48 protein-coding genes and 1 pseudogene (1 of these 49 running past the window's edge) are annotated in these 57,671 nt (G+C 69.6%); 15 read left to right on the top strand and 34 right to left on the bottom strand.

The features are described from left to right. Window positions 1-996, bottom strand: partial view of a hypothetical protein gene (locus QHF85_RS15185; protein ID WP_281327889.1) — the 5' portion only. The gene continues 48 nt to the left of window position 1, outside the view; 996 of the gene's 1,044 nt are visible here — the first part of the coding sequence; it begins with the start codon at window positions 994-996; its stop codon lies beyond the left edge, outside the window. A 72-nt stretch (window positions 997-1,068) separates the two neighbouring features. Between QHF85_RS15185 and QHF85_RS15180 the strand changes: the two genes are divergently transcribed. Continuing rightward, window positions 1,069-1,977 (top strand): hypothetical protein, encoded by a 909-nt coding sequence (locus QHF85_RS15180; RefSeq protein WP_281327888.1) that lies wholly within the window; start codon window positions 1,069-1,071, stop codon window positions 1,975-1,977. On the opposite strand, the gene QHF85_RS15175 is transcribed toward QHF85_RS15180, so the two are convergent. After that, window positions 1,974-2,897, bottom strand: coding sequence for an ROK family protein (locus tag QHF85_RS15175; RefSeq protein ID WP_281327887.1), 924 nt, complete (start codon window positions 2,895-2,897; stop codon window positions 1,974-1,976). The genes QHF85_RS15180 and QHF85_RS15175 overlap by 4 nt on opposite strands. Before the next feature lie 80 nt (window positions 2,898-2,977). On the opposite strand from QHF85_RS15175, the gene QHF85_RS15170 reads away from it, so the two are divergent. Next, window positions 2,978-4,222, top strand: a complete 1,245-nt coding sequence (locus QHF85_RS15170; RefSeq protein WP_281327886.1) for an MFS transporter — start codon at window positions 2,978-2,980, stop codon at window positions 4,220-4,222. A 157-nt stretch (window positions 4,223-4,379) separates the two neighbouring features. On the opposite strand, the gene QHF85_RS15165 is transcribed toward QHF85_RS15170, so the two are convergent. Then, entirely contained in the window at window positions 4,380-5,351 is a 972-nt protein-coding gene (locus tag QHF85_RS15165) for a phosphoribosylaminoimidazolesuccinocarboxamide synthase (RefSeq protein WP_281327885.1), read from the bottom strand. An 81-nt stretch (window positions 5,352-5,432) separates the two neighbouring features. Between QHF85_RS15165 and mdh the strand changes: the two genes are divergently transcribed. The 3 genes from mdh to QHF85_RS15150 are packed head-to-tail and all read left to right on the top strand — an operon-like array spanning window position 5,433 to window position 9,207. Then, window positions 5,433-6,380 (top strand): malate dehydrogenase, encoded by a 948-nt coding sequence (mdh, locus tag QHF85_RS15160; RefSeq protein ID WP_281327884.1) that lies wholly within the window; start codon window positions 5,433-5,435, stop codon window positions 6,378-6,380. Continuing rightward, a complete protein-coding gene (locus QHF85_RS15155; protein WP_281327883.1) occupies window positions 6,377-7,561 on the top strand; it encodes a DegT/DnrJ/EryC1/StrS family aminotransferase in 1,185 nt (394 codons plus the stop codon). The genes mdh and QHF85_RS15155 overlap by 4 nt, the downstream gene beginning before the upstream one ends. A gap of 41 nt (window positions 7,562-7,602) precedes the next feature. Next, window positions 7,603-9,207, top strand: a complete 1,605-nt coding sequence (locus QHF85_RS15150; RefSeq protein WP_281327882.1) for a bifunctional 3-(3-hydroxy-phenyl)propionate/3-hydroxycinnamic acid hydroxylase — start codon at window positions 7,603-7,605, stop codon at window positions 9,205-9,207. Between the two features lie 120 nt (window positions 9,208-9,327). Here the strand turns inward: QHF85_RS15150 and QHF85_RS15145 are convergent, their stop codons facing one another. Together QHF85_RS15145 and icd are read right to left on the bottom strand one after the other, a co-directional pair. Then, entirely contained in the window at window positions 9,328-9,522 is a 195-nt protein-coding gene (locus tag QHF85_RS15145; protein WP_281327881.1) for a hypothetical protein, read from the bottom strand. A gap of 90 nt (window positions 9,523-9,612) precedes the next feature. Further along, window positions 9,613-11,007 carry an NADP-dependent isocitrate dehydrogenase gene (gene icd, locus QHF85_RS15140; RefSeq protein WP_281327880.1) on the bottom strand — a complete coding sequence of 465 codons (1,395 nt, stop codon included), beginning with the start codon at window positions 11,005-11,007 and terminating at the stop codon, window positions 9,613-9,615. Window positions 11,008-11,111: 104 nt separating this feature from the next. On the opposite strand from icd, the gene QHF85_RS15135 reads away from it, so the two are divergent. Beyond that, window positions 11,112-12,128, top strand: coding sequence for a peptidylprolyl isomerase (locus tag QHF85_RS15135; protein WP_281327879.1), 1,017 nt, complete (start codon window positions 11,112-11,114; stop codon window positions 12,126-12,128). A 94-nt stretch (window positions 12,129-12,222) separates the two neighbouring features. Here QHF85_RS15135 and QHF85_RS15130 read toward each other — a convergent pair whose 3' ends face one another. The 3 genes from QHF85_RS15130 to QHF85_RS15120 form a co-directional block, all read right to left on the bottom strand. Further along, window positions 12,223-13,350, bottom strand: a complete 1,128-nt coding sequence (locus tag QHF85_RS15130; RefSeq protein WP_281327878.1) for a prohibitin family protein — start codon at window positions 13,348-13,350, stop codon at window positions 12,223-12,225. 37 nt (window positions 13,351-13,387) lie between these two features. Further along, window positions 13,388-14,887 (bottom strand): DUF2330 domain-containing protein, encoded by a 1,500-nt coding sequence (locus QHF85_RS15125; protein WP_281327877.1) that lies wholly within the window; start codon window positions 14,885-14,887, stop codon window positions 13,388-13,390. Between the two features lie 154 nt (window positions 14,888-15,041). Continuing rightward, the gene (locus QHF85_RS15120; protein ID WP_281327876.1) at window positions 15,042-15,839 is read right to left on the bottom strand and encodes a hypothetical protein; all 798 of its coding nucleotides are present in this window, start codon (window positions 15,837-15,839) and stop codon (window positions 15,042-15,044) included. An 86-nt stretch (window positions 15,840-15,925) separates the two neighbouring features. Here QHF85_RS15120 and dusB point away from each other — a divergent pair, with 86 nt between their 5' ends. The 3 genes from dusB (at window position 15,926) to QHF85_RS15105 (ending at window position 20,085) form a co-directional block, all read left to right on the top strand. Then, on the top strand, window positions 15,926-16,912 hold the full coding sequence (dusB, locus tag QHF85_RS15115) for a tRNA dihydrouridine synthase DusB (RefSeq protein ID WP_281327875.1): 987 nt from the start codon (window positions 15,926-15,928) through the stop codon (window positions 16,910-16,912). 527 nt (window positions 16,913-17,439) lie between these two features. Beyond that, window positions 17,440-17,931 (top strand): response regulator, encoded by a 492-nt coding sequence (locus tag QHF85_RS15110; RefSeq protein ID WP_281327874.1) that lies wholly within the window; start codon window positions 17,440-17,442, stop codon window positions 17,929-17,931. 39 nt (window positions 17,932-17,970) lie between these two features. After that, window positions 17,971-20,085 carry a S16 family serine protease gene (locus tag QHF85_RS15105; protein WP_281327873.1) on the top strand — a complete coding sequence of 705 codons (2,115 nt, stop codon included), beginning with the start codon at window positions 17,971-17,973 and terminating at the stop codon, window positions 20,083-20,085. Window positions 20,086-20,267: 182 nt separating this feature from the next. On the opposite strand, the gene QHF85_RS15100 is transcribed toward QHF85_RS15105, so the two are convergent. From QHF85_RS15100 to QHF85_RS15000, 21 genes are all read right to left on the bottom strand, one after another. Then, the gene (locus tag QHF85_RS15100) at window positions 20,268-20,744 is read right to left on the bottom strand and encodes a hypothetical protein (protein ID WP_281327872.1); all 477 of its coding nucleotides are present in this window, start codon (window positions 20,742-20,744) and stop codon (window positions 20,268-20,270) included. A gap of 141 nt (window positions 20,745-20,885) precedes the next feature. Continuing rightward, entirely contained in the window at window positions 20,886-21,419 is a 534-nt protein-coding gene (locus QHF85_RS15095; protein WP_281327871.1) for an Hsp20/alpha crystallin family protein, read from the bottom strand. 419 nt (window positions 21,420-21,838) lie between these two features. Beyond that, on the bottom strand, window positions 21,839-23,227 hold the full coding sequence (gene trmFO, locus QHF85_RS15090) for a methylenetetrahydrofolate--tRNA-(uracil(54)-C(5))-methyltransferase (FADH(2)-oxidizing) TrmFO (protein WP_281327870.1): 1,389 nt from the start codon (window positions 23,225-23,227) through the stop codon (window positions 21,839-21,841). A gap of 63 nt (window positions 23,228-23,290) precedes the next feature. Next, window positions 23,291-25,870: a type I DNA topoisomerase gene (topA, locus tag QHF85_RS15085; RefSeq protein ID WP_281327869.1), complete on the bottom strand. Its 2,580-nt coding sequence runs from the start codon at window positions 25,868-25,870 to the stop codon at window positions 23,291-23,293. 88 nt (window positions 25,871-25,958) lie between these two features. Beyond that, on the bottom strand, window positions 25,959-26,882 hold the full coding sequence (locus QHF85_RS15080) for a DNA-processing protein DprA (protein ID WP_281327868.1): 924 nt from the start codon (window positions 26,880-26,882) through the stop codon (window positions 25,959-25,961). 48 nt (window positions 26,883-26,930) lie between these two features. Then, window positions 26,931-27,584: a hypothetical protein gene (locus tag QHF85_RS15075; protein ID WP_281327867.1), complete on the bottom strand. Its 654-nt coding sequence runs from the start codon at window positions 27,582-27,584 to the stop codon at window positions 26,931-26,933. 10 nt (window positions 27,585-27,594) lie between these two features. Next, complete coding sequence (locus QHF85_RS15070; protein WP_281327866.1) at window positions 27,595-28,167, bottom strand: HMA2 domain-containing protein; 573 nt, start codon at window positions 28,165-28,167, stop codon at window positions 27,595-27,597. A gap of 34 nt (window positions 28,168-28,201) precedes the next feature. Further along, window positions 28,202-28,504, bottom strand: coding sequence for a hypothetical protein (locus QHF85_RS15065; RefSeq protein WP_281327865.1), 303 nt, complete (start codon window positions 28,502-28,504; stop codon window positions 28,202-28,204). Further along, window positions 28,501-31,497 carry a cation-transporting P-type ATPase gene (locus QHF85_RS15060; protein ID WP_281327864.1) on the bottom strand — a complete coding sequence of 999 codons (2,997 nt, stop codon included), beginning with the start codon at window positions 31,495-31,497 and terminating at the stop codon, window positions 28,501-28,503. Before QHF85_RS15060 ends, QHF85_RS15065 begins: the two co-directional genes overlap by 4 nt. 225 nt (window positions 31,498-31,722) lie before the next feature. Beyond that, window positions 31,723-33,033 carry a hypothetical protein gene (locus QHF85_RS15055; protein WP_281327863.1) on the bottom strand — a complete coding sequence of 437 codons (1,311 nt, stop codon included), beginning with the start codon at window positions 33,031-33,033 and terminating at the stop codon, window positions 31,723-31,725. An 84-nt stretch (window positions 33,034-33,117) separates the two neighbouring features. Next, the gene (locus QHF85_RS15050; protein ID WP_281327862.1) at window positions 33,118-36,006 is read right to left on the bottom strand and encodes a TonB-dependent receptor; all 2,889 of its coding nucleotides are present in this window, start codon (window positions 36,004-36,006) and stop codon (window positions 33,118-33,120) included. A 7-nt stretch (window positions 36,007-36,013) separates the two neighbouring features. Continuing rightward, window positions 36,014-36,448 (bottom strand): biopolymer transporter ExbD, encoded by a 435-nt coding sequence (locus QHF85_RS15045; protein WP_281327861.1) that lies wholly within the window; start codon window positions 36,446-36,448, stop codon window positions 36,014-36,016. A 2-nt stretch (window positions 36,449-36,450) separates the two neighbouring features. Then, window positions 36,451-36,894, bottom strand: coding sequence for a biopolymer transporter ExbD (locus QHF85_RS15040; protein ID WP_281327860.1), 444 nt, complete (start codon window positions 36,892-36,894; stop codon window positions 36,451-36,453). After that, window positions 36,851-37,552, bottom strand: a complete 702-nt coding sequence (locus tag QHF85_RS15035; protein ID WP_281327859.1) for a MotA/TolQ/ExbB proton channel family protein — start codon at window positions 37,550-37,552, stop codon at window positions 36,851-36,853. The genes QHF85_RS15040 and QHF85_RS15035 overlap by 44 nt, the downstream gene beginning before the upstream one ends. 36 nt (window positions 37,553-37,588) lie before the next feature. Then, complete coding sequence (locus QHF85_RS15030; protein ID WP_281327858.1) at window positions 37,589-38,353, bottom strand: energy transducer TonB; 765 nt, start codon at window positions 38,351-38,353, stop codon at window positions 37,589-37,591. 93 nt (window positions 38,354-38,446) lie between these two features. Continuing rightward, entirely contained in the window at window positions 38,447-39,154 is a 708-nt protein-coding gene (locus QHF85_RS15025) for a response regulator (protein WP_281327857.1), read from the bottom strand. A 162-nt stretch (window positions 39,155-39,316) separates the two neighbouring features. Further along, a complete protein-coding gene (locus tag QHF85_RS15020; protein WP_281327856.1) occupies window positions 39,317-40,570 on the bottom strand; it encodes a PrsW family glutamic-type intramembrane protease in 1,254 nt (417 codons plus the stop codon). Window positions 40,571-40,640: 70 nt separating this feature from the next. After that, window positions 40,641-41,042 (bottom strand): hypothetical protein, encoded by a 402-nt coding sequence (locus QHF85_RS15015; RefSeq protein WP_281327855.1) that lies wholly within the window; start codon window positions 41,040-41,042, stop codon window positions 40,641-40,643. A 96-nt stretch (window positions 41,043-41,138) separates the two neighbouring features. Further along, entirely contained in the window at window positions 41,139-41,864 is a 726-nt protein-coding gene (locus QHF85_RS15010; protein ID WP_281327854.1) for an outer membrane lipoprotein carrier protein LolA, read from the bottom strand. Between the two features lie 78 nt (window positions 41,865-41,942). Then, window positions 41,943-42,473: a crossover junction endodeoxyribonuclease RuvC gene (ruvC, locus tag QHF85_RS15005; protein WP_281327853.1), complete on the bottom strand. Its 531-nt coding sequence runs from the start codon at window positions 42,471-42,473 to the stop codon at window positions 41,943-41,945. Window positions 42,474-42,483: 10 nt separating this feature from the next. Further along, window positions 42,484-43,911 (bottom strand): FAD-linked oxidase C-terminal domain-containing protein, encoded by a 1,428-nt coding sequence (locus QHF85_RS15000; RefSeq protein WP_281327852.1) that lies wholly within the window; start codon window positions 43,909-43,911, stop codon window positions 42,484-42,486. Between the two features lie 78 nt (window positions 43,912-43,989). Between QHF85_RS15000 and QHF85_RS14995 the strand changes: the two genes are divergently transcribed. The 3 genes from QHF85_RS14995 to QHF85_RS14985 all read left to right on the top strand — a co-directional run bounded on the left by QHF85_RS14995 (window position 43,990) and on the right by QHF85_RS14985 (window position 48,790). After that, window positions 43,990-44,676, top strand: coding sequence for a hypothetical protein (locus QHF85_RS14995; protein ID WP_281327851.1), 687 nt, complete (start codon window positions 43,990-43,992; stop codon window positions 44,674-44,676). A gap of 184 nt (window positions 44,677-44,860) precedes the next feature. Then, window positions 44,861-47,206 carry a GAF domain-containing protein gene (locus QHF85_RS14990; RefSeq protein WP_281327850.1) on the top strand — a complete coding sequence of 782 codons (2,346 nt, stop codon included), beginning with the start codon at window positions 44,861-44,863 and terminating at the stop codon, window positions 47,204-47,206. A gap of 9 nt (window positions 47,207-47,215) precedes the next feature. Next, window positions 47,216-48,790 (top strand): serine/threonine-protein kinase, encoded by a 1,575-nt coding sequence (locus tag QHF85_RS14985; RefSeq protein ID WP_281327849.1) that lies wholly within the window; start codon window positions 47,216-47,218, stop codon window positions 48,788-48,790. 25 nt (window positions 48,791-48,815) lie between these two features. Here QHF85_RS14985 and QHF85_RS14980 read toward each other — a convergent pair whose 3' ends face one another. From QHF85_RS14980 to QHF85_RS14965, 4 genes are all read right to left on the bottom strand, one after another. Continuing rightward, on the bottom strand, window positions 48,816-50,918 hold the full coding sequence (locus QHF85_RS14980; protein WP_281327848.1) for a hypothetical protein: 2,103 nt from the start codon (window positions 50,916-50,918) through the stop codon (window positions 48,816-48,818). A gap of 16 nt (window positions 50,919-50,934) precedes the next feature. Continuing rightward, on the bottom strand, window positions 50,935-51,111 hold the full coding sequence (locus tag QHF85_RS14975; RefSeq protein ID WP_281327847.1) for a hypothetical protein: 177 nt from the start codon (window positions 51,109-51,111) through the stop codon (window positions 50,935-50,937). A gap of 240 nt (window positions 51,112-51,351) precedes the next feature. After that, window positions 51,352-52,314, bottom strand: coding sequence for a hypothetical protein (locus QHF85_RS14970; protein WP_281327846.1), 963 nt, complete (start codon window positions 52,312-52,314; stop codon window positions 51,352-51,354). Window positions 52,315-52,695: 381 nt separating this feature from the next. Further along, on the bottom strand, window positions 52,696-53,388 hold the full coding sequence (locus tag QHF85_RS14965; RefSeq protein WP_281327845.1) for a phosphoribosyltransferase family protein: 693 nt from the start codon (window positions 53,386-53,388) through the stop codon (window positions 52,696-52,698). Between the two features lie 109 nt (window positions 53,389-53,497). Between QHF85_RS14965 and pdxH the strand changes: the two genes are divergently transcribed. Further along, entirely contained in the window at window positions 53,498-54,085 is a 588-nt protein-coding gene (gene pdxH / locus QHF85_RS14960) for a pyridoxamine 5'-phosphate oxidase (RefSeq protein WP_281327844.1), read from the top strand. A 4-nt stretch (window positions 54,086-54,089) separates the two neighbouring features. Here the strand turns inward: pdxH and QHF85_RS14955 are convergent, their stop codons facing one another. Continuing rightward, window positions 54,090-55,922, bottom strand: a complete 1,833-nt coding sequence (locus QHF85_RS14955) for a S41 family peptidase (RefSeq protein ID WP_281327843.1) — start codon at window positions 55,920-55,922, stop codon at window positions 54,090-54,092. A gap of 147 nt (window positions 55,923-56,069) precedes the next feature. On the opposite strand from QHF85_RS14955, the gene QHF85_RS14950 reads away from it, so the two are divergent. After that, entirely contained in the window at window positions 56,070-57,425 is a 1,356-nt protein-coding gene (locus QHF85_RS14950; RefSeq protein ID WP_281327842.1) for an enolase C-terminal domain-like protein, read from the top strand. Window positions 57,426-57,451: 26 nt separating this feature from the next. Next, window positions 57,452-57,671 (top strand): annotated as a pseudogene (locus QHF85_RS14945) (hypothetical protein); the annotation flags it as partial.

Genomic DNA, 57,671 nt, shown 5'->3' with positions numbered 1-57,671 from the left:
CGGGACGATCCCGAGGTGCTTCGGCAGGACGTTCGTCCAGCCCGCGACGGTCTCGAGCACGTAGACCTCGGTGTCCGCCTCGATCACGCCGATCGGCTTTGCCTTGTCGTCGCGCTTCGCCCGGATCGGGATCTCCTTCGTGACGCGCGCGAGGGGCGGGGGCTTGTCGAACGTGAGCTGCGCGCCAGCGATCTGCGTGGTGGGCGGGACGTACTGATCCATCATTTCGCCCTTCTTCAGCGCGTCGAGGTCACGCAGGCGCGCCCACGCGTCGATCGTGAGATCGCTGCGCGACATCACGTGCACGAAGCCGAGCTTCATCTCCGTGCTCCAGAAGAGCTGCCCCGCGCCCTCCATCATGTCGAGCGCGAGGACCACGTCGCCGTTTGGCTTGTCGAAGAGCTCGATCTTCTGCTTTTTCGTCATGTACCCGCGGCCATTGCCGGGGATCTCGAACGGCTGCACGGTGCCCTTCGCGAGCGCGAACGCGTCGCAAGGCGCCGTCGCCCGCACGGTCTGGTTCAGCGTGCCGCCGACCGGAATCTCCACGGTGAGCGAGCTCTGGCTGGCCTTGACGAGCTTCACCTTCTGCGCGCTCGCGATCCAGACGTGCCCGCCGTAGACCGAGATGTCGCGCGTCGTGAAGAGCGAGATGTCCGCGGGCGCGACGTACCCTTCGAGCCGCATCGCGCCGCTGCCGGCCGAGGTCGCGAGCCGCGCTCGACCGACCGTGGGGTCGAACGGGATCTCGGTGAGCGTCATCGGGATGTACGCGCCGTTCAGGGTGGCGACGTGGTTGCCGCCGCTCGGCGCGTCGAAGAGCTTGGTGTTCTTGGACGGAGGATAGGTGCCTTTGATCGAGCAGGTGGGCGCTGTGACCGTGGGCTCCGCCGCGGCCGTCGCCTCTTCCGCGTGGGCCGCGGGCGCGCCGCTGGGCCCGGCGAGGAGCCAGAGACCGACGAGAGCCCCACCACATGCTAAGAATCCACGCTTCATGTCCGTCTCCCCAGAGCGAGTTTATCCAGGTCGGATGCAGGGAATGACACGAAGGACGCAACCGAGCGAAGGATGATGCAATCCGTCGAGCTTTCGTTCGCTTCCCCACGGAAGCTGCCCAAACCCAAGGATCTCCGCGGAAATGTGGTGGTCCTGGACATCGCCTTCGCCTCGGAGGCAGGCGGCAAGAGCTTCGAGACGGTGACGTTGCCCTTCATCGAGGCGCTCGGATCGCGGCTCCGCGCCTGGGTCGATCACCACGACAGCCTGCATCACGCGCGGTACGCCGAGGACGCGCGTTTCGTGCTCTCCACGAAGGCCGAGCACGGCGCCTGCCCGGAGATGATCACGCCCGAGATCGTGGCGCGCGCCGGCCGCATCGACACGCTCGTCTGCCACGTGGACTTCGACGGCCTCGCGAGCGGAGCGAAGTGGCTGCGCGGCGGTGAGGAGCCGTATCCGGGTTGCGACGCGGACGCGCGGGCGATCGACACACGGATCGGCACGCCGGGCCCGATCGCGCAGCGCATCGATCGCGCGCTCCGCGCGCGGCCGCGGGATCACGCGCTGTTCGGGCTCATCGTGCGGCACCTCTCGACGGGCCTGACGGACGCGTCGCTCTGGCAGCCGATCGACGCGGCCGGCGCGGAGCTCGCGCCGCTCGAAGCCGAGTCGCGCAGGCTCGCGAAGTCGTTCGAGCGGATCGAGCCGGGGATCGTGATCGTCGACGCGACGACGCGGAGAGGCCCCTACGACAAGACGTTGCTCCTGCTCGTCGGTCAGGAGCGGGCGACCGTGTCGGCCGTCATCGACGGGGACAACGTGACGTTCGCGGCCGCGTTCGACAGCGGGATCAATTTCCTGGAGAAGTTCGGGATCTCCGGCGGCATGCCGACGGTCGTGTCGATCCACCGATCGAAGCTCGCCGCGGCGCTCGAAGCGCTCGGCGTCAAGCCCACAGAAGCGTCGCGCTTCGCCTAGCGCGCCGCCATCGCCATCAGCGCCGCGCCGAACACGCCCGCGCTGTCGCCGAGCGCGTTCTTCAGGATCGGCGTGCGCAGCTCGTCGTTGAAGACGAGCGCGGCCACGCGATCGCGGCCCTCGTCGTAGAGAACGTTCAAATTCGAAAGACCACCGCCGAGCACGATCGCGGTCGGATCCACGATGTCGATCACGTTGGCGAGGCCGCGGGCGAACGCGTCGAGGAACGCATCAATCGCGGCGGCCGCGTGAGGATCCTCGGCGCGACGCGCGGCGATCTCGGAGGCCGAGAGCGAGCGGCCCGCGCGGCGCGCGTAGTCCGCCTCGACGGCGGGGCCGCTCGCGAAGAGCTCGAGGCAGCCGCGATGCCCGCAGTAACAGACAGGCCCTCGGTCGGGGAACACCGCGTGGTGCCCCCACTCGCCCGCGATGCCGTGTTCGCCCGGCCAAACCTGCCCGCGAACGACGAGCGCGCCGCCGACGCCGGTCCCCAGGATCACGCCGAAGACGACGCCGTCGACGTGCGCGGCGGCCCCGCCGAGGTGCGCCTCGGCGAGCGCGAAGCAGTTGGCGTCGTTGTCGAAGACGATGGATCGTCCGAGCAGGCGCTCGAGATCCGCGCGGAAAGGGCGGCCGTTGAGGCAGGTCGTGTTCGAGTTCTTCACGAGGCCCGCGCGTGTCACGCCGCCCGGCATGCCCACGCCGAGCGGGGCCGTCCTCGGGTCGAGCCCCGCCTCCGCCGCGACCTCGCGCACGAGACCGGCCACCGCTTCGAGGATGCCGTCATGACCACGATCGCGCGGCGTCGAGATGCGCCGACGAAGGACGACGACGGGCCCCTCGGCCGTGACGCCCGCGAGCACGACGGCCTCGATCTTCGTGCCCCCGAGATCCACCCCGATCGCGATCGGCTGACCCATACCGGGGGTCTACCCGCCCCTCCGCGCCGCGTCCATGAAGCGCCCGAGAAGACCGAATCCGTGCGAGGATCCCGCCGCCCGTGACGAACGCGCCCCCTGCCCTCTCGCGACCCCACGCCTGGGCCCTCGCCTTGACCGCGACCTTGACGATGGCCGTCAGCTACGTCGATCGCCAGGCCCTCGCCGCGCTCGCGCCGACCGTGTCGAAGGTCTTCGAGCTCTCGGACACGCAGTACGGCTTGCTCGTCTCGGCCTTCTCGGTCGCGTATCTCGCGGGCGCTCCGTTCGCGGGCTGGCTCATCGATCACCTCGGCGCGCGCCGAGGCCTGCTCGGCGCGGTGGTCGCGTGGTCGCTCGTCGCTGCCGCGCACGCGCTCGCGCCGAGCTTCACGGGCCTGCTCGTCCTGCGTGTCGCGCTCGGCCTCGCCGAATCCCCTTCGTTTCCCGGCGCGGCGCAGACCATCCAGCGCGTGCTCCCGCCGGCCGCTCGTGCGCGCGGCTTCGGGTTCCTGTTCACGGGCAGCTCCCTCGGCGCCATCATCGCGCCGCAGCTCGCGCCGTTCCTGGAGAGAAACTGGGGCCTTCGGATCGCGTTCCTCGGCACGGCGATCGTGGGGCTCGCGTGGGTGCCGCTCTGGCTCGTGCTCGCGTGGCGGAGCCCGGCCCGCGAGGTGCTCGACGTGGCGCCCGCGGCCACCACGACGCGCCCGAGCGCGCTCTCGGTCCTGACGCACCGGGCAGTGCTGCGCGCGACGCTCGCGATCCTGGCGTCGGCGCCGGCGATCGGGTTCCTGCTCAATTGGGGATCCAAGTATCTCGTGGCATCCCACCACGTCGCGCAGGCGAACGTGGGACCTTACCTCGTGATCCCGCTCGTCCTCTTCGACGCCGGCTCGATCCTCTTCGGCCACTTCGCCAGCGTGCGGGCCCGATCCCGCATGGGCGGTGCGCCCGATCGTGTCCTCTTCGCCGTCGCGACGCTCTTCGCCCTCGTGACCGCGGCGACGCCGTTCGGGCGCACGCCGGTGGAGTCGATGGTGCTCGGCGGGATCGGCCTGGCCGGCGGCGGCGGGATCTTCGCGCTGCTCACCGCGGACATGCTCTCGCGCGTCTCGCCTTCGGTCTCTTCGGCGGCGAGCGGCGTCGCCGCGGCCGCGCAGTCGATCGCGTACATCGTCGCGGCCCCGATCGTGGGCAAGATGATCGACAGCTCGGGCAGCTACACGCCCCCGTTCCTCGCGGTCAGCGCGTGGATCCTCCCGGGTTGCGTGGCGTGGTTGCTCTGGTCCCCGCCGCCGCCCCACGACGAACGCGCGAGCGCCTAGAACATTGAGCGGTTTGACAACCGCTCGATGTTCTAGGCTCTTTCGTCCCGAGGGGGACGCCTCGCGTCCCCCCTCTCGGCCAGGCGAAGCCCGGCCGATTCACCCCCCGAGGGAAGATCGCTTCGCGATCTTCCAGAGCATCGAACAGTTCGATGCTCTAGCCCGCCGCGATCTTGAGGTTCCGCCGGATCCGCGTGTGCGGATCTTCGAGGTTCGGCACGAACGCGTGCCCCGTGATCGCCTCGAATGCCTCGATGTAGCGCCGCGCGGCCTCGACGCGCACATCGTCCGGAATCGTAGGAATCGGCCCGTCGCCGGTGAACCCCGTCCCCGCGAGCCAGCGGCGCACGTACTCCTTGTCGAACGACTCGGGCTCTTCCCCTCGCGCGCGGCGCTCGTCGTACGTCCGAGAGAACCAGAACCGGGACGAGTCCGGCGTGTGGATCTCGTCGATCACCACGATCCGCCCGTCCTTCGTCTTGCCGAGCTCGTACTTCGTGTCGACCAGGATGAGCCCGCGCTCCTCGCAGCGCTTCTGCCCGAACGCGAAGAGCGCCATCACCATCTCGGCCGCTTCGTCGAAGTCACGCGCGCTGATCACGCCCTCGGCGAGGATCTCCTCGCGCGACGCCGAGACGTCGTGCCCGCCCTTCGGCGCCTTCGTGCTCGGCGTCAGGATCGGCGCGGGCAGCCGGTCGTTCTTGCGCAGGCCGTCCGGCAGGCGATGGCCGCAAAAGACACGCTCGCCGCGAGCGTAATGGGTCCAGATGCTCGTGGAGGTCACGCCCGTGACGTACGCGCGCACGACCATCTCCACCGGCAGCGGCGCGCACTCGACGGCCTCGACGACGTTCGGATCCGGCACCGAGATCACGTGGTTCGGCGCGATGTGCTTCGTCGCCTCGAACCAGTGCGCCGCGAGCAGGTTGAGGACCTGTCCCTTCAGCGGAAGCGTGCCGAGGACGCGATCGAACGCGCTGATCCGGTCCGTGGCCACGAGGAACCGACGTCCATCGCCCGTGGTGTAATTGTCGCGGACCTTCCCCTCGTATTTCGCGCCGAGCGCCCCGAAATCCGTATGGTCGAGGGTCGTCCGGAGCGCTCGTTCGAGGGTGTCTTTGTCCACCATGGCGCCCGGACCTTAGCGCAAGATTTGCGCGACGCAGCAAGCGGGTTCTTTTCAGCTCGGCGGGATGCTAAAGCGCCGCGCATGAGCACTCGGAAGAAGATCGCACTCATCGGGGCCGGCAACATCGGCGGCGAGCTCGCGGCGCTCTGCGCCCGCAAGGAGCTCGGCGACATCGTCCTCTTCGACATCCCGGCGAAGACCGACTTCGCCAAGGGCAAGGCCCTCGATCTCGAGCAGAACTCGAGCGTCATCGGCTACGACGCGAAGATCACGGGCACGAGCGACTGGAAAGACTGCGCCGGCGCCGACGTCGTGATCGTCACCGCGGGCATCCCGCGCAAGCCCGGCCAGAGCCGCGACGACCTCGTCGCGACGAACCTGCCGATCATCCGCAGCGTCGCCGCGGGCGTGAAGGAGCACTGTCCGGATGCGTTCGTGATCGTCATCTCGAACCCGCTCGACGCGATGGTCTACGAGCTCAAGCGCGCCACGGGCCTGCCCCGCGAGCGCGTCGTCGGCATGGCCGGCGTGCTCGACAGCGCGCGCTTCCAGCTCTTCCTCGCCCGCGAGGCCAACGTCAGCATCAAGGACGTGCGCGCCATGGTGCTCGGCGGCCACGGCGACGACATGGTCCCCGTGCTCAGCGCGACCACGATCAACGGCGTCGCCGTGACCGAGCTCGTCGCGCGCGAGAAGCTCGACGCGATCATCGCCCGCACCCGCACGGGCGGCGGCGAGATCGTCAAGCTCATGGGCACGAGCGCCTACTACGCGCCGGCTTCGGCCGCGGTCGCGATGGCCGAGGCGTTCCTCCTCGACCAGAAGCGCCTCCTGCCGAGCGCCGTCTACCTCGACGGCGAGTACGGCTACAAGGACCTCTTCATGGGCGTGCCCGTCATCATCGGCGGCCGCGGCGTCGAGAAGATCCTCGAGATCAAGCTGACGGACGACGAGAAGGCGATGCTCGCGAAGAGCGCGAAGAGCGTGCAGGGCATCACCGACGTCGTGAAGGCCACGCCGGCCGCGTGAATTCGTCGGACGCTTGGGGGCGACGCTCGGACGAGTCGAGCTACGCCCCCAAACCCCCCAAGCGGGACGTCACGGTCCCGCTCCTCGATCTGCGCGCGCTCCATCGCGCGATCCGCGAAGAGATCGATCAGGCCATCGCCCGCGTCGTCGAGGCGCAGGCATTCGTCCTCGGCGAAGAGGTCCGCCTCTTCGAGGAGGCGATCGCCGCGCGCCTCGGCGCCGTGCACGCGATCGGCGTGGCCTCGGGCAGCGACGCGCTCCTGCTCTCGCTCGTCGCCTCGGGCGTGGGCCCGGGCGACGAGGTCGTGACGAGCCCCTTCACGTTCTTCGCGACCGCGGGCGCCATCGCGCGGCTCGGCGCGCGCCCCGTGTTCGTGGACATCGAGCCCGACGGGTGGAACCTCGATCCCGCGCGCGTGCTCGCGGCGCTCGGCCCGCATACGCGCGCGATCGTGCCCGTGCACCTCTTCGGCCGCGTCGCGCGGATGGATCCTTGGCTCGACGAGGCGCGATCGCGCGGCGTCGCCGTCGTCGAGGACGCCGCGCAGGCGATCGACGCGCGGCGGGGCGGGCGCGCGGCCGGCACGTTCGGCACGTTCGGCTGCCTCTCGTTTTTCCCGAGCAAGAACCTCGGCGCGTTCGGCGACGGCGGGCTCGTCCTGACAAACGATCCCGAAAAAGCCGCGCGGGTGCGCAGGCTCCGCACGCACGGCGGCGAAAAGATGTACCGGCACGAAGAGGTCGGCATGAACAGCCGCCTCGACGCGATCCAGGCCGCGGTTTTACGCGCCAAGCTCCCCCACCTCGAAGGCTGGACCGAGGCGCGGCGGGCCATCGCCGATCGCTATCGCGCCCTCTTCGCGGAGGCGGGCCTCTCCGATTTCGTTCGCCCCGCCGACGACGACCCCGAGGGCCTACACGTCTATCACCAATTCACGATCCGCGCCGTCCGCCGCGACGAGCTCCGCGCATGTCTCGAATCCGCGGGCATTGGCACGGCCGTCTACTACCCGGTCCCGCTGCACCTCCAGCCTTGCTTCGCGCCCCTCGGCCACCACGCTGGCGATTTTCCGGAGGCCGAGCGCGCCTGCCGCGAGGTGCTCTCGCTCCCCATCTCGCCGACGCTCACGCCGGAACAGCAGCATTTCGTGGTCGATCGCATTCGCACGTTTTACGCCTGATTCTTCGGTTGCGCTCCTTCCCGGCGCCGGGATACTCGGGCATGCTCGAAGACGTCGACGTCGCGATCGTGGGGGCGGGCCCCGTGGGCACGCTGATGGCCAACCTGCTCGGCGGGCGCGGGCTCCGCGTGGTCGTGCTCGAACGCGAGACCACGCCCCACGGCACCCCGCGCGCATTCTCCTGCGACGACGAGGCCCTGCGCGTCTATCAGCAGGCCGGGCTCGACCGTGAGCTCACGGCGACCATGTATGCCTGCCCCGAGGCCGAGTTCACCGACGCGAAAGGGCGCGCCTTCGCGAAGCTCGTCTTCCGCGGGCTCGATTTCGGCAATGGTTTTCCGGCGCTGAACTTCTTTGACCAGCCCACGCTGGAGGCCATTTTACGGCGCGGGCTCGCGCGATTCGAAAGCGTGTCGCTGAGGCTCGGGCACGAGGTCCTCGCGATCCACGAGGATGCGGAGCGGGCGCGGCTCGAAGTGCGGGGCCCGAGCGGAGAGACCCACGCATTGCGAGCGCGTTACGTGCTCGGCTGCGACGGGCGCAAGAGCACGATTCGCAAGCTCTCGGGCATCGCCTATGAAGGCCGCCGGTACGAGGAGCCCTGGATTGCCATCTCCGGCGTGATGGACGAGATCCCCGATACGATGCCGCTCGCACGTTTCGTCTGCGATCCCGCCCGTCCCGGCTTCGTGGCGCGCGGGACGGAGAACCAATGCCGCCTGGAATTCATGCTCCGGGAGGGCGAGACGCGAGAGACGATTGAAACGCCGGCGTCGATCGCGCGGCTGATCGCGCCGTACGTGGATCCCGCGAAGATCCGTATTCAGCGGGCGAGCGTGTACACGTTCGAGGCGAAGACGGCGGCGCAATGGCGCAAGGGCCGCGTCTTTCTCCTGGGCGACGCGGCGCACACGATGCCGCCGTTCATGGGGCAAGGCCTCGTGTCGGGGCTGAGGGACGCGGCGAACCTCGCGTGGAAGCTCGCGCTTTGCGTCTCGGGTCGCGCGAGCGAACGGCTGCTCGATACGTACGAAGAGGAGCGGCGGCCGCACCTCGTCGCGATGACGGAGATCAGCATCCGGCTCGGGTATGTCTTTCTGGTGCGCGACGCGCGCGCTGCGACAGCGCGTGACGTCGTGTTCCGTGGGCTCGACCGGGTGGGCCGCGTCCGCAAATTCATTCGAGACATGGAGTTCAAGCCGAAGCCGACGTGCGACGCGGGAATGATGCGAGGCGGGCGGCGCCGCCGCGGGCGCTTCGACGGGGCACCGGGCGTCTCCCCGCGTTACCCGGAAGGAACGTATTTCCCGCAGCCGTTCGTGTGTGACGCCTCGGGCGCGCGCGTGCGGCTCGACGACGCGCTCGGGGCGGGATTCGCGGTGCTCGGCTTCGGGCTCGATCCACGCGAGGTGGTCCGGGACGAACCCTTCTGGACGGAGCTCGGCGCGCGGTGTTTCCAGGTCCTTCCCGCGGGGAGCGAAGCGCGGGAGGGAGCGCTCGTCGACGAGGACGGCGCGCTCGAACGATGGTTTGTCCGGTATGGCGCGGCGCTCGTGATCGTGCGGCCGGATCGTTATGTGTTCGGCGGATATTCCCGCGCAAAAACGACGCTGGCGGAAGGCGAGTTACGCCGAGCGCTCGGCTGACGCGCTCGATGATCCCCAGCGGCGCGTGGTCATGGGCATCGGCTGCCCGGTCTCGACTTGCGGCTGTCCTCGGAACCCCACGCTCAGGCCGAGCTCATGGCGTCTTGGCGTTCGATGTACTCAACACCGCTCGAGTTCAACAACGCGACAAACTCTCTCAAATCTTGATGCAGCTTCACCCATGGACTCCCGGTAGCTGGCCACGAGATCCAGCAAGAGGTCGACGCGCTCCTGCGGCGTGAGGCTCGCGTAATAGGCTTCGTCGGCCCGCTCGGCTTCCTCGAAGCTGTGGAATACCTGAACGCTCTTGTCCATGGGCGGCACCGGTCGAGGACCCTCGACAGTATGAAGCCCCCTCCTCCGCTCCGGAAGAGGGGGCTTCCCTACGTCACGTAAAGCAGCGCTTCAGCCCATGTTCGCGATGATCGCGTCACCGAACTCGGAGCACTTCACTTCCTTCGCGCCTTCCATGAGGCGCGCGAAGTCGTACGTCACGGTCTTCGCGCCGATCGCGCCGTCCATGCCCTTGTTGATGAGGTCCGCGGCCTCGACCCAGCCCATGTGCCGCAGCATCATCTCGCCCGACAGGATGACCGAGCCCGGGTTCACCTTGTCGAGGTTCGCGTACTTCGGCGCCGTGCCGTGCGTGGCCTCGAAGACCGCGTGGCCCGTCACGTAGTTGATGTTGCCGCCCGGCGCGATGCCGATGCCGCCGATCTGCGCCGCGAGCGCGTCCGAGAGGTAATCGCCGTTGAGGTTCAACGTCGCGATCACATCGAAATCACGCGGCCGCGTCAGCACCTGCTGGAGCGTGATGTCCGCAATGGAGTCCTTCACGCGAAGCATCTTCTTCCACTTGCCATTGCCGTGCGTGTCCCAGAGCTTGAGCGCCTCCTCGACCTCGGCACGGAACTCCGCCTGCATGTCCGCGGGCGCCATGTCGTAGCCGGGCTCGAGCTCCTTCGCGTTCTGCTCGACCGTGATCTCCGGGTTCTTCTCCTTGTTCCCGAGGATCCACGTCTCGCGCTCGGTCACCACCTTGTCCCGGAAATCGTGCTGCGCGAGGGCATACCCCCACGCCTTGAACGCGCCTTCCGTGAACTTCATGATGTTGCCCTTGTGCACGAACGTGACGCTCTTCCGGTTGAACCGGAGCGCGTACTCGATCGCCGCCTTCACGAGGCGCTCGGTGCCCTCGCGGCTCACGGGCTTGATGCCGATGCCGCTCGTCCCCGGGAAGCGGATCTTCTTCACCCCCATCTCTTTCTGGAGGAACTCGATGACCTTCTTCGCGTCCGCGCTCTCGGCCTCCCACTCGATGCCGGCGTAGATGTCCTCCGTGTTCTCACGGAAGATCACCATGTCGACCGCGCCGGGATCCTTCACCGGCGAAGGAACGCCCTTGTACCAGCGCACCGGGCGCAGGCAGACGTAGAGGTCGAGCATCTGCCGCAGGGCCACGTTCAAGGAACGGATGCCCTTGCCGATCGGGGTCGTCAGCGGGCCCTTGATGCCCACGAGGAACTGGCGATACGCCTCCACCGTGCCCTGGGGGAGCCACTCGCCGAACGTGTTGAACGCCTTCTCGCCCGCGTACACCTCGTACCAGGCAATCTTCTTCTTGCCGCCGTACGCCTTCTCCACGGCCGCATCGAGCACGCGCTGGCTCGCCCGCCAGATGTCGGGCCCGGTGCCGTCGCCTTCGATGAACGGGATGATGGGTTGGTCCGGCACCTGGAGCTGGCCGGACGCGGACATCGTGATCGCTTCGCCCGCAGTGGGCTTCGGGAACTCGCGCATGGCGGCGCAATAAACCAGGGCGAGGGCTGCCGCAACGGGGACGGACGCTCTCGGGTGATTCGTCCGCGGACCCACGGTCGTAATTGTGCTACGTCGTGCCCGGCATGCGCTCTCGTCAAAGGCTCGTCGCTCTTGGTCTCGTCCTCGCCGCCGCCCTTGCCCAGCAGCCGGCCGAAGCCATCGTGGTCGAGCGAATCGTCGCGGTCGTGGGCGACGACCCCATCCTGCTGTCCGAGCTCCGCGCCCGCGCCAAGCCCTTCCTCCTGCAGGTCCAGCAGCGCGTGCGCCCCGGCGCTGAGCAGGCCGCCGCGGAGTCGCAGGTCTTCAAGGACATGCTCGAGACGATGATCGATCAGAAGCTCGAATCGCAGGCCGCCGAGCGCGCGGGCATCACGGTGACGCCCGACGAGGTCGAGAACGCGTTCCGCAACATCGCGACCGCGCAGGGCATCTCGGCGGCCGACCTCTTCCGGGAGGCGAAGGCGCGCTCGGGCCTGACGGAGCAGGAGTACCGCGACGAGATCCGGCGGCAGATCCTGGAAGGCAAGATGCTGCAGCTCCGCGTGAAGGGGCGCGTGCGCATCACCGAGGACGACGTGAAGGCGATCTACGAGCGCACGCTGCGCGACGAGAAGAAGCGCCGGGACTACCGCGCCTCGTGGATCGTGCTGCAGATCATGCCGGGATCGAGCCCCGAGGCGATCGCCGAGCGGAAGAAGCTCGCGGCCGAGCTCGTGACGCGCGCCCGCGCCGGCGAGGACTTCGCGGCGCTCGCGCGCGCCTACTCGGACGAGTCGAGCACGCGCGACACGGGCGGCGACCTCGGGATCCGCGCCCCGATCGGATCGCCCCAGATGCAGCAGGGCCAGCGCCAGGCGCTCTCGCCCGAGTTCGAGAACGCGCTGATGCCGCTCGAGCCGGGGCAGGTGACCGACGTGGTCGAGATGGAGAAGGGGCTCGTGATCATGAAGCTCGTCTCGCGGCAGCCGTCCCGGTACACGACGTACGAGGCGGCGAAGGGCGAGATGGTGCAGCGCCTTCAGACGGAGATCCTCGAGAAGGCGAAGCGCAAGTGGCTCGACGAGCTGAAGAAGCGCACGCACCTCGACGTACGGCTTTGAGCGACTCCCTCACCCCCAACCCCCTCTCCCTTTCGGGAGAGGGGGCGAAGAGGGGAGAGGGGGCGAAGACGCGGGAGCGGGGGCGAAGAGCCGATTACGGCTTCGGTTGTTCGGCCGGCGGCGCTGATGCCGGGGGCGCCTTCGCGGCGTCGGCCTTCTCGGCCTTCTCGGCTTTCTCGGCCTTCTCGCGCTCGGCGTCCTTGCGCTCCATTTCCTCTTCCTGACCGAGCAGCTCGAGCAGCTTCTTCTCGTCGTCGTCGCCGCCCTTGCCGAGCTTCGAGGCGTCGAACGTGAGCATCGGCATCGCGCCGCCGCCGTTCATCACGGGCAGCCGGCCGTTCCAGCGCTCGAGCGCGCGGTACTGAAGCACCGAAGGCGTCACCGAGTACTTGAGGATCAGGTTCGACCGCGCCTCGGCCTTCGCCGTGATGAGCTTCGCGTCCGCCTCGCCCTGCGCACGCGCACGCGCCGCCTTCGCTTGCCCCTCGGCCTGCGTGACCGCCTGCTCCGCCTCCGCGCGCACCTGACGCACACGGTTCTCCGCCTGGATCGCCTGCTGCGTCGCCTCCATCGCCCGGTTGATCGCGTTCGCCACGTTCTCGGGCAACCGCAGCGCGCCGTTGATCGTGAGCTGATCGATCACGAACCCGTCCGGACCGAGCTGCTCCTGCATGCGCTTGGCGACGTTCTCCACGAGCTTGCCCTTGCCCGCGCCGTAGATCTCCTGCACCGGCATCTGCGAGGCCTGCATGTTGAAGCTCTCGCGCATCGCGTTGCGCACGTAGCCGTTCGCGAGATCCATCAGGTCCGACTTGCGGAACCGGCCGTAGAGCTTGGGCGCGAGCGAGGACTCGATGTGGAACGAGAGGCCCACGTCCGCGTTGATGTTCACGCCCTCCTGCGAGGAGAACGTGATCGAGCTGTCGCGCGCGTTGCCCTCGTGCGGATCCTTCGTCCAGACGATGTTCTGCACGCTGGTCGGGAACAGGATGATCTGCTCGGTCAGCGGGTTGAAGAACACCCAGCCCTGCACCGTGGGGCTCTTGTCGACACCACGCTCGTCACCCGCGAGCTTGACCTTGATGCCGACGTGACCCGCGTCGACGCGCGTGACGCACGACGAGAGGGCGATCGCCAGGATCGCGAGCCCGATGGCCGCGACGGCGATGCGCTTGACGAGTTGTGTGGGTGGTGGGGACGAGAAGGGGCGGACGTTTGCCATGGCGCTCTCGCGCCTAGCATATCGAAACGGGGGAAGCTCAGGCCCTCGTGACGCTGATCCGCCGGCGCGCAGCCGCGGCGAGCGCGGCGAGCGCCATGCCGAAGGCAACGACGAGCGGGCCACGTCCGTCGCCGCCCCTCTTCTTGCCGCCACCCGGGATCGGAGCGGCCGAGCCATCGCAGAACACCTCGACGTTCGTGCCGATGCGCGCCTGATGCATGTTGTCGACGGACTCCTGCGCGTCCGCGGGCTCGACGACGAGATCACTGCCGAGCGCCGCGCGCGGCAGGTTCGCTTCGAGCCGCGTGAGCCAAACGTCCTTCGGATGCAGGCCGTTCAGCGCGATCGCGAGGTCGTCGAGCTTGCCGCACGCGAGCGTGCGGGCGTCGATCTCGTTCGTGCCGACCTCGCCGCAGGACGGATCGTCGAGCGGCACGCCCGCGGGGCACGGGTTCGAGACCATGGCGCTGCTCTGGCCGATGTTCACGAAGGACGCCGAGCACGCGCCGTCCATCGTCTCGGCGTTCGCGATGCCCTGCTGCACGTACGCCCCCGCGATCGTGTCGGCGAAGGATCCGTTGCCGGCGGTCGTGTACGTGCGGAAGCCCTGGAAGCTGAAGAGGCCGGGGAGCTGCGAGAGCAGGCCGCCCTGGAACGCGAACGACGTCAGCCACGACGCGCCGCCCTTCTGCTCGAGCACCTTCGTGCGGAGCTCGCCGTAGTTCGACCCCTGCGTCTTGAAGTCCCACGAGAGCAGGTCGACAGGGGCGACGACGTTGTTGAAGTTCTTCGCCGCCGAGCGGGACTCGGTGATCGTGAAGAGCGTGATCGCGACGTTCGCGCCGCTGCCGATCGCCACCATGCGCAGCGGGAGAACGGGGCTCGCGCCCGGCTGCACGACGCGCACGGGCTTCATCGCCTTCACGTCCTTGCCCGGCTGGAGCTTGATCGCGATGAAGTCGAACTTCTCCGCGATGTAGGCGTCGATCACCGGCTGCGTCGAGGGATCGATCGCGTACCCCGCGCTGTCGAGCCAGCCATTCAGCGCGCCGGGCGTGTCCGTGCTGAGCGTGACGGTCTGATAAGGGCCGACGGTGCCGCGGTGGACGACCGTGACGCTCGGGCCGCCGCCGCCGTTGCTGCCATCCTCCGAGGCCGAGAACGAGCGGCCCGCGAGCGCGTCGCCGCAGCCGAAGCCGCTGCTGTTCCCGTCGCCGCAATCGACGCTCGCCTGGAAGATCTGCGTGGTCGTCGCGGCGTCGAGCGTGTCGAACCAGGCGTCGGTGGAGACCTCGATCACCGCGCCCGGCTTGACCGGCAAGACCCACGCGAAGCTCTCGGGGTCGCCGTCGTACTGGATCTGATCCCAGAGCACCGTCTGCTTCGGCGAGATCGAAAGCGCCATGCGATGCGCCGAGACGACGGTGCTCTGGCTCGGCGGCGCGAAACATCCCCCACACGCGGCGGCCTCGTCGGTGGTGGTGAGCGCGGCGAGGAGCGTGGCGGCGAGGACGGGGACGACGAAGCCGGTTCGCATGGGGAAGATCTCCTCTCGGTCGGAGCTTTCAAGCAAAGCAAGCCAAGGTGCGGGCGGTGTCAGCAAAAGCGATGCCGACCCGAATGCAGGCGTTTGCAGGCAAAACGCTGCGCCAGAGTGCGCCACACAGGGCGAGAGCGCCGCGGGGTCCGTTTCAGCGGGGATGCGGGGCCACGTCGATGCGGCAGGAGACGGGGAGCGCGAGGCCGACCTGTTCGAGCGAGATCGGCGTCTGCGTGATGGCGCTCGGCGGCTCGCACGAGACGAGCTGGAGCGGCGCGGCCTGGGACTCGGCGACGCGGGCGAAGGCGCGCGCGCGCTCGACCCAATCTTTGACGAGCTCGGGCCGATACGCCTCGGGGTCGCGGACCTTGATCTCGGGCGAGCCGAACGCGGTCTCGATCTTCGGGGCGCCTTCGCCCGCTGAAGGCACGAGCGCCTCGTGCTTGCGCGAGGCCTCGACGAGCCCCGCGACGAGCTTCGCGCGCGCCCAGTAGCCCGCCTGCGCGGCGAGCGGGACCTCGACCGCGCCGTCCACGGTCACGACGAAGCGCGCGGGCGGCGGCTCGTCCTCCTTCGCCTTCGCGTACCCAGGCGCCGCCGTCGTGTTCGCGCCGAGCATGGCGATCGTGGCCGCGCCGCCCGTGGCCGCGCCGAAGCGCTCCTTCACGGCGAGCGTGGCCTTCTCCAGGAGGTCGAGCCCGGCCTTTGGATCGGCGAGCTCGACGCGCAAAACGAACGGAACACACGCGAGATCCGGGCGCACGACGAGCCCGCCGCGCGCGTCGCCGCGACTCGGAATCGAGGGCCCGCTCGGCGCCGAGAACGCGGAAGGCGCGCTGCCGTAGGACGCGCTCGAGAGGAGCGAAGGCGTACTCGGCTCGGAAACGGAGGAGCTACACGCGGTGGCGAGGAGACCGAGCAGAAGCGGGACGAGCGGGAGTTTCTCCATGGGGCGGCGAGTCTACCCGCAATCACGCCCGGATCGCTGGCGCGTCCGTCTGCCGCATGCTCTAACCTCCCCCTTCGAGAACCCCTGTGCCCTCCGACCGAACGCTTTTCCAAAAGCTCTTCTCCTCGCGGCCCGTCATCCTCGCGCCGATGGAGGACGTCTCCGACGCCGTCTTCCGCAAGCTCTGCCGCGAGCTCGGCGCCGAGCTCTGCGTGACGGAGTTCGTGAACGTCGAGGGCCTCTTGCGCGGCTGCCGCAACGCGCGCCGGAAGATCACGCTCGGCCCGGACGATCAGCCGACCGCCATCCAGATCTACGGCTCCGATCCCGACCGGCTCGCCGAGGCCGCCGAGATCGCCGCGGCGGCGGGGCCCTCGTTCCTCGACATCAACTGCGGCTGCTGGGTGCCGAAGATCGCGGGCCGCGGCGCGGGCGCCGGCTGGCTCCGGAACCCGACGGCGATGGTCGAGATGGCCGCGATGGTCGTGCGCCGCGTGTCCATGCCGGTGACGGTGAAGACGCGGATCGGCTGGGGCCCCGAGTCGGAGATGCCGATCGTGGAGCTCGCGAAGCGGCTGGAAGGCGCGGGCGTCTCCGCATTGACGATCCATTGCCGTACGGCGCAGATGGGCCACTCGGGGGCGGCGGACTGGTCCTGGGCGGCGCGCGCGAAGAGCGTGGTCGGCATTCCGGTGATCGTGAACGGCGACATCAAGAGCGCGGACGACGCGAAGCGCGCGCTCGCGGAGACGGGATGCGAGGGCGTGATGGTGGGGCGCCGGGCGATCGAGCACCCGTGGATCTTCCGCGAGGCGAAGGCGCTGCTCGAAGAGGGCCGGTCGATCGATCCGCCGACGCCGGAGGAGCGAATCGAGCTCTGCAAGAAGCACCTCGTGATGAACACGGAGGAGCGCGGCGAGCCCCACGGGGTGCACGTGACCCGAAGGCACCTCGCGGGCTACCTGCACGGGCTCCCGGGCGCGGCCGCGCTGCGGCGCGCGCTGAACGCGTGTGACTCGCAGGAAGGGTGCCTCGCGATCCTGGACGAGGCGCTCTCGCGGCGGGCCGCCTGACCGACCCGACGGGGTGGTGACGGCGCGCGTTCGAGTGGGCTAAGTTACGAATAGGCGCGCCTCCAGGTCGCCTGTACGCGTCTCCAAGTCGCCTGCGCGCGTCTCCAAGTCGCCTGCGCGCGTCTCCAAGTCGCCTGCGCACGTCTCCAAGTCGCCTGCGCACGTCTCCGAGACGCGTGCGCACGTCTCCCAAGATGCCTGCGCGCGTCTCCAAGACGCGTGCGCGCGTCCCCGGGGTCGGTTGAGGGCGTATCGAAGTCGCGTCCGCGCGTCTCCAAGTCGCGTCCGCGCGTCTCGAAGTCGCCCGCGCGCGTCCTCCGGGTCGACGGAAGGCGCCTCGAAGACGCGTGCGCGCGTCTCCAAGTCGCGCGCACGCGTCTCCAACATGCGTCCTCTGGGCGTGATCCGCCCGGACTCAACCATTCCTTACCTCAGGCTCGCCCCGACCTTCCTTGACCGCGACGCCCGATGGCATGGCGGCCCCGTGCGTGGCGTACTCGGTATCCGGCAAGCTCGCAGGGGGGGCCATGCGTTCTGCTTCTGGTATCCGACCGGGACTTCACAAGAACCGCGAAGGCTCGACGAACGACGTGCGGCGCATTCTCGTGGCCGACGACGACGCGACCCGCAGGCGCCTCATTGGCGCGCTCCTCGTCGAAAAATACGCGCCCGCGGTCGCTCTCGAAGCCGACTGCGTCCCCACCGCGCTCGAAGCCCTGCTCGTGCGGCACCCCGATCTCGTCGTCGCCGATCTGGGTTTGTCGGGGCACTCGCAGGGCGGCTTTCGCCTGATCCTCGACGCGGCGTCGCTCGGCGTGCCCGCCGTGGTCACGAGCGGGCCCATTTCGCGCACCCTGGAGGATCGGCTCGCCCAGCTCGGCGTGGGGTGGGTGCCCAAGGGTTCGTCGGAGCAAACCTTGCTCGCCGCGATCGACCGCGCCCTCGAGAAGCCGCGCGTGGCCGAGCGCGGAAACGAGCCCCGGAAGGTGCCCTCGGGGCCCAGGATGCATACGGCGTGATCGGCGCGTCCGTGACGAGCCACGAGCGCTGAAAGCGGGATGTCGCGGGACAAACACCAGGCAGCCGGTCCCCCTTCGGAGACCGGCGAGGGACGAGAGCTCGACGCCGCCCTGGCCTCCGAAGGCCTCGACGACGAGCTCTTGCGCCAGCTCGGACACCTGCTCGAAATGGAGCTCGTGGATCCGCCGCGGCGCACGCGCAAAGAGCCGCTCCGGCGGCGCGCCGAGGCGCACATCGTGGTGGCGCGGCTGTCGTTCGAGGCGCGCCTGTCGGATCGCGCCGAGGTGGAGGCGCACGCGGCGCTCGCGCTCGCGCCCGACGACGAGGCAGCCCTGGGGCTGCTCGCGGCGATTCATCACACGCGCGGCGAGCTCGGCGCGGCGATCACGCTGCACACGGAGATGGCGGCCCGGGCCGGCGGCGAGCCTTCGACGCTGGCCACGCTCGGGCGGCTCTTCGAGGCGAGCATGCGAGAAGAGTCGCCCTCGGCCCGCGCGCCGCACATCGCCGCCGAGGCGGGGTCGACGACGGGTTTGTCCGAGCTCGAGCACGCGTTTCGCGTGGCATTCGGGGGCAATTTGCAGGGCGCGCTGCGGATCGTGGATCGGGTCGCGGCGCGGGCGCGCTCCGAGGCGCGCAGCGTCTACAAGCTCGCGATGCTGGAGCGGGCTTTCTTGCTGGAGCAGGCGCAGGACGTGCGCGGCGCGATCGCCACGCTGGAGCGCCTCGCCGACGAGCCGGGGCTCGCGAGCGACGTGGAGCGATTGTTATGCCTTTCGCTCCTGTACGAACGAGAAGGGACACCCGAGCGGATCCGCCGCGCGCTCCGGGCCGTGCGATATGCCTACCTCGTCACGCGGCGCCCCACGCTGCTCCGGCGTATCGCGCGGCTCGTGGGCAAGCTCGGGCATGCCCGCCTCGCCGAGCTCTTCGAGGCGAGATACCTGGACGTGTTTCGCCGTCGCATGCACGTGCTGTCACTCCGCGAGGCCGCGCGCGCCTTGCCGACCGCTTACGTGCCGCCGGAGGGTTTGTCCGTTTTGCCGTTCGGGCATCGGGCCGTCCAGCACCTCTTCGATCGGATCCGCGATCGAAAGCGCCCCGAGCACCGAAGGCGCGCCGCTGCGCTCGCGCTCTGGGCCGGCGACGCGGCGCGCGCGGAGGCCATGTACGCGGAGCTCGAAAACGAAGGACGAACCACGTCCATCGATTTGCTCTATTTCGCGGACGCGCTCGAGGTGAGCGGGGCGCACGAGCGCGCGCGTTCGGCCCGGCGGCGCGCGGTCGCGGGGCTCGATCGGCCGGACGCCGCGGCGCTCACGCGCCTGCTCGGCCGCGAGGACGCGAATGCGGAGGACGCGCGCGAGGCGCTCGTTTCGCCGGAGCGGCTCGCGGAGGCGGCGTCGGTGCTGCGGGCGCGGCGCAAAGCGCACCCGGAGGATCACGCGGCCGTGCTCTCGCTCGCCCGCGTGGCCGAGGCGCGGGGCGAGCTCGACGCGAAGGCGCGCTACGAGGCCCATGCGCGCGCCCTCGCGGAAGGCGCGCGCGCGCCGCGCCCCTATGTGCTCGCCGCCGCTGCATTGCGACGCGGCGGGGACGTGCGCGGCGTGATTCACGAGCTCTGGGTCGACAGCCGGCGCACGAAACGAGGCCGCGGAGGCCTCGACGAAAAGGACGTGCTCGGCTCGGTCGCGCCCGACCTGCGCGCCCGCGCGGCCTCGATCTTCCTGGCCGTGCGCGCCTTCGTCCGGTCCCGTTATCCTCACCGCGTCGATCCCGAGCTCGACGATCGCCGTTTTCTCCTTCGTTTCACGAAAGACGACGAGCCCTCGTCGGGCGACAGCGCCGGCCTGCCGATCGCCATCGCATTCGCGAGCGTGATGCTCGGCTTCTCCGCGCCGGGCGACGTGGCATTCTCCGGCGCCGTCATCTGCGACGCGCACGACGTCGTGTCGCTCGGCCGCATCGGCGACGTCGACGCGAAGATCGAGGGCGCCTACGAGCGTCGTCTCTCGCGCATCGTGCTCCCCGCGCAGAATCGGGACGACGTGGCGCACGCCGAGCGCGTGCCGCGCAAGATCGCCGAGAGCATGGTCTTCTTCGCGCGGACGCTCGACGAGGTCCTCGAGACGATTTTCCCCGAGCTCGTGTGAAAACCCCCCGCAGGCATGCGGGCTCTGCGCCTTCCTGGCGCGGCCGCGGCCGCGGCGACAAAACAGAAATGGGCCTCGGCCGCCGTCACGCGAAAGGTGACGGCGGCCCAGACCCAGCGGCGCGTTTGGCGCGCCGGGAGACCGGCCGAAGAGGGCCCGTCTCCCGCCTCAATGCGCTTCGATCAGAAACCGAACGACGAGCAGGAGCGGCACCAGGCCTCGTACTGCTGACGCGCGATCTCACGCTGCCGCACGATCTCGGCCGCGAGGGGGTTCCAGCCCGTCCACGGCGTGCCCGTCGTGTGGCTCAGGCCGCTGCGCTGCGCGTAGAACGGATCGATGCTCGTCGGCAGCGCGCCCACGGGCTGGCCCGTCCATGTCGGGACTCCCTGCATGGCATAGTTGTACGGATACACGCCGTACGGCGTGTGCCCGAGGCCGGCCGTGTAATCCACGGTCCGGGGATCCATGCCCTGCACCGGCACGCCGAACGGGGTCGGGCCGAACTGGGTGTGGGAGAGCCCGATGCCGCCGGTCATGTCGCGGCTGAAGTCGCGATTCAGGCCGATCCGCTGCGTGCGCGCCAGGACCTCGATCGTCTGGGCGAGGTAATCATTGAGGACGCGCAGGTTGTTGATCTCGTAGGTCTTGTGATCCATGTTCGTACCCCCCTGAATCAGGGCTCGTGCACAATCTCCGCCCCGGAGCCCTATGCTCCGACGCGGCACTACCTTTCCAGCGCGCAGCGCCAGAAATCCTTGCCGGGGGCGCGAAGCTCGAATGCCCCGCCCCCGAAAAACTCATTTCACGTCGATCGGGACCTCGGTCGCGTCGGTCCCTTGGCCATCCGTGGGAATCGTGACCGTGAGGACGCCGTCGCGCAGCGTCGCCTCGATCCCGTCGCGCCGCGCCCGCGGCGGCAGCGCGATCGTCCGGAGGATCGGCCCCTTGCGCCGCTCTTCCAGTCGCATCATTCCCGCCGCCGCAGCCCGCATCGACACGCGCTCGCCGCGAATCGTGAGCGCGTCGCCGGTCACCGACACGGCGAGCTGCTCGCGCACGCAGCCGGGGACGTCCACCATCACGCGCACCTCGCGCTCGAGCTCGACGACATCGCACGGAGGCGCGAATGCGGGCTCGGTTTTGCCGCGCGGCTCCGCCGAGGCGCGCGCCTTCTGCTCGAGGAGCGCCTTGAATTGCCGATAATTGCTCTCGGCCTGCCCCATGGGATCCACCTCCGGCGGGAGCTCATAACGTCCCGGCTTGATGGCGTGCCCGGTGAGCGATTGGTACACGTTCGCGACCTCGGCGATCGCCTGCTCCACGTTCATCATCGAAGTCCCCTCCAAGAAGAAGCCGCGATGGCCGTCCGGGGCGATTGAAGATCCGCCGAAACGCGCCGACGTGCGCAGAAACGCGCCACCTGCGCATTTCCGAATCGCCGCAACCGCGACGAGAAAGGACACTACGCGGGTCGTTGCCGCCTGTCTGTCGGTCCGGCCAGTGTTATCGATTAAGGAGGTTCCGGAACGCCGGAGGTAGAATGCCAGACTCCCGACGGCATTTCCCGGATGAACCGGCCAATTCGCGGAAATCTATCGCTTTTTCGTCTAGGGGATCGAAACCGCGTTCGTCCCTGCAACACGGCGCGAATATGCCCCGCCAATACGGCGGTATGCCCGGACGATACACCCCTCCGCCCGCGCCAAACGCGCGTATGCCCGGGCGTGATCAGGGCGTGATCAGGGCGTGATCAGAGGGCCTGGTTTTTCCAGGGATCGAGATCGGCGAGCGCGCGCTCGGCCATCGCCTCGTACCGCGCGCGCTTCGCGAGCTTCGACTTCGTGCCTTCGAGCGGCGGCAGGTGCGCCCACGTGATGTTCGAGGGCTGATACGAGGGTTGTTCGCGGCCGAGGTGCGTGAGGATGCCGCCGAGCGCCGTCGTCTTCGGCGGCGGCGCGAGCGGTTTGCCCGCGAGCCTCTGCGCGAGGAGCACCGCGCAGACAAACCCCGCCGCCGCGCTCTCCACGTAGCCCTCGACGCCCGCGACCTGACCCGCGAGGAAGACGCCCGGCAAGCTCCGCATCTCCATCCCAGGACCGAGCACGCGCGGCGCGTCGACGAACGTGTTGCGATGCACCGAGCCGAACCGCAGAAACTCCGCCTCTTCGAGGCCCGGGACCATGCGGAAGACGCGCAGTTGCTCGGGGTACTTCATGCGGGTCTGAAAACCCACCATGTTGTACGCCGTCGCGGCCGCGTCCTCGGCCCGGAGCTGGATCACGGCGTGCGGCCGCCGGCCCGTGCGTGGATCGACGAGCCCGACGGGCTTCATCGGCCCGTACGCGAGCGTGCGCTCGCCGCGCTCGGCCATGACCTCGCAAGGCAAGCAGCCCTCGAAGTAACGCACGTCCTCGAACTCGCGCGGCGCGACCTTCTCCGCCGCGACGAGCGCCGCGACGAACGCGCGGTACGTCTCCTCGTCGAAGGGACAGTTGACGTACGCCTCGTCGCCGCTCTCCTCGGCGTCCTCGGCCATCATCTTGCGGCCGGGCTCCTGCGCGCGCTCGGCCGTGCCTTTGCCCCAGCGCGACTGCTTCCACACCTTCGACCAGTTGATCGACTCGGCGCTCAGGATGGGCGCGATCGCGTCGTAGTAGGCGAGGTGCTTCGTGCCGACGGCCTCGGCGATCGCGGAGGCGAGCGCGTCCGCGGTGAGCGGGCCGGTCGCGAGGATGACGGGGCGATCCGCGGGGATCTCGGTGACCTCGCGGGCCTCGACCGTGATGCGCGGGTGCTCGCGCATGGTCTTCGTCATCTCGGCGCCGAAGAGCTCGCGATCCACGGCGAGCGCGCCGCCCGCCGGAACGGCCGTGCGATCGGCGACGCGCATGAGGAGCGAGCCGACGCGGCGAAGCTCTTCCTTGAGCAAGCCGACGGCGTTCGCGAGCGCGGCGCCGCGCAGGGAGTTCGAGCAGACGAGCTCAGCGAAGAAATCGCTCGTCTGCGCGGGCGTGCGGCGCGCTGGCTTCATCTCGAGCAGGCGCACGGCAAAGCCGCGCTCGGCAAGCTGAAAGGCGGCTTCGCAGCCGGCCAGGCCGGCGCCGACGATGGTGACGTCGTGGGGACGAGCTTCGGTCATGGTGTCGGGGGATGAGAGGCGCGCCGCGACAAACGGGCGCGCCTTGGGGGAGGGAGGGGGTGACTAGGCCGAGGCGCGGCCGTTGCTCTTCGACTTCGACGGCGTCTTCGTGGCGCCCTTCTTCTCGGCGGTCTTCGCCGCGGCCTTGGGCTTCGCCTCGGCCTTGGGCGCGGGCTTGGGCTCGGCCTTGGCCTTGGGCGCGGCCTTGGGCTCGGACGGCGCGTCGGCCTCGGCCGATCCGCCTTCGCCCTCGTCCCCGGCGGCGGCGCCTTCCGGCGCGGCGCCGGCGAGGCCCGCCTCGTCCTCCTCGGGCACCTCTTGCTTGAAGCCGCAGTCCTTCGTCGCGCAGACGAGCATCGGCTTCTTGCCGGCCGTGCGGGTCAGGAACTTGGCGCCGCAGGTCGGGCACGGGGTGGCGACGGGCTTCGCCCAGAGCTTGAAGTCGCACTTCTGCTCGGCGTTGAAGTTCGAGCAGCCGTAGAACGTGCGCCCGCCCTTCTTGCGCGGCCGGACCTCGATGATGTCGCCGCCGCACTGCGGGCAGGCGACGCCGAGAGGCACGGGGCGCGCGTTCTTGCAGCCCGGATAACCCGTGCAGGAGAGGAAGTCACCGTAACGGCCGGTGCGGATCACCATGGGCTTGCCGCACTTGTCGCAGGTGATGTCCGTCTCGCGCACGGCCTGCGCGCTGTTCGAAAGGTCGCGCGTGGCCTTGCACTTGGGGTAGCGGCTGCAGCTCAAGAAGTAGCCGTTCTTGCCCCACTTCTTGATCATCTCCCCTTCGCCGCACTCCTCGCAGGGGATGCCCGTCTTCTCCGACGGCGGCTTCCACGAAGCGAGCTTCTTCGCCGGCTCGAGCTGCTGGCGGAAGCGCTTGTAGAACTTCTTGAGGAGCTGCTCGCGCTTGATCTTGCCGGCGCCGACCTCGTCGAGCTCCTCCTCCATCTGCGCGGTGAAGTTCGGATCCATGAAGTCGAGGTTCGAGCGCACGAGGCCCTCGACCACGAACTTGCCGAGCTGCGTCGGCTGGAACGCGCCGCCCGGGAGCTTCTCCACGTAGGCGCGCTGCTGCACCTTGCTGATGATCTCGGCGTACGTCGACGGCCGGCCGATGCCGCGCTTCTCGAGCTCACGCACGAGCGAGCCTTCGTTGTAGCGCGGCGGCGGCTGCGTGAACTTCTGCTCCGTCACCACGCCGGGCGTCGTCGAGAGACGAATCACGTCGCCCTCGTTCATCTCGGGCAGGAGCGCATCGCTGTCCTCCTCGACCGGCGCGGCCTTCGCCGCGGCCGTGGGCTCCGGGGCCTCGCCGTCCGCCGCGGCGTCTTCCTCGCCCGCGAAGTCGCGCTGCCCCTCGGTGACCTCGAGCCAGCCCTTGTCCTTGAGCACGCGCCCCGTCGAGCGGAGCATGTACGACTTGCGAGACGCGTCGCCGCGCGTCGGCTCGGCCTGGATCTCGACCGTCGTCCGATCGTAGACCGCAGGCGTCATCTGCGAGGCGACGAAGCGGTTCCAGATGAGCTTGTACAGCTTGTACTGCTCGTCCTTGAGGTGCTTCTTGACCGACTCCGGATGGATGTTGACGTCCGTCGGGCGGATCGCCTCGTGCGCGTCCTGCGCGTTCTTCTTGGACTTGTAGACGTTCGGTTTGTCGGGGACAAACGACTTGCCGTAACGCTTCTCGATCGCCTGGCGCACCTCGGCGATGGCGTCGTCGCTGACGCGCGTCGAGTCGGTACGGATGTAGGTGATGAGACCGACCGGGCCGCCGTCCTGCTTGAGGTCGACGCCTTCGTAGAGCCCCTGCGCGACCTGCATCGTGCGCTTCGTGCCGAAATGCAGGATGTTCGTCGCGTCCTGCTGGAGCTTCGAGGTCGTGTACGGCGCAGGCGGGTTGCGCTTCTGCTCGCGGCGCGTGACCTTCGCGACCTTGCAGCTCGCGCTCTCGAGATCGGCGCGCACGAAGGCCGCCGTCTCGCCGTTCTTCACCTCGAACTTCTCGCCCTCGGCCGCGGCGAGCTTGGCCACGAAGGCCGCGCCGCTCGGCGCCGAGAGTCCGGCCGAGACGTTCCAGTACTCCTCGGGGACGAACGCCTCGATCTCACGCTCGCGGTCGACGATCAGGCGCAGCGCGACCGACTGCACGCGACCGGCGGACAAGCCGAACGCGAGCTTCGACCAGACGAGCGCCGAGACGTCGTAGCCCACGATGCGATCGAGCACGCGGCGAGCGCGCTGGGCATCGTAGAGGTTGATGTCGAGCGGCCGGGGGTGCTGGACGCCGTGGTCGACGCCTTTCTTCGTGATCTCGTGGAACTCCACGCGCTCGACCCGGAGCTTGTCGTCCTGGATCTCCTCGAGGATGTGCCAAGCGATCGCCTCGCCCTCGCGATCAGGGTCGGTCGCCAGGAGCACCGCGTCCACCTTCTTGGCCGCGTCCTTCAGCTCCTGGAGGACTTTCTCCTTCCCGACGATGACCTCGTACTTCTCGGTGAAGTCGTTCGCGACGTCGACGGCGTTCTGGTTCTTGGGCAGATCCTTCAAATGCCCCTTGGAGGCGACGACGTCGTACCCCGAGCCGAGGTACTTCTTGATCGTCTTCGCCTTGGCCGGCGACTCCACGATGACGAGCGTCTTGGCCATCACCACCTTCTGATCGAGCAAATTGCGTGAGGACGAGGGGAAAAACCGGTGGGCCCGCTCGGCTCGCAAACCGAGCAGGTGGGCCCATCTAGCGATTGCCCCGCCGGTAGGAGCCGGCGGGGCCCTCTACTACTACGGCCTGTAGTGTCAACGTCAAGAGCGCCCCAGCGACCGCAGGAAGAGGCGCCCCGACCGTATCGCAGATCACGTCTAGATGCGTCGGGGTGTCCCCCAAAACACCAAGAACGGTCTTTTCGAGAGCGCCGAGAGGGCCGAAGGTCCCCTCGAACGGGAGGGGAAGACCCCGAGCGGGGAGCCTCGGCTCCGTCTCCGCGCGCCTTCTGCGAGGAGCAGGGCCGTGACCCACGGCGCCGAGGACGTCCGCCGCACAGGTGACCGCGCGGGCCCCCATGGCTAGCTCCTCCGCGCAGCCCGCGCCAGCCTCCGACCACGGAGGATGCGGCACGACGCCGAGCGGTCGGCCGAGCTTGCGCGCGGCCGCAGCCGCCGAACGAGCGCCACTCTTGAAGCCCGCCTCGACGACGACGGTCGCGAGCGTGAGCGCAGCAAGCACGTGGTTTCGCGCGAGAAAATGCTGAGGGCGCGGGGGGCTCGTGTCGGGCAAGCGCGAGAGCAGCGCGCCGCCCGCGGCGAGGACACGATCGAAGAGGGGCACATGTTCGAGCGGGTACGGGCAGTCGAGCCCAGCGCCCGTGACGACGACGGTCAGGCCGCCGGCTTCGAGGGCAGCCTCGTGCGCAGCCGCGTCGACGCCGAACGCGCCGCCCGACCAGATCGCGAAACCGGCGGAGACGAGGTCGCGGACGAGTGTGCGCGTGAAGGCGCGCGCCTCGGCGCTGGCTGCGCGGCGGCCGACGACGGCGACGCCGGGCAAGCTGGGAAGGGCGCCGCGGAGGTACAAGGTCGGCGGGGCTCGCTCGGGGGTGGCGAGGGCACGGAGGACGGCGGGATACGCAGGCGCGTCGGGCGCGAGGACGATGGAGGGAGGCACGCGCGTCCATCGACGGCGCGCGGCGCGTGTTGCGTGAAATCGTTCGTCTCAACGATCGCGCGTGACGGGTCGGAACTGCTGGACGAGCACCATGCCGGAGCCCTTGCGCACGGAGACCGAAAGGTTGCCGATGAAGGGTTCGAGGAGCAGGAAGCAGTCATCCTTGCCGCCGATGACGGCGGTCGGCCCCGTGCGCGCATCCTGCGCGACGATGCGCACGGGCGCGGGTCCGCTCGTGGTGAGGAAGAGGTCGACCTCGACGACGCCGATGCCGCCCTGCGCGACGACGGTGACGCAAGCGCCGACCGGATACGAGACCGGCACCCACGCGCGCTCTCCCTCGGCGAGCGTCGCGCCGAAGCGCGCTCCCTCCGCGGACATGCCCGCCGTCTCGCCGCGCACCGAGCCATCAAAGGCGAGCCCGAGGACACGCGAGGGGCGAACGTCGGGCAGGAGCGGGAGCGCGGGCGCGGCGTAACGTTCGAGGAAGAGGCGCGCGGCCTCGGGATCGGGCACGGGCGCGGGCGCGAGCGCGGCAGCGGAGGTGGGTGCGGAGGCGGCTGCGGAGGCGGAAGCGGGCGCGGAGGAGCGGCCGCGGCGCGGAGGGAGCGGGTCGACGACGAGGGGCTGGGTTTCGGCGTGGGAGCCGCAGGCGGGGAGGAGAAGGGCGAGGCATGCGAGCGCAGGGAACGCGGAGCGCATGCCGTAGCCGCTAGTCCAGCCCTCCGTCGGCGGCCACCGCCTTCCCCTCCTGCTCCACTGCTCCGGCGTTGAACGTCATGAACGACCGGATCGACCACCAGACCAGGTTGAACCAGGCTGGCGCCGGCAGCTTCCGCGACACGCCGATCTCGACGAGGCCGAGCGAGAAGAACAAGACCGGCATCAGCGTCCCGAGATCCGCGCGGTGATCGAGCGCGCTCCGCACGTCGCTGTTGATCTCCGCGAACGCGTGCGCCACGGCCTTCGCCACGCGCGTCGGGCCTGGCAGGGCGTCGTGGCCGATGTCGGTCAACTTGCGGCCCTGCTCGTCGCGCTCCTCGGCCACGAGGCGCTCCAGCATCTCGCGCACGGCCTCGGCGTCGAGCGTCCCTTCCTCGCGCTCCACGATCACCGAGCCCGTCCACGGCCGCACCTCCACGCGCTCGCAGCTCGGATCCATCATCGCGAGCTTCTCCGCGAGGCGCACGCACGCGTCGCGGTTGCCCACGATCGCGCGCGACCGCAGCCGCACGCGGCGCGGAAGGCTATGGACGAGCTCACTCCACTGCTCGCTGGGTATCACGTCTCTCCTCCCCTTCCCTCTCGCTCGACGTCGCTCAGTGCGATGCAGCGTTGGCCTGCGCGCCCGCCGCGCTCGGCACGTGTTTGCCGTTGCCGGTCGTCGCGCCCGCGCGAGCGCGACGCGGCGCCTTTCGCATGTGACGCGCGCGCTCCTCGACCTCGGCCCAGAGGTCCTCCGCGTGCTCGCGTTGCCGCTCCAGGACGGCCCGGCCGAGGTGCGCCAGGTGCAGGCCGAGCGCCCCGATCTCCACGACCGCGGGCTTGAGCCGGCGCGCGGTCCCCATCACGACGACCGCGCTCCCAAAGCCGAGAATGAACGATGGCGTATGAAATTTCATCGACGAGCTTCCTCCTCGAACATCACGGGCGAAGACGCCCAGTCCACCGGCGCGCGCCGATCGTCCGCTCCGATCAAGGTCGATCCCGCCGCCATGTCGCGTCGCTCCACCACGATCGGAGCCTCCGGGTTGAACAGCGACTTCCCTTCCCGCGCGAGCGTCGGGAGCAGGCCGAGCAGCACCGCGATCGAGAGATCGATCGGGCCGAGCGGCGTCGTGCCGAGCACGCGGCGCAGGCCGGGCAGACCGAGGGCCACCGCCTGCAAGCCGAGGCTCGCCGCGAGCGCGCGGTCTAGCTCCGGGTTCGGCTGCGAGCCGCTCGATCGACACGACCGCGCGTGAAGGAGCTGCGCCACGACGAGCGACGCGAACGACATCGTGCGCGCCCGCGGCAAGCTCGCCCCGGGGCCGAGCGCTCCGATGCCGTAGGCGGCGAGCGAGATCGCCGCCATCTTCGAGGCCTCGCGCGCGAGCTTCTTTCCACGCGCCGGCCCGAAGAGCGGCGCCTGCGGATCACGCGGGGGCCTGCGCATCACGTCCGCGTCCGCGGGCTCGATCGCCAGCGCGAGCGCGGGCGCGACGTCCGTCAGCATGTTGATCCAGAGCAGCTGCAGCGGCCCGAGCGGCTCGGCGCCGACGACCGAGCCCGCGAGCATGACCATCACCTCGCTCGCGTTCGTCGCGACGAGGTACTCGATCGCGCGCCGCACGTTGTCGTAGAGCCGTCGGCCCTCGCTCACCGCGTCGGCGAGGCTGCCGAGGTCGTCGTGCGCGAGCACCACGTCCGCGACCGCGCGCGCGATGTCCGTCCCGCGCTCGCCCATCGCCACGCCGACGTCCGCGGCCTTCAGCGCCGGGCCGTCGTTCACGCCGTCGCCCGTCATCGCCACGATCGCGCCGCCGTCTTGCAGCTCGCGCACGACGTCGAGCTTCGCCTCGGGCGTCACGCGGCTGTAGACGTTGGCTGGACCGATCCCGAGCTCGGCCCCGATCGCCTGCGCGGTCCGCGCCTGATCGCCCGTCAGCATCATCGTCCGCACGCCTGCGCCCGCCAGCACCGCGAGCGCCTCGCGCACCCCGCGTCGCGGCGGATCCCGCATCCCCACGAGGCCCGCGAGCACGAGCGGCGCTTCGGGCGTCTGCTCGGGGTTCGAGGCGTGGCTCGGCCCGTCCGCGCGTCGCCCCGCGCGTTGAAGTGGCTCGCCGTCCTTCCGCCACGCGAGCGCGAGCACGCGCAGGCCCCGCGACGCCATCGCTTCGTTCATCGCGAGCAGGCGCGCGCGCTCGGACGGCTCGACGCTCGCGCGCTCGATCACCGGCTCGGGCGCGCCCTTCACGAGCTCGATCCGGCCGAGATCCGGGTGCTCGTGCACCGTGACCATGAACGGCCGCTCCGCGCTGCGGCGCTCCTCGCGCACACGCTTCGCCGCGCCTCTTCGACGCCGCACCGGGTAGCCGATCGCCATCGCGAACTCGACGAGCGCCCGCTCCGTGCCGCTGCCGCTCGTGACCGCGTCGCGCTCGTCGAGCTCCACGTCCGCGTTCAGCGCCGCGATGCGCCCGATCTCGCGCAGCGACGAGACCGGCACGCGCTGCCCATCTTCGCCGACGAGCCCGAGCGACGGAGGCGCGCCGTTCTCGCCCGACGGCGCGCCGTACTCGACCCGCACGAGCCCCTCGCCCGGCAGAAACACCTCCGCGACGCGCATGCGGTTCTCGGTCAACGTCCCCGTCTTGTCCGCGCAAACCACGCCCACCGCGCCGAGCGTCTCGGCCGCCGCGAGCCTGCGGATCACGATGCCCTTGCGGTTGAGCCTCTGGCTCGCGAGCGCGAGCGCCGTCGTCCCGACCGCGGGGAACCCCTCGGGGATCGCCGCCACGCCGAGCGCCACGGCGGATCGCGCGAGCGCCGCGAGCGGCTGGCCGCGCAGAAGACCGAGCGCCGTCACCGCGATCGAGCTCCCGAGCGCGAGCGCCGCCACCCTGCGCCCGAGCTGATCGAGCTGCTGCTCGAGCGGAGCTGCGCGATCGGCCGTGTGCGACAGCGCGCGCTGGATCGCGCCGAGCTCCGTCGCCCTGCCCGTCGCCACGACGATCGCACGCGCGCTCCCCGTCGCGACGACCGTGCCCGCGTAGAGCATGTCGTCGCGGTCCGCGACCGGCGCGCCCTCGACCACCGCGGCCGTCCCCTTCTCCGCCGGCTCGCTCTCGCCCGTCAGCGTGCTCTCGTCGACCGTCAGATCCGTGGCCTCCACGATCCGCGCATCCGCCGCGATCGCGTCGCCGGCACGCACGCAGAGCACGTCGCCCGGGACGACGTCGCTCGCCGCGACGGTCGTCTCCACGCCATCGCGCAGCACACGCGCCCACTCCACGCGGAACTTGCTCCACGCGTCGAGCAGCTCCTCCGCGCGTGACTCCGTGAAATATCCGACGACCACGTTCGAGCCCACGACGAGCAGGATCGCGCCTGCTTCCAGCAGATCGCCGAGCAGCACCGACAGGCCCGCGGCGCCCGCGAGCAGCGCCGTCGGCACCGTGAAGACCTGGCCTGCGAGGATCTCGAGCGACGTGCGCGGCGCGATGCCCGCGAGCACGTTCGGGCCGACCTCGCGCAGGATCCGGTACGCCTCGGTCGCCGCGAGCCCGCGCTGCAGATCGACCGAAAAAGCCTGCGTGAGCTCCTCGATCGAGTGCGCGTGCCAAGGCGTCGCCGGGGTCGTGTCGTCATCGTCGTCGGCGCTGCCGTTCGCCCCGTACGCGCGGATCATGTCGCGCATCGACGCGGCCGCGCTCTCGGCGATCCGCGACAGCGAGGGCGGCGGCGGCCCTTGCGAGTCCTCGTGTTCTGCCAGGATCGACAGCACTTCCGCGCGCGTCGTCTCCGCGTTTGGCGCGAGCACGCAGAGCACCGTGCCCGTGTGCTCGTTGGCTCGCGCCTCGCTCACGCCCGGCAACTCGCCCAGGGCGCGCTCGATCCGCCTCGCGCGCACGGGCTCTCCGAAGAGCCCGGCCACCTCGACCCTGAGGCGCTGTGCGCTGTGCACCGCGCGCCCAGAGGGCTTGCCAGCATGTCCCAATGGCGCGCGCCCTCGGGCGAGGGCGCGCCACTTCATGATCGCCGAACGCACTCGGGGGCGCGCACGCAAAGAGCGATCCACGGGCGCGAGCGTGCGGACGCGACCGCGCGGCAGGCGGGCTCTTCGGAGCTTTTTCGGCTAGTTCGGCGTGAACGAGATCCAGGCGCCGTCGAGCCACGTGTCGTCTTGCGAGAACGCGCCCACGTAGCTCGCCTTCGTGTCGAAGAAGCCGTCGCTCGGCGGCGTCGCAGCTCCGGTCGTGAGCGTTGCCTTCGGCCGGAAATCCGGCGCTTCGCGATCGTAGGGCGCGACAAGCAGCGGGTCGACCTCGGCGTTGCCGCCGTCGGTGAACCACTTGACCTCGTCGAAGCCCATGTCGTCGTCCTTCTCGGAGCCCATGCCGTCGGCCGTCTCCACGTAGGCGACGTTTTGCGCGAGATTTCCGTGGAAGATGGACCCTTCGAGCTTCGCGGAGGTGGCCGCGTCGCGGATGTCGACGCCTGCCTCGAAGCCCGTGGCGACGATGTTGTACAGGCTCGCCTTCGTCGCGCGCCGCAGCAGCATCGCGTACTGCTGCTTGTCCACGTCCACGTTCTTGCCGACGAGCGTCGCGTTGTAAATCGTGGGCTCGGAGAGCGGCGCGTTCGTCGTGCCCATCGCGTCGTTGTCTCCCTCGAAGCCGTTCGTGTCGTCGACCGCGGCCGGATCTTGCTGGACCACGACGAACTGGAGCTTTCCGGTGTACCCGAGATCCCAATCGATCCCGTCGTCCTGGTTGTACGTGCAGACCAGGTGCTTCGCGTTCACCGTGCCGCCGAAGAATTCGAAACAATCGTCGAGCGTGTAGCGGACCTGGACGTAATCGATGGTCGTTCCGCTGCCGACGCCGGCGAGCGTGAGCCCGTTGATCTCGTTGTCCGTCGAAAGAAGAATTCCGCCGAACTCGATCCGGACGTACTTCAGCACGCCGCTATCATCGGCCGGGTCGGTCCCGCCGTATTCGGTCTCCGCGGTCGCCTCGATTCCCTCGACGTTCGCTTTTCCACCGGGCACGTTGATCGGAGCTTTTCCGAGAAGGATGACGCCGCCCCAGTCGCCGGCGGCGCGGTCGCCGGGCTCGGCGCGGCTCGTGAAGACGATGGGCTCGTCCTTCGTGCCTTCGGCGTCAATACGGGCGCCCGGGTCAATGACGAGTGTCCCGAGCGTGGACTTGTCGCCCTTGATCGTGGTGCCCGGCTCGATCGTGAGCGTCGCGCCTGCGCGCACGTGCACGATTCCCTTCAAGATCCAGTCCTGGTCGGCCGTCAGCGTCAGATCGGACGAGATGCTCGTCGGGATCTCGTTGTTCTTCGCGGGAGGCGACGGGGTTTGTCCGGTCTCGTCCCCACCGCAGCCCATGAGGCTGGCCGCAAAGAGCGCGCTCGTCGCAAGCAATACCTTCGATCGCATGTCCTTTGATTCCTCCGCCCGCGCATTCTGGTCGTGCTGCGTGACGCCATTGCAGGGCAGGCGTGACGATCTTGCGACAGCCTGTCAATTCGTGATCGTGGCGCTCAAAGTGAACGTCGCGCCGGGCTGGAATTGCTCCACGACGTTCGTCAGATTGGGGATATCCTGGTGGAAGACGTTTTCCACGTTCGGCCCCTGCGTGAACACGACGGGCGCGAGGAGGATGTTCTCCGCCGAGAGCTTGAGGTCCACGTATTTGCCGATGCGCTGCGCGACGGTCACGTCGAGCAGATGGCGCGGCTGCTCGTACACGTCCGGCAAGCCGAGCGATCCCACCTGCGAGATCCTCCGGCCGTAGATGTTGTAAAGCACGCGGACGCGTGTGCCGCGCTTGTCGTTCGCATAATCGAGGCCCGCGTTCACCACGTAGGGCGATTGCCCCGCGAGCGGGCGGACGTTGTTCGTCTGCACGCTCGTCCCCTCGTCGTCGAGCGCGACGCGCGAATGCACGAGCGTCAGGTTCGCGAGCACGCCGAGATCGGCGATGGCCGGGCTCACGAAGCCGAGGTTCTTCCGCAATTCGAGCTCGATGCCCGCGTTTTGCGCGCCCTTCGCGTTCTGGTACGACACGATGCCCCGGTTCGAGGGGATGATGATCTGCTCGATCGGCTTGGAAAAATCCTTGTAGAACACGCTGATCGCCGCGACCTCGGCGAGCGTCGGGAAAAACTCGAAGCGCAGGTCGGCGTTCACGATCGTCGTGCGGTCGAGATCGGGGTTGCCCTGCATCTCGCGGGCACCGAAGTAATCGGTGAACGAGAACGGCGCGAGCTCGCGGAGCTGCGGGCGCGCGACCGTGCGCGTCACGGAGGCGCGCAGGTTCGACCGATCGCTCGTCTTGAAGACGAGCCCGAGCGAGGGGAGCAGGTCCGTCGTGGAAAGATCGACCTGGCGCGGCAAACCCGTCGACGAATCGAACGTATCGAGCCGCTGGGACGAGGCCTCCACACGAGCGCCGAGCACGACGCGCATCCACGGCCGGAGCGAGGCGTCCGTCATGAAATACCCCGCGAACGTGCGCTGCGTGGCGTCGTAGGAATCGCTCGGCCGCGTGTATTCGTCGAGGGTGAGGGCGCGTCCGATGTACTCGCTCGTGAAGAGCTGATCCGGCGGCAACGAATAGGCCGCCGCCTCCTCCGGCGTCTGCGCGATCGGGATGTACCGCAGGCGCCGCGCGTCGAAGGCGCGATCGCGGACCTGCGCGAGCCCGCCGACCTTCACGCGCACGGGCGTGTCGCCCCTCCGGATCGGCTGCGTGTAATGGAGGGCGCCGCCGATGGCCGTCTCGGCCTGGTTTGCATAAAAATGCAGCCCGGAGAGCGTCGTGCTCTGCCACGCCTTCCGGTCGTTGTCCTGCAGGTAGACGTTCTGGCGCGTGCCCGGCTCGTCGCTCGTCGCGAGGGACGTCGTCAGGTTCCATTCGAGCGTCGCGTCGTTCGCATTGCGAAGCTTGTGCTCGCCCGCGAGCTGACCGAAGGTGAGCGAGCGGCTCGCGAAGCGGAGCCGCGTATCGTAGGCGAGACGCCCCGCGCCGCCTTCCTCGGCGTGCCCGGCGATCTCGCGCGCCTCGCTCTCCGACGAGCGGCTGTGCAGGCCGAGCAGCGTGACCTTGTGGTCCTTCGCGTACCTGTAGGTGAGCCCCGCGAAACCGCCCCACGATACCACGTCGACGCCGTTCTCGAAGCTGTAGTAGTTTTGCGATTCGAGCTCGTTCGACACGTTGGGATCGATCGTCACGGTCCCGAGGACGCCTTCCCGCCGGATCTGGAATCGCCGCCCGTACGTCAGCGCCGCCATGTATCCGAGCTCGTGGTCCTGACCGAACCTGTGCGTATTGCCGAGCGTGAGGTTGCCGCTCATGTTCGGCAGCGTCATCGTCCGCGTCGTCGTCATCGGCTTGTTCAAGGCGCGCCCGAGCTCGTTCACCTCGCGCGACGAGACGAGCGAGCCGTCCGGCTTCTCGGCCCCCTTGGCGGCCTTGTAATCGGTCGGGAAGTTCGGCGGCAGCGCGCGCGTCCCGTCGTCGATGCCGAGAAAATCGGTCCCGCCGCCCGCGTACGTGAGCCGATCGCGGAACGTCGTCTCCGTATTGACCCCGAGGTACAACGTGCCGCTGATCGTGAACTTCTCGGGCAATTCGCGCGTCGTGACGCGCACCGAGCCGCCCGTGAAATCGCCCGGCATGTCGGGCGTGAACGTCTTGATGATCGTCAGATCGCTGAGGACCGTCGTCGGGAACAGATCGAACGGCACAGCCTGCCGATCCGGCTCGGGGCTCGGCAGCGGCACGCCGTTCAAGAGCGCATTCGTGTATCGATCGCCGAGGCCGCGCACGTACACGTACCGTTGCCCGACGACGGACGCGCCGACCACGCGCCGCGCCGCGTCCGCCGCATTGCGATCCGGCGTCCGCGCGATCTCCTGCGCGCTCACCGCGTCGCCCGTGTGCGCCGCGTTCTTCCGGAGCAGCGTCTGCGCCGCGGCCGAGGCCCGATCCGGGTCCGCCTCGATCTCGACCACGATCTCCTGCTTGGCCTCCTCGGTCGACAGCGCGACGTCGAGCTTCTCGACCGTGCCCGCGGTGACGCGCACGTTCTGCAAACGCTGCGCCTTGTAGAGCTGATAAAAGACGCGCAGCTCGTAATTGCCGGGCGGAAGCTCCAGCCGGAATCGACCGTCGAAATCCGCGATGACCTTCTTGTTCGTCCCGACAACTGAGACCTGCGCGTCGATCACGGGCTCCTTCGTCTTCGCGTCCGTGACGACGCCCCAGACGACGCCTTTTCCGGCGGGCGCGGGGCGAGACGGATCCTCCTCGCCGAGGAGCGCCTCGTCCGCGCCCTCCTGGGCCAGCGCGAGCGCCGGCAGGGAGAGCGTGAGCGCCGAGGCGAGAGTCACAATGGTTTTTCGCATGGGGAAATCAGCCGCCGAGCTTCTCGGTCAAGATTGCAATGCCCTTGGCGCCGCCCCTCTTCGCGATATCCATCACCTCGACGGTGATCCCGTACGGCGCGTCGTCGGCCGCGTCGAAGTAGAGGAGCTTGTCGGCGCGCGCCGCGAAGATCCGCGTGAGGCGATCTCGCAGCTCGGCGCGCGAGACCTCGGTCTGGTTGATGCGGATCGCGCCCTTCGTGTCCACCGTGAGCACCACGGGTTTGTCCGCGTCCGGGGGCGGCGGCTCGTTCTTCGCGTCGTCGTCTTTCTTCGGCAGGTTCAGCCAGATCTGCTTGCTCAAGAGCGGCGTCACCACCATGAAGATGATGAGCAGCACGAGGACCACGTCGACGAGCGGCGTCACGTTCATCGTGGGCGCGACGGCGCCTTTTTTCCCGCCCGAGGAGACGTTCATCGCCATGGCTAGCTCTCCTCCCCCGCGCCCTTGCCTTTTTGGCTCACGCTGAGCGCAATGCCCGTGTAGCCGGCGCGCTGGCACGCGGCGAACGCATCACGCATCTTCGCGTATTGCACCGTGGCGTCCCCCTTGAGGACGACGCGCCGCTCCGGCTCCGCGTCGTGCATCGACTTCAATCGCGCCTCGAGCGCCGGCACGTCCGCGAGGACCTCTTTTTCGATGAAGAGACTGCCGCGCGCCGTGAGCGTCACCGTGATCGGGTCGAGCTTCGATTTGTTCTCGTCCGGCTGAATCACGCTCGGCAATTCCACGCGCTCGCCATGCTCGAGATCCGGCGCGATGACCATGAAGATGATGAGCAGCACCAGGACCACGTCGACGAGCGGCGTGATGTTGATGTCCGGCTCAGGCAGCTTCTTCGATGATGCGCTCTTCGCTCGCGCGCCCATGCTGGTTCTCCATGTCGTCGAGCAATTCGCCCGCGCTCCGCTCGAGCGCCGCCTCGACCGCCGTGATCTTGCCCGTCAGGTAATTGAAGAAGAGCACCGCCGGAATGGCCACCGAGAGGCCGAGCGCCGTCTCGATGAGCGCCTCCGCGATACCCGCGCTCACGGCGCCGAGCCCGCCCGAGCCCGTCGTCGCAATGCTCTGGAACGCCGTGATGATGCCGACGACGGTGCCGAGGAGCCCCACGAATGGCGCGACCGAGCCGACCGAGGCGAGCACCGAGAGCCCGCGCCGGAGGTCGGCCGAGAGCGCCTCGCGCTTGCGCTCGACCTCGCGCCGCGCGAGCTCGACCGGCGTCAGATTGCCCGCGTCCTCGCTCTCGGCGCGGAGGAATCGCCGCATCGCCGAGGCGACGAGCCGCGCGAGCGCGGAGAGGCGATATCGGTCCGCGACGCGGAGGAGCGCCTCCGTGTCCCACGTATCGAGCAGCGGCTGCGCCTCCTTCACGAACACCCTGGTCTCGGCGTTCATGCGCGCGAGCGCGATCATCCGCTCGACCACGACCGCGATGCTCGCGATCCCCATGAGCACGAGCCCGAAAGCGATGAGCTTCGAGACGAGGCCCATGCTCGCCCAGATATGCGCGAGATCGAATTGCATGGTTTTGCTCCTTGTCGAACGGGAATGCCCGACGAACTAGGTCTTGATCTTGAAATTGAACCTTGCGTTCTGGTACGTGGCCACGGGGCGGCCATCGACCACGGCTGGCTTGAATCGCCACGTCTTCACGGTCGCGACGACGTGCGCGGCGAGCCGCGCGTCCCCTCGCACGACCGTCACGTTCGAGACGTCTCCCGACTCTGTCACGACGAACCGCACGATGACCGTGCCCTCGATCCCCTGGCTCTTCAGGTCCTCGGGATAAGGAGGCTGCGGCTTCGATATCGGCGACGGCGGCGTGCCGTCCTCGCCGAGGACGATGGGCCCCGCCGCTTTGGGCGGAGGCGGCGGCGGTGGAGGCGGCGGCGGTGGAGGCGGCGGCGCTGCCGCGGCCGTCGCGGTCCCCGTTCCGCCGGGCGTCCCGCCAAAGCCTTCGCCCGAGCCCTCCCCATACTCGTCATTGCCGGCCTTCGCCTTGCTCGGATCCGCCTCCTTGGGCATTTCCGTCGGCACTTCCACGGGCACGGCGATCGGCTTGTGTTTCGGGCCGGGCGGCTCGGGCGCCCTGGGCGCGGCGTCCACGGGCGGCGGCGGAGGCGGCGGTTTCGGCGGCTCCACGGTGGGCGTGAGCTCGACGGCGACGACCTCCTCCTCTTCTTCCACGGCGGGCGCGCTCGATTTCATGGTCGCGCCGACGACGCCGACGGCCGTGCAAATGGCGACCGCCGTCGCGTATCCGATCAGAAGCCGCTTGCCGCGCCCGGGATCCGTCTCCCCGACGCTCCACGCCTCGAAGCCCATTGCCGTCTTTCCTCGGCCCCCACATTGACGATCGTTCGTGACAACCTCGTGAACGTCGCGAAACGATCACGTGCGCGCCGCATGACGCATTTTTCAATCGGGGTGCGAGCCGGGCAGCTCGGGCGATCCACCGAATCGATACCCGATCCCCCGGACCGTCTGCACGTAGTCGCCGGCGGGCCCGAGCTTGTCACGGAGCCGCTTCACGTGCGTATCGACGGTGCGGGTCGTGATATCGACGTCCATGCCCCACACACCTTCGAGCAGCGCGCCGCGCGTCTGCACGCGCTCGCGATTCTCGTACAGCGCGAGCAGGAGCTTGAACTCGAGCAAGGTGAGCTCGATCTCGACGCCGTCGACCCACACGCGGTGCGCCTCGTCGTCGATGCGCAGCCGGCCGAATTGCAGGACGCGACGCTCGGTCGTCCGCGCCTTCACCCGCCGCAGGATCGCCTGCACGCGCAGCATGAGCTCGCGGACGCTGAAAGGCTTCACCACGTAATCGACGGCGCCTAGCTCGAAGCCGACGACCCGGTCGACCTCGTCCCCGCGCGCCGAGACGATGACGACGGGGGTCTCGCGGGTCTCCTCGCTCTGCTGCAGGCTCCGGCACACTTCGGTGCCCTGGATGTCGGGCAGCATCATGTCGAGCAGGATGACGTCTGGGCGCCGCTCGCGCGCGAGCCGGATCCCCTCCTCGCCGCGCGCCGCGAGCAGCACCTCGTGCCCCGCCTGCCGGAAATTGTAATCGAGCACCTTGAGGAGCGCAGGCTCGTCCTCGACGACCAGGATGCGTGCCATCGCCCCCGTGTCTATCGTCTCCCTGTTACGGCCTGATGAAGCCCGTGTTGCAGGTTGGCTGGGAAATGCGCGACACGTGACGAATCCGTGAATGGGACGTGTCGAAACGGCGAGGACGGCCCCCGCGTGACGAATTCGTGAATGGGAGGTGTCGAGAGCTTTTCAGCGGGGAGCTTTGGCGCGGAGCGCGGCGCGCAAGGTCGCGACCTCGCGGCGGAGCGGGCCGATGAAATCGGCGCTGATCGTGCGCTTCTGCCCCTTCATCGCGCGCGCGGTGTGCCACTTGCTGAGCGCGAGCCGCGACGCGGCGCGGATGAACGCGCGCCCCTCGGCGCCGCGCCACGAGAACGTGCACTGGATGCGCCCGACGGGCGAGCAGACGAGCTCGAGCTCCTCCTTCGTCAGGTTGCCGAGCAACACCTCGTCGCGGAGGAAATTGCGGATCGTGCGGCCCTTGCGGATGACGAGGGCGATGATGATGCAGAAAAACATCGCCACGAAGAGCAGCCAGAAGAGCAGCATGATGACGAACGCGTCGGGGATGACCGTGGGCACGAAGTTCCAGAGCGCGTGCAGGAAGACGCCCAGGAAAAACCCGCCGATCGGCGCGAGCCAGCGCACCCACGTCTTGCTCGACTCGCGCGCGATGCCGAACCCGATGCCGGTCATCGACGTGTAGAGCGGGTGCCCCCACGGCGCGAGGACGCCGCGAATGAAGAACGTCGCGCCGAGCTGATCGGCCATGTCCGCGCGGGCGTAATAACTGACGTTCTCGACCGCGGCGAACCCGAGCGCGCAGAACGTCGCGTAGATGATGCCGTCGACGACGCCGTCGAACTCGCGCCGGAGGAAGTAGAAAAAGCCCAGGATCGCGAGCCCTTTGAAGAGCTCTTCGGAGAGCGGCGCGCTCACCACGGTCGTCAAGAAGCCCGGGATGGCCGAGCCCTTCGGGAAGATGCCCGCGGCGACGAGGTGCACGCCCGTGTTGATCATCCCGGCGAAGCCCGTGGCGACGACCGCGCCCCAGAGGAACGCCATCGCGAGGCACCACCACGGCTCGGGATCGTACCGATCGAGCACCATGGGCACGAAGAGGTAGAAGCCGAGCGGCACGAACGCGAGGAGCGCGCCCGTCAGGACCGCCGAGAACATGCGCCCCGGCGCCTTCGACAGGAAGATCTCCGCCGTCTGGAAGAGGAGGTTCAGCACGACGCCCGCCACCATGCCGAGGATCCAGAGCGAGAGCCCCACCGCGCGGCGGCGCTTGTCCGGATCGGGCTCCGCGGGCAGCGGAGGCTGCGGCGCGCCGTAGCCTTGGGGCGTATAGGGCGCCGGGCCGGGATATCGTGGTTGCTGCTGCTGCGGGTAGGGAGCGTGGCCGTAGGGCCCGCGCGGCGGTCCGTAGGGGTTGTTCATGGCGGAACGCCCGACGCAAGAGCGCCGGGCGTTCGTTCATCCTACCGTCTGTGCCGTCGCGAGCGCGAGGTCAGTCGGCGATCTTCTGCTGGATCACGACGTGCGGAGAGGGCGACGTCGGCGCGTTCTGTTGCTCGGCGCTCACGATGAGCTCGAAGCTCGTGAGCGGCACCGTCGCCGTGGGCAGAGAGCCCGTCCGCTTGTCGGCGTTGTACGCGAGCGACCCGATGCGCTGCCACTGGCTGCTCGAGTCCTTGCGGGCCCACACGACGTACGCCGTGGCGCCCGGCATGAGCCGATCGGGAGGCGCGAGGTGCTCCGCCTCGATGCTCACGGTGGTCAGAACCGTGCTGCTGTTGACCTCGGCCACGATCTTCGCGTCGGCGTCGGGCGCGCGCGGCGTGCCCTTGGCCATGTACTCGAGCGGGCCACCACACGCCGCGAAGAGCAGCGCAAAGGCGACCGAAAGCATCCCGCGACCCATCCAGCTATGCGCGTTCATCGCACCTCCAACAACTCTGGATGTACCAGAAATTCCGTCCGGTTGCATGGTTTCCGGCGACATGCGTCAAGGCTTGAGGACGCGCGTGCCGGGCGGCGGCGTGAAGTCGAACTCGCCCTTGGCGACGGGCTGGTTCACGACGGGGGCGCTGAAGTCGAAGCGGTTCTTGTTGCCCTGCGCGTCGAGGATGAGGACGCGGCGAACCTGGTTCGTCTGCGCGTCGACGTAGAGGAGCACCTTCTGGTAGGCGGGCGTCGCGTCTTTCGGCGTGCCCTCGAGCACGTATCCGCCCTCGAACTTCATCTGCGCGGCGTCGAGCAGCTTCAGGTTGAAATCCTTCACGAGCTGCCCGGTGCCCATGAGGAACGCGAGCGCCGCCGGGTATTGCGAGTTTTTGACCGGCGTCTCGAACATCTGCTCGTTTTCTTTCTCGTAGACGCGGATCACCTTGCCGTCGGACACGACGCGGTTGCCGTTCGGCGCGTCGTACACCCAGCTCATCTTGCCGGGCTTCTCGAAGGTGACCGTGCCCTTCGACTCCTTCTTCACGTTCTGGACCTTGATCGTATAGGTCTGCGCGAACGTGGCCTTGAAGGTCTTCGTGGAGTCGTAGAACGCCTGGACGCGGCGGCCGATCTCTTCGGCCGTGGGGCCCTTCGCAGGGGCCGCCGCAGGGGCGGCGGGCGCGGCGGCCTGGGTGTAGCCGTCGGTCGAGCAGAGCAGCAGAGCAGGGACCACGGCGCAGGCCGCGAGGAGGGAGGGGATCGAGAGAAACCTTACCTTACGCATCATTTTCTTCCTGTTCCGCGTAGTTGGCCGGACCGAGGGTGCCGCGGGGTTGGACGCAGGCCGCCCCGAGGCGATGCAAGATCACGGGACGTTCGCGCGTCGTCGACCCGGGCGGGCGGGCGCAGAAGCGGCGAGGGCCGTCTGGAAACCCACGACGTTGCAGTGCGTGAGCGCGATGGCGAGCGCGTCGGCGGCATCCGACCGGGGCGGCGTGCCGAGCCGGAGGATGGCCGTCACCACCATGGCCACCTGGCGCTTGTCCGCCGCGCCCTTGCCCGCGACGGTGCGCTTCACGAGCGCAGGCGGGTACTCGGACGTCTGGAGCGAAGCGCGGGCGAGCCGGAGCAGGACGACGCCGCGCGCATGGCCGAGTTTGGCCGCGCTCTGCGCGTCCTTGGAGAAGAAGATGCTCTCGACCGCGGCGTGCGAGGGCGCGTACTGCGTGATGACCTCGCCGAGGCGGTCGTCGATGTCGACGAGGCGGTCGGCGAAGGTGCCGTCGAGGTCGACGTCGATGACGCCGTGGGCGACGTGCTCGACCCGCGTGCCGACGCGCTCGAGCACGCCCCACCCGAGGTGACGGCTGCCAGGATCGATGCCGAGGACACGCACGCGGGGCGTTCTAGCAGACCCCGTGGCCGCGGCGGGGGAAGATCTTGTGGGGGTTCAAGAGGTTCTTCGGATCGAAGACGGCCTTCAAGCGCCGCTGCAGGTCGATGAGCTCCGGGCTCTGTTCGAGCGGCAAGTACTCGGCCTTGGAGGTGCCGACGCCATGCTCGCCCGTGAGCGTGCCGCGCATGCCGACGACGGCGCGGAAGAGGCGATCGAGGCCGCGCTCGACGCGCAGACCGGCGTCGGGATCGTCCCAGAGGAAGTTCACGTGCAGGTTGCCGTCGCCCGCGTGGCCGTAGGAGAGCATGCGGATCGAGGTCTCTTCGCTGATGCGATCGATCTCGCGGAGCAGGTCGGGCAAGCGCGTGCGAGGGACGACGACGTCCTCCGAGATCTTGTAGCGGGCCATCGCGCGTGTGGCCGGAGAGAGCGCGCGGCGCGCTTCCCAGAGGCGCTCGCGTTGCGCGGCGTCCTGCGCGACGAGGACGTCGAGCGCGCCCTCGGCCACGCACGCCTCGCCGATGCGCTCCATCGCGGCCTCGCACGAGGCAGGATCGCCGTCGACCTCGATGAGCAGGAGCGCGCCGGCGCGCGCATCGACGGGGACGCCGCGGGCACGGACGGCCGAGAGCGCGCCCGCGTCGAGCAGCTCGAGGCAACGCGGGACGAGGCCCGCCGCGATGATCGCGGAGACGGCGCGGCCGGAGGCGAGCGCGGTGTCGAAGAGGCCGAGGAGCGTGGCGACGCTCGGGGGCTTCGGGATGAGCTGGAGCGTTGCCTCGGTGAAGACCGCGAGCGTGCCCTCGCTGCCGACGAGCAAGCTCGTGACGTCGTAGCCCGTGACGCCCTTGACGGTGCGGCGTCCGGTGCGGAGGCGGGTTCCATCGACGAGGAGCGCTTCGAGGCCGAGCACGTACTCGCGCGTGACGCCGTACTTGAAGGCGCGCGGGCCGCCCGCGTTCTCGGCGAGGTTGCCGCCGAGGGCGCACATCTTGAGCGAGTTCGGATCGGGCGGGTAGAAGAGGCCCTCGGCCTCGACCGCGGCGTGAAAGTCGCCGAGGATGACGCCCGGCTCGACGACGGCGACGAGCTCGTCGCGATCGATCTCCTTGATGCCGTTCATGCCGAGCGTGGTGACGACGATGCCTCCGCCGACGGGCACCGCGCCGCCGGATTTGCCGCTGCCCGCGCCACGCGGGACGATCGGGACCTCGGCTTCATTTGCAGCCGAAAGCGCGCGGAGGATGTCGTCCGGCGTCTCGGCGATGACGACCGCGTCGGGGATCACGGGCTCCTGATCGGACTCGTCTCCCGCGTACGCTTCGCATCCGTCGGGCGAGGTGATGACCTTCGAAGGCCCGAGGGCACGATCGAGCAAGCGCCTCGCCTTGTCGACGGCTGCGGCGGAGGGGCGGGGGAAAGGCGCGCGACGAAGCACGAACGATTTCTAGTACGGATCCCGCGGAGCGGCGATGGTCCCCTTTGCACGCCCTCTGCGGCCTGGTATCGAGGGTCCGTGCACCGCGTCGTGGTTGTCTTCCTGGGCGCGCTGGGCCTCGCCGGCGTGGGGTGTGGGGGCGAAGGGCCGGCGAGCTCGACGAGCACCACGGACGAGCCGTATGCCTGCTCCGCGGACGCCGCGGCGACCCGGACGGCGTCCTGCGTGGTCGCCTTCGAGCCCGGCGACGACGCGGGTTTCGGTGCGGATCGGTTCCCCGAGGTCATCTACGGCGAGCCGCTCGGCAACGGCACGACATCGGGCGGGCTTGACGTGCTCTCGCTCGGCCGGGGCGGATCGATCGTGCTCGGCTTCGGCGGCAACACGATCATCGATGGCGAAGGCCCGGACTTCGTGGTGTTCGAGAACGCGTTCTTCGCGTCGGGCGATCCGAACAATGTGTACGCAGAGCTCGCCGAGGTCTCCGTCAGCGCCGACGGCGAGACCTGGCACGTGTTCCCTTGCGCGGAGGACGCGAAGCCGCCCGCGGGCTGCGCGGGGTATTCGCCGGTCTTCGCGAACGGCGATCTGGGCATCTCTTCCCTCGATCCCAGCGTGTCCGGCGGCGACACGTTCGACCTCGCGGAGCTCGGGGTGAGCGAGGCTCGGTTCGTCCGCATCCGCGATCTCCAGGGCATCGGCGCGGCGCCGAACGCGGGCTTCGATCTCGACGCGATCGCCGTCCTGCACGCCAAGGTGCCTTGACGACGAGCAAACGGGCCGAGCGGGTTGTTGGAGATCAAAGCATCCCGGCTCGCTCGAGCTCGGCGTGCGGGGGAAAACGGGGGTTGCGACGTGGAGGCGGCCAGCCTAGGAAGAGGCTCGGTCGCCGAGGCGCGCCGCGTCTTCGCAAGGCCCGCTGCTTCATCGATGCGATTCCTCCCTCTGCATGCTGATTGCCGACGTCGAGCCACGCGAGCTGCCCATCGCAGCCCTGCGCGCCCTCTCCGAGGAGGCGCCCGACAGCGCGATCCGCTCGATCCTGCGTGAGGTCGCGCGTCTCTCGGGCTTCGCGCTGGCCCTCGCCTGGCGCCTCGATCGAGAGGCCTTCGTGCTGCGCTGCGCCGGGGCGTGGCAGGATCCGGAAGAGCCCATCGCGCCCGCGTTCGAGGCGGCGTCGTCGCAGCGGACGTTCGGTTATGGCGAGGGTTTGCCTGGGCTCACCTGGGCGCGCGGCGCGACCACGTTCGTGCCCGAGATCGCCGCCGAGCCGCTGTTCTTGCGCCGGGAGGCCGCAGAGCCCGCCGCGCTGCGGACGGCGGTGGCGTTCCCGATCCACCTCGGCGGCGAGCTCATCGGCGTCCTCGAGCTCTTCGATCGGGAGCCGCGCCTCCCGGACGCGCCGGAGCTCGGGATCCTGTCCGCCGTCGAAGCGCCGCTCGCGCTCGGCATCGGCCGCGTCGCCGGCGTCGAGGAACGAGGGCGCGTGGACGCGTCGCTCGGTCTCTTGCTCGACGCGGGGCAAGCGCTCGGGAGCGCGACGGATCTCGGGCCACGGCTCGCCGCGGTGGCTGCGCGCGCCGCCCAGTGGATCCGAGGGTTTTGCCTCGTTCACCTGCTCGAAGCGGGCGCCGCGCGGCTCGCCGCCGTGGATCACGAGGATCCCGTGAAGGCCGCGCTCCTCCGGCAGCCGTGCATGCAGAGGGGCCCGGCGCTCGACTCGACGAAGAGCCCGCTCGCGCGCGTGATGCGCAGCGGCGTGGCGCAGGTCATGCCCGAGACCTCGGACGCAATGCTCGCCGCGACGATGAGCGACGACGAGGCGCTCGCGGTCATGCGCGCGGTCACGATCACCGCGGGGCTGGTCGTGCCGATCATCTGGCAGGGGCGCGCGCTCGGGGCGATCACGCTCGCGGCGAGCTGCAAGGAGCGGCGCGTCGTGGGCACGGACCTGAAGGTGGCCGAGGAGCTCGCGCGGAGGATCGCGCTCGCGGTCGTGGCGGATCGAGCGGCCCGGGAGGAGCAAGAGGCGGCGCTCGTCGCACGCGCGGCCGTGGACCGCACGAAGCGGCTGCACTCGATCACGCGGCGGCTCTCGTTCGCGCTCACCGCCGCGCAGGTGGCCGAGGTGGTCGTGGAGCAAGCGCGCAGCGAGATGGGCGCGCACGCCGGCTCGGTGTTCCTGCTCGACGAGAAGCGCGGGGCGCTCGTGGTCGCGCGGGCCGCGGGGTATGCGGGGAGCGTCGTCGACCCCTTTCAGTTGATCCCGCTCGAGATGCGCGTACCCCTCACGGACGCCGTGCGGGCTCGCCAGCCGATCTTCCTCTCGACGGTCGAGGAGTACCTCGCGCGCTACCCGCACCTCGGGGAGGTGGCGCGTGACGAGAAGAGCCTCGCTTTCGCGGCGCTCCCGCTCATCGCGCACGATCGCGTGCTCGGGGCGATGGGGCTCTCGCTCGCGGGGACGCGCCGGCTCGACGAGGTGGAGCAACGCTTCCTGGAGTCGGTGGCGGAGCACTGCGCGCAGGCCCTCGAGCGCGCGCGCCTCTACGATGTCGAGCGGCGCGCACGGGAAGAAAACGATCAGCTTTACCGCGCGTCCCAGGCGGCCGTGCGGGCGCGGGAGGACCTCCTCGCGATCGTGTCCCACGATCTCCGCAACCCGCTCTTCGCGATCAAGCTGGGCGCCACGCAGATCGGGCGGCACGCGGGGCAAGACGCGCAGATCATGAACAAGACCGCGCTCATCCTGCGCTCGGCGGACCGCATGGATCGCATGATCCGCGACCTGCTCGACGCCTCGCGCATCGAGACGGGCGGGCTCGCGCTCTCGGTCGGGCGCGAGGACGTGTGCGCGGTCGTGCGCGAGGCGCTCGAGCACTTCAGGCCGCTCGCGACGCCGAAGGGCATCCAGATCGAGGAGGCGCTGCCCCAGGGGGCGCTCCTCGCGCGGATCGATCGCGAGCGCGTGCTCCAGGTGCTGTGGAACCTCGTGGGAAACGCGATCAAGTTCACGCCCGAGGGAGGCCTCGTGACCTTGTGCCTCGCGCGGGACGGCTCGTTCGCGCGCATCGACGTCGCCGACAGCGGGCCCGGGATCCGAAGTGATCACCTGCCGCACGTCTTCGATCGGTACTTCCACGCCGAGACGAACAAGGCTTCCGGCACCGGGCTCGGCCTCTTCATCGCCGACGGCCTCGTGCGCGCGCACGGCGGCACCATCCACGTCGAGAGCGAGCCTGGTGTGGGCGCGCGCTTCTGGTTCACGTTGCCGCTCGAAGACGCGACGCCGTAAGCTCCCGGCATGCGACCTCGGGTGGATGAGCTCGCACCCACGTTCCCCGGCGCGGACGCGCCCTCCTCCGCGGCCCAGCCCGAGCCAGCGGACGCCGAGATCCTCGTGGCGAGCGCGTTCCGGGACCTCGTGATCGGCCGGTTCTCGGTGCTCCGCAAGCTCGGCGAGGGCGGCATGGGCGAGGTCTTCGTCGCGTACGACGAGCAGCTCGATCGCCGCGTCGCGATCAAGCTCGTGCACGCCACGGTGGCCGAAAGCGAGCAGGCGCAGCGCCGGTTCATGCGGGAAGCGCAGGCCCTCGCGCGCCTGTCGCACCCCAACGTCGTGGCGCTCTACGAGGTCGGCGTCTTCGGCGGACGCGTGTACCTGGCGATGGAGTACGTCGACGGCGTCACGCTCCGCGACTGGCAAGACGCGCCGGGACGAACCCAGGACGAGATCGTCGCGTGTTACGCGCAGGCCGCGCGCGGGCTCCGCGCCGCGCACGAGGCGGGGATCGTGCACCGGGATTTCAAGCCGCAGAACGCGATCGTCGGCAAGGACGGGCGCGTCCGCATCCTCGATTTCGGCATCGCCTTCGCCGGCGCGGGCGAGGCCTCCGCAACGCGTGATCCCGCCGTGAAACCCGCGCCGATCCCCCAGGGCGACGCAAAGCTCACGGAGACCGGCGCGCTCGTGGGGACCCCGGCGTACATGTCACCCGAGCAGATCCTGCGGGATCCCGTGGATGCCCGCTCCGATCAGTGGAGCTTCTGCGTCGCGCTGTACGAGGCGCTCTACCGCGTCCACCCCTTCGGCACCGAATGGACCAAGCTCTTCGGGAACGTGCTCGAAGGCCGCGTCGCGCCGCCGCCCGAGCGCGACATCCACTCGCCCCGCCTGCACGCGGCGCTCCTCCGTGGCCTCTCGACGAACCCCGCGGATCGGTTCGCCGACATGAACGGCCTCATCGAGGTGCTCGAACAGGATCCGACCACCGACCCTGCGGCGCAGGGCCGATCCCGGCTCGTCTTCGCGCTCGCCACCACCACGATGGTCGTCATCTGGAGCGGACGGAGGTTCTTCCACGCCGGCCCCACGCCCGCGCCGCCGCCTCCGAAGCTCGTCATGATGGCGCTCTGCGTGCTCGGGGTGTTCGGGGTCGGCGTCGCGGTGTTTCGAAAAACGCTGCTCAGGAACCAGTTTCACCGCACGATGGTCGGCACCCTCGGCGTCCTGCTCGCGGGGGTGCTCGCGAGCCGCAGCATGGGGCTCTTGCACGGCGAGCCGACGGACCTGCTCATGCGGCGCGAGGTGTACATGCTCGCGGTGGGCACGCCCCTCTTCGCGTTCCTCTCCGGCGTCCGATCGCCCTTCCTCTGGCTCCCGACGCTCCCCGTGCTCGGCGGGCTCCTCCTCCTGTTCCTCGATGCGCGGCCTGGTGCCGGGTTCAACGCGATCTCCATCGCCATGAACGGCTCGATGATCGCCTTCGTCGTGCTCTGGACCGACGTGTCGCGCCGGGTTCGTCGCGGCGCGCAGATGGAAGGGAGCACGGTGGACACCGCGGCCGCAGGCAAGAGCCCGACGAGCCTGAAGGTTTGACCTCCAAGGGACGCCCCTTCGCCCGTCAGAGCAGCTCCAAAAACGACCACAGCGCCTCGCGCTCTCGCGCTTCGAGCCCCGCGGCGCCCTCCGGCGCACCGTCGTGGAAGAACACGCCTTCCGAGGACCAGCGCGCCCGCGCCAGGAGATCGCCGAGGTCCTTCGCCGCGCCGCTCGTCAGGTACGGGCGCTTCTTGCCGAGCCTTCGCAGCGACGGCACGCGCGCGCCCCGCTCGTGCACGTAGGGGACGACGCCCGTCTTCCGGTATTCGTTCGAGGCCCAAACGATCGGCCCCGCAGGCGTGAAAATCAGGCTCTCCCAGCGCTCGAAGGGCAGCCGACTGCCCTTCTCGTCGGCCGAGAGCCGCGCCTCGTGGCAACCTTCGCAGCGCGCCTCGAAGAGCTTCGCGCCCTCGCGTTCGAACTCCGAAAACGAGGTTTGCCCCGCGCTCCTCGGGTTCTGCCGGTGCGAAAAGCCCATCAGGAACGTCATGAGCGCGCGGCGGAGCGTGAGCGGATCGGCCGGCTCTGTGTCCGATCGGCCGAGCGCGGCGAGCACGGGGTGCGTTCGGGCGTCGAGCGAGAACCACGGCGAATGCCCGCTCCCTGCGCCCGCCACGCGGAACTCGGCATGCGCGACCGCGGACAGGTCCGGATCGAGCGCGCGCGAGAAATGCGGCCGGTTGTTGAAGAGGCCGAGGAGCGGCTTCGTCACGACACGCACCTCGCCGCGGCCCGTGTGGTGCACGCGCCCGTCGACGTAGCCCTCGAAGTGGCACGTCTCGCACGTGAAGCGGCTGTGCGCGTCCTCGGTGCCGTTCTCCGGGGCCATCAAATTCGTGAAGAAGAGCGCCTCGCCGAGCCGCGCCTCCGCGCTCGGCGGCCGAGGGCCGTCCCCATCCACGACCGGCACGATCCTCTCGCGTGGTTCGTCCGGACGCACGATCACGAACGCGTCGAGCAGAGGGTTCGCCCCGACGAACCCGCCGCCGGGCAGCATCACGAGGTCGCGCGTGCCCGGCAAAAGCGGGCTCGTCTTCGGCGGGATCGCCTGCGTTTTCCCGCTCGCCTCGAACACGAGCCGCGCCGCCGTCTCGCCGCCGTACCCCGTGACGAGCGCCACGAGCGTGCCGTCCTTCTCCTTCGCGAGGTGCAGCGCCTTCGGCGTCACCACGCCGAGATCGCCCACGTTCACCGCGGAGAGCAGCCGCGCCGCGCCGCGCTCCACGCGGTACAAGAAGACGAACGAGTCGATGTACCCGAAAAACCCGCCGCGCCGATCGAGCGGGTGATCCTCGACGCCGCCCGCGAGCACGAACATCCCTTCGCCGTCGGGCACCGCGGAAAAACCCCAGATCGGCCCGTCATGCGCGATCCGCGCCTCGCCCTCCGCGAGCGCGCGCCCCGCCTCGTCCACCGGCCGGATCACGAGCGCATGTGCGTGGAGCGCATCGACCACGACGAACGAGCCCACACGCTCCACGTGGATCGGCCCGCCTCCGATCGCCGCGTATTCCCGGAGCGCCGCGATCTCCCCCTCCGGCCCTTCTTCCCCCTTGGGCCAGAGCATCACGAGGCGCCCCTCGTGCTCCTCGACCGCGTACACGACGCCCTCGGGCCCCGCCGCGACGTCACGCAGCGCCCGCATCCCCCCGAGCCCGAAACGGCCGCTCGGCGCGAGGTACGGTGCGGCCTCCTGGATCGCGAAGCGCGTGATGCCGTCGCCCCGCTCGCCCACGACGAGCACGGCGCGGCCGTCGGGCGTCACGGCGAGCCCGCTCGGCGATCCAGGCGCGGGCATGCGCGCGAGCTCACGCATCGACGCGTCGAGCACCACGATCGCATCCCGCCCGCGGAGCAGCGCGACGAACCGTTCACCGCCCGGCAGTGCGGCGATCGCGTAGGGATCGGCGCCGAACGAGGCATCGCTCGGCGGAAGGGACGCGAAATCGGTCGCGGCCCTTCGCGAAGCCTCGAACGCACGTAGCTCCGGCAGCGGATCCGGCTCGGCGACGCTCGTCGTCTCCGCGGGCGGATCCTCCCGCTTGCACCCCGTGCTCAGCGCGAGACCGAGGACCAGCAGCCCGAGATGCGCAACGCGGCGAGATCCGCCTCTCTCGCGATTCATCGCCGCGCTTCGATTCCTACCAGCCGCCCTCTCCCGTCGCGGCCGGCTTGGCCGCCGGCGCGGCGCTCGCCGCGGGCTTGGCGCTCTCCGCGGGCTTCGCCGCGGAGGGATCCGCCGAGGGTTTGGCCTTGTCCTCGCAACCAGCGAGGGCAAGCGCTGCAAAGGCGACGAGCACGAGCGACATGGCTTTCATGGTCTTCCGGCCTCCTCGGACGCGAGCCAAGCACGGCGAGCGCGCGGCGCGAAGGGCGAAAACGCAGCCGCGCGCGCCGGCCTCGCGCGGGGCCCCTTCGGATACCATCGCGGGATGCTGCGAAGATTCCGATCGGCCCTCTCCTTCCTCATTTTCCGCGCGCGATTCGAGAACGTCGGTCGCCGACCGGTTGTTCGAGATTCGCCAGGGCGATCCGAAGGTCTACGACGGAATGCCCGCTCAGTGATCGTGCCCGTGCCCGTGTGAATCCTCGCCCGCGTGCCCGTGCTCGTCTTCGTCCTCGGCGCCGAGATCCCAGGCGCGTGAGATCGAGAGCTGCGCCATTCCTGGATAATTGAACGCGGCGGCGTCCGTCAGCCGCAAGACCCGCGCCCGCACGCTGCCTTCGAGCGTCCACGCGGGCGTGATCCTCCACGTGGCCCCGAGGCCGACGAGCACATCCGTGCGCGCATTGAATCCTTCCAGCGCATACGCGCCGTTCCAGATCTCCGCGCTCTCGTGGGCGAGATCCACCGTCGCATACGGCGTGACGGTCCCTTCGAGGAGCGGCACACCCACGCGCGTGCCGCCGAAGATGCGGGTCGGCGCGCGGAAGCCCTGGTCATTCTCGTACACGCTGAAGAGCCCCAGCGCCGAGGCCGAGATCTCCACGCGCGAAAACGCATACGTGAGCCCGACGCCCACGATCGGCACGAACGTCCCCGTCCCGAGCTGCGTATGCTCGTGCCATTCGCCTGCCGCGCCGAGCCGGTACGGATCCGGCTCCGTTCGCCCGAGCGGAAACGACAGGCCGAGCCGCGCCGCCGACGAGAGCTTGCCGACGCTGCCCGAGAACCGCGCGAGGAGCCACGGATCCCCGGGCCCTGCGATCGTCCGATCGTGGTGGTGAATGTCGTCGGGGACGAGCTTCGGCGTGCCGTCGATCTCCGAATACGTGGGCGTCGTATTCACGACGCGCAGCAGCAAACGCGCCTCGGCCGCGAGCCACGGCGTGATCTGGTACGACACGTCCGCCGTCACGTCCGTCATCCACAGCGCGACGTGGTGGTGGTACGGCACGGGCGGCGGCGTCTCGGCGCACGCGGGCCCGAGGTCAGGGCACTCCGCGAGATGCCCCGCCGAACCGGCGAGCCCGGACGCACCCAGCCGCAGCTCGAGCCTCCCGGGCTCGAACGCTCGCACTTCGGACCCGCCGACCGGCAGGTTCGGGTTGCTTCAGGCGCCTCAGGCTTCGGCGAAGCTCACGACGGGCCACGCCACGGCGAGCGTGACCACGGCGAGCGCAACGAACCTCATCGACGGACCTCCACGGGAGCCCCGCACCCTACCCTAGCCGCGTCGTTCAGGGAAGCGCCGCGTCACAGGCATTTCGTGCGGCATGCATGCAGGTCCGCCGGACAGCGTTCGGGTGTGGCGGAGCACCCGGATTGCGGACCCTCCCGACAAGGAAAACGGACGCGGCAATGATACGACGGTAGGGGCCATGACGGCCCCAACGTTCCGAATCGTCATTTTTCTGAACATTTCCTTTCCGCACCCGCACCAACGCGGCGAGGCCTGCCCTCACGCGCCGCTCGGCCGGCGCGCCATGCCGCGCGTCGACGTTCGCCTTTCCGTCGAGGGCTTCCTGCCGTGGCTCTCGAGCAGGCTCATGACCTCGTCGTCCTCGATGGCCCGGAAATCCTCGTAATACTGGCCCACGGCATAAAGATTCGGATCCTCGATCAGGCAAACCACGAGATCCGCCTCGCCGCGCAGCATGTCGGCCCGCTCCGGCGAGGCCACCGGCGCCGCCAGCACGACCGTCGTCGCCCCCGCCGCCCGCGCGGCCCGCAGCGCCGCCATCGCCGTCGCGCCCGTCGCGATGCCGTCGTCCACCACGATGACCGGCCGCCCGGCGAGCGAGGGCCGGTGCCCGCCGAAGAGCGCCTCCCGCCGCCGCGCTTCCTCCGATTGATGCATTCGCTCGGCTTCGAGGTACTCCGGGTCCACGCCGAGCACCCGCAGCGCGCGCGGCTCGACCCAGACCGAGCCATCGGAGGCGACCGCGCCAATCGCGAGCTCGGGCTGGTGCGGCGCGCGCAGCTTGCGCGCCACGATCACGCCGAGCTCGCCGCCGAGCGCCTCGGCCACGCACGCCGCGACGACCACGCCGCCGCGCGGAATGCCGAGCACCACCGCTCCTTCGAGCCCGCCGATGCCCCGCAGGTGCTGCCCGAGCTGCTCTCCTGCCTCGTCCCGGTCCTTCCACATCATGACGCCCCTCCCCGCCCCCGAACACATCGTCCCCGGGGCCGCTTCTGTCAGGGGGCGGGTGACGTTTCGCCCTTTTCCAACAGTCACCCGGCCCCTATGCTGCGCCGCGATGAGCCATCCCGCATCGGACCCCATTGCCGCGTTCCGCGAGGCGTTCGCCCGCGCGCAGGACCACGAGGACCACGACCCCACGGCCATGACCCTCGCCACCGTCGACGAGGACGGCCGGCCCTCGGCGCGAATGGTCCTCTTGAAGAGCGCGGACGAGCGCGGTTTTTCTTTCTACACGAACCTGGAGAGCCGCAAGGGCCGGGCGCTCGCGAAAAATCCCTACGCCGCGCTCTGCATTCACTGGCCGAAGGCCGCCGAGCAGATCCGCGTCGAGGGCCGCGTCGAGCCCGTCTCCGTCGAGGAGGCGGACGCCTACTTCGCCTCGCGCGCGCGGAGCAGCCAGATCGGCGCCTGGGCCTCGGATCAGAGCCGCCCGCTCGCGTCGCGCGAAGAGCTCGAGGCGCGCGTCGCCGAGCTGACCGCTCGCTTCGAAGGCGGCCCCGTCCCGAGGCCGCCGCACTGGAGCGGATATCGCGTGGTCCCCGACCGGATCGAATTCTGGTTTGGCAAGGACAGCCGCCTGCACGACCGCTTCGCCTACGTCCGCGAAGGCGACGGGTGGCGCTGCGAGCGGCTCCACCCCTGAGCGTTCATTTCACCTTCCCCGATACGACCCCGATTCCCATCTCCAGCACCTCGTCGCGCCCCTCGCGGATGCCCTTCACGGTCCTCCTCGCGGGCACGTGCGCGCGCACGCCCACGCCGTGGAAACGTGAGCCGTCGTGGCGCAAGACCCGCGCGCCGGTCCAGCGGATCACGAGCCCGCCGGGCACGGCGAACGCGTTGACATTGCCATTCGTGCCCGCCGTCGACGAACCGACGATCTTCCCGAGGTTGTCATGGTCGACCATGCTGAGCCACGTCTCGGCCCGGCCTGCCGCCCTCTCGTCCGTCAAGAACGCGATCCGTCCGCCGAGCCGCGGCGCCTTCGGCTCGACGAACCACCGGATCTCCTTGTACGTGAGCCCCTCGCGGTTTGGCCGGACGACCTGCGGGATCTGCCACGGCGGCCCCGCGATTCGCTTCGAGGTGAGGTGCCCGAGCGTGTCGGGCTCGAGCTTGGGATCGCCGCGCAGATCGAAGATCACGGCACTCGCCTTCGCCAGCGTGGGCAACGCGGCCTCGAATTGCGCCGCCGTCACGCGCTCGAGATCGACGTACGAGATCCCGGCCCCGACCTCCGCAATGGATGCCGGCCTCTTTTCCTGCGGCCATCGATCCATCATGCCGAGCGAGAGTTTCAACTGCACCGTCACAGGCTCGCCACCCTCGTGCTTCAGCGTCACGGAGGCGGTCGCGTCCTTCGGCCCCATGCGCAAGGGCCGCGTCGCGACGAGCCTCCTCCATGCCGGCGTCGCGGCCGGCGTCCGCGGCTCGAACACCGCCATCCACGCGTCGACCGGCTTGTTGCCGATCGCGACGACGATATCGCCCGGACGAACCTCGGCCCCCGCGCTCGGATGCACGCTCGTCACGACGAGCTTCTCTTCGACCCAGGCGAAATCGAGCGGCAAAAACCCGCGCGTCGCCGCTTCGGGAATGGGCGGCCCCTCGGACTGCTTCAGCATACGCGTCACGCTCGCCTGTCCGTCGTGGAGCTGCACCAGCATGCGCTCCATGGCCACCACCATGGCCTGCTCGTCGAGGGCCGTGGCCGCCTCGGACAAACTCTTCCGCAACACGGCGGGCCAATTCGTCTCGACGACGTCGAAGTACGGATGAAAATGCTGCATGACGCCCCAGGCCATGACGATATCAGCGAGGCGGGTCTCCCGGTCCTTCAACGAATACGCGAGCGTCGGGGAAACACCTTCCGGCGGAGGCGCAGCGGGCGCGGCGTCGCCGTGCGGCAACGTCCCGCGCTCGTCGGCGAGGAGCGTGAGCGGCAGCTTGCACGAGACACCGCTGAGCTCGACCTCGTAAACCTCGCCCGGGAGCCGATCCGGGTCGTTCACGCGCTCGCTCCGAAAGACCGGATCCCCCTCCCCCATCCGCAGATCGACCCCTTCGTGCCGCCAGGCGACGATCTTCGGCTTCGACCCGTCCTTCGGCGGCGTGATCGCCTCGGGCACATCTTGCCGGAGGCCCGACGGGGACACGCGGAGCGTCGGCGCCACGGGGCCGAAGACGTCTCCGAGGATCTGCGCGAGCTCCTCCGCCGACGCGGCCCCTTCGACGCGCCTCGCGCCGTCCACGGCGATCGCGCTCCAATCGGCCCGCGCGGCCTCGTCGCTCGGGTGGAAGAATCGCACGGCATTGTAGAGCTGCGCGAATGCGACGACGTTCTCGAGCGCGCGGCCTTCGAGCGGGCGTGAGGGATCGACCCGCGGCGCCGCCCCGGGCAGAGCGACCGGCAGAAGCGGCGCGGGCATGGGCTCCGGCGGCGGGACGTTCCCGCAGGCGAGGAGCACCCAAGGGAGCACGATGCGAGGGGCGAAGGATACGCGCAAAAAGACCTTCCGGGGGGCGAGATCGAGCGCGCGGATCTTGCCCAAACGCGCGCGCGCCGCCAAGAAGAAGTGTCAGAAACCAGGGGCAGCCGCCGTTGTCCGGAAGGGCAGGAGCCCACCATGAAGATCGAGCGGATCGAGCTCTATTACGTCAAGATCCCGCTCTCCGGGGATCGGCCGGGGTTCTTCGACGATCGCGTCGTCTTCGAACCGAACTGGATCCCCGGCTACCACCAGATCGACCTGCGCCTGTACCTGCTGCGCCTCGTGACCGACGCGGGGATCGACGGCGTCGCGGCAATCCCCGCGATGGGCCGCGAGCGCGAGTCGCTCGGCGCCTTGCTCGGCGCCTACCTGCTCGGATTGAACCCGCTCGACATGCGCCTCGTGAACCAGCGCATCGAGGAGTTCTCGATCCTCGGCATGCGCAATGGATGGATCGACGCGGCGTTCTGGGATCTCGTCGGCAAGATTCGCCGCGAGCCGTTATGGAAGGTCCTCGGCGGCGAGGGCGGGTTCGCCGTGCCGTATGCGTCGCTCGGCTCGAACCACGACCACGACCCGCGCGCCGTGGCCGAGCTCGTCACGGAGCGCCGGAACGAGGGGTTCGCCGGCGTGAAGATCCGCGTGAAGAGCGACGACCTCGCGCGAATGGTCGACGTCGTCGCGGCTGCGCGAGACGCGGCGGGCGATTCGATGGAGCTCATGGTCGACGCGAATCTCGGCTGGCCCGTGGAGCTCGTCGAGAAGAGCCCGCGCTGGGACGAGGAATTCGCCGAGAGGTTCGCCGAGGCCATCGCGCCGTATCGGCCGTCGTGGCTCGAAGAGCCGCTCCACCGAGCCGATCACGAGGCGCTCGCGCGTCTCCGCGCACGATCGAAGGTCCCGATCGCGGGCGGCGAGGTCACGCCTTCATGGCGCGAATTCCGGTCGATGCTCGACGCCGAGAGCCTCGACGTCTATCAGCCCGACGCGGTGCTCGCGGGCGGCACGTACGCGGGCGGCGTGAGCGTCGTCCGCTGGCTCGTGCGCGAAATTCGCCGGCGCAACGCCGCGCGGGGGCCGGAGACCCGGCCGCTCCGGTACACGCCGCACACGTTCACGAACGGCCTCGGCTTCGCGGTGAACCTCCATCTCTTCGGCCTGCTCCCGCAGAAGGAGCGTGGCCTCTTCGAGCTGCCGCACGATCGCTACTGGCAGATGCCGCAATGGGCGCGGTTCATTCGCAACGGCATTTTGCGCGACGCCGAGGGTCGCCTCCGGATCCCGGACGAGCCGGGGCTCGGCGTCGAAATCGACTGGGAGGTGATCGCGCGCTTCGGCAAGCGGATCGACGTGATCACGAAGGCGAGCCTCGCGGCCTGGACCGTGCTGGATCACGGCTGGCGCGAGGCGGTGTATCTGCGCAACAAGAAACGCGAGGTCGAGGACCGGAGCGCGCTCGCCGAGTTCGAGCTTCCCGAGCCGCCATTCTGAGGTAGCATCGCGCGCGGAGGTCTTTCATGAGACGTTTGCTCTTGGCTTCGATTCCCGCGCTCTCCCTCGCCGTGCTCGCCGCCTGCGGCGGCGACGAGAGCTCGAATCCATCGGGAAACCCCGGCGGCACGGGCGGCGCGGGCGCCACCGGCGGCATGGGCGGCACGGGCGCCACCGGCGGCATGGGCGGCGCGGGCGCCACCGGCGGCATGGGCGGCGCAGGCGCCACCGGCGGCATGGGTGGCG

Origin of the sequence: Polyangium sp. 6x1 (genome assembly GCF_029946515.1) — a bacterium.
Classification (GTDB): domain Bacteria; phylum Myxococcota_A; class Polyangia; order Polyangiales; family Polyangiaceae; genus Polyangium.
The sequence above is the reverse complement of the archived record's forward strand: the minus strand, read 5'-3'. Positions and strand labels throughout refer to the sequence as shown.

Bases quoted from the DNA above. Each gene is read 5' to 3' on its own strand.
- QHF85_RS15105 (WP_281327873.1), top strand. From the start codon at position 17,971: ATGTCGCGGGACAAACACCAGGCAGCCGGTCCCCCTTCGGAGACCGGC.
- QHF85_RS15180 (WP_281327888.1), top strand. From the start codon at position 1,069: ATGATGCAATCCGTCGAGCTTTCGTTCGCTTCCCCACGGAAGCTGCCC.
- QHF85_RS14950 (WP_281327842.1), top strand. From the start codon at position 56,070: ATGAAGATCGAGCGGATCGAGCTCTATTACGTCAAGATCCCGCTCTCC.
- QHF85_RS14990 (WP_281327850.1), top strand. From the start codon at position 44,861: ATGCTGATTGCCGACGTCGAGCCACGCGAGCTGCCCATCGCAGCCCTG.
- QHF85_RS15135 (WP_281327879.1), top strand. From the start codon at position 11,112: ATGCGCTCTCGTCAAAGGCTCGTCGCTCTTGGTCTCGTCCTCGCCGCC.
- icd (WP_281327880.1), bottom strand. From the start codon at position 11,007: ATGCGCGAGTTCCCGAAGCCCACTGCGGGCGAAGCGATCACGATGTCC.
- QHF85_RS15035 (WP_281327859.1), bottom strand. From the start codon at position 37,552: ATGCAATTCGATCTCGCGCATATCTGGGCGAGCATGGGCCTCGTCTCG.
- QHF85_RS15130 (WP_281327878.1), bottom strand. From the start codon at position 13,350: ATGGCAAACGTCCGCCCCTTCTCGTCCCCACCACCCACACAACTCGTC.
- mdh (WP_281327884.1), top strand. From the start codon at position 5,433: ATGAGCACTCGGAAGAAGATCGCACTCATCGGGGCCGGCAACATCGGC.
- QHF85_RS15110 (WP_281327874.1), top strand. From the start codon at position 17,440: ATGCGTTCTGCTTCTGGTATCCGACCGGGACTTCACAAGAACCGCGAA.
- QHF85_RS15100 (WP_281327872.1), bottom strand. From the start codon at position 20,744: ATGGATCACAAGACCTACGAGATCAACAACCTGCGCGTCCTCAATGAT.
- QHF85_RS14975 (WP_281327847.1), bottom strand. From the start codon at position 51,111: ATGAAAGCCATGTCGCTCGTGCTCGTCGCCTTTGCAGCGCTTGCCCTC.
- QHF85_RS15120 (WP_281327876.1), bottom strand. From the start codon at position 15,839: ATGGAGAAACTCCCGCTCGTCCCGCTTCTGCTCGGTCTCCTCGCCACC.
- QHF85_RS15020 (WP_281327856.1), bottom strand. From the start codon at position 40,570: ATGAACAACCCCTACGGACCGCCGCGCGGGCCCTACGGCCACGCTCCC.
- QHF85_RS14980 (WP_281327848.1), bottom strand. From the start codon at position 50,918: ATGAATCGCGAGAGAGGCGGATCTCGCCGCGTTGCGCATCTCGGGCTG.
- QHF85_RS15175 (WP_281327887.1), bottom strand. From the start codon at position 2,897: ATGGGTCAGCCGATCGCGATCGGGGTGGATCTCGGGGGCACGAAGATC.
- QHF85_RS15165 (WP_281327885.1), bottom strand. From the start codon at position 5,351: ATGGTGGACAAAGACACCCTCGAACGAGCGCTCCGGACGACCCTCGAC.
- QHF85_RS15095 (WP_281327871.1), bottom strand. From the start codon at position 21,419: ATGATGAACGTGGAGCAGGCGATCGCCGAGGTCGCGAACGTGTACCAA.
- QHF85_RS15015 (WP_281327855.1), bottom strand. From the start codon at position 41,042: ATGCTTTCGGTCGCCTTTGCGCTGCTCTTCGCGGCGTGTGGTGGCCCG.
- QHF85_RS15150 (WP_281327882.1), top strand. From the start codon at position 7,603: ATGCTCGAAGACGTCGACGTCGCGATCGTGGGGGCGGGCCCCGTGGGC.
- QHF85_RS15145 (WP_281327881.1), bottom strand. From the start codon at position 9,522: ATGGACAAGAGCGTTCAGGTATTCCACAGCTTCGAGGAAGCCGAGCGG.
- QHF85_RS15125 (WP_281327877.1), bottom strand. From the start codon at position 14,887: ATGCGAACCGGCTTCGTCGTCCCCGTCCTCGCCGCCACGCTCCTCGCC.
- QHF85_RS15010 (WP_281327854.1), bottom strand. From the start codon at position 41,864: ATGATGCGTAAGGTAAGGTTTCTCTCGATCCCCTCCCTCCTCGCGGCC.
- QHF85_RS14985 (WP_281327849.1), top strand. From the start codon at position 47,216: ATGCGACCTCGGGTGGATGAGCTCGCACCCACGTTCCCCGGCGCGGAC.
- QHF85_RS15065 (WP_281327865.1), bottom strand. From the start codon at position 28,504: ATGAAATTTCATACGCCATCGTTCATTCTCGGCTTTGGGAGCGCGGTC.
- topA (WP_281327869.1), bottom strand. From the start codon at position 25,870: ATGGCCAAGACGCTCGTCATCGTGGAGTCGCCGGCCAAGGCGAAGACG.
- QHF85_RS15030 (WP_281327858.1), bottom strand. From the start codon at position 38,353: ATGGGCTTCGAGGCGTGGAGCGTCGGGGAGACGGATCCCGGGCGCGGC.
- QHF85_RS15025 (WP_281327857.1), bottom strand. From the start codon at position 39,154: ATGGCACGCATCCTGGTCGTCGAGGACGAGCCTGCGCTCCTCAAGGTG.
- pdxH (WP_281327844.1), top strand. From the start codon at position 53,498: ATGAGCCATCCCGCATCGGACCCCATTGCCGCGTTCCGCGAGGCGTTC.
- QHF85_RS15055 (WP_281327863.1), bottom strand. From the start codon at position 33,033: ATGCGATCGAAGGTATTGCTTGCGACGAGCGCGCTCTTTGCGGCCAGC.
- trmFO (WP_281327870.1), bottom strand. From the start codon at position 23,227: ATGACCGAAGCTCGTCCCCACGACGTCACCATCGTCGGCGCCGGCCTG.
- QHF85_RS15045 (WP_281327861.1), bottom strand. From the start codon at position 36,448: ATGGCGATGAACGTCTCCTCGGGCGGGAAAAAAGGCGCCGTCGCGCCC.
- QHF85_RS15040 (WP_281327860.1), bottom strand. From the start codon at position 36,894: ATGGGCGCGCGAGCGAAGAGCGCATCATCGAAGAAGCTGCCTGAGCCG.
- QHF85_RS15050 (WP_281327862.1), bottom strand. From the start codon at position 36,006: ATGCGAAAAACCATTGTGACTCTCGCCTCGGCGCTCACGCTCTCCCTG.
- QHF85_RS15075 (WP_281327867.1), bottom strand. From the start codon at position 27,584: ATGCGCTCCGCGTTCCCTGCGCTCGCATGCCTCGCCCTTCTCCTCCCC.
- QHF85_RS14965 (WP_281327845.1), bottom strand. From the start codon at position 53,388: ATGATGTGGAAGGACCGGGACGAGGCAGGAGAGCAGCTCGGGCAGCAC.